Annotated in this window: 59 protein-coding genes and 1 pseudogene (2 of these 60 only partly in view); 15 read left to right on the plus strand and 45 right to left on the minus strand. The window is 30.8% G+C overall.

Translation table 11 applies throughout. From position 1 onward, the window contains the following. The 4 genes from A7L45_RS21760 to murI form a co-directional block, all read right to left on the minus strand. Positions 1–60: the 5' portion of a DUF3783 domain-containing protein gene (locus A7L45_RS21760; RefSeq protein ID WP_084647545.1), read on the minus strand. The gene continues 318 nt to the left of window position 1, outside the view; the window shows 60 of its 378 coding nt (coding positions 1–60); its start codon is at positions 58–60; its stop codon lies beyond the left edge, outside the window. Between the two features lie 33 nt (positions 61–93). Beyond that, complete coding sequence (locus tag A7L45_RS21765; RefSeq protein ID WP_071614706.1) at positions 94–612, minus strand: peptidylprolyl isomerase; 519 nt, start codon at positions 610–612, stop codon at positions 94–96. Positions 613–745: 133 nt separating this feature from the next. Continuing rightward, a complete protein-coding gene (locus A7L45_RS21770; RefSeq protein ID WP_071614707.1) occupies positions 746–1,186 on the minus strand; it encodes a hypothetical protein in 441 nt (146 codons plus the stop codon). 316 nt (positions 1,187–1,502) lie between these two features. Continuing rightward, positions 1,503–2,276, minus strand: a complete 774-nt coding sequence (gene murI, locus A7L45_RS21775; RefSeq protein ID WP_071614708.1) for a glutamate racemase — start codon at positions 2,274–2,276, stop codon at positions 1,503–1,505. Between the two features lie 175 nt (positions 2,277–2,451). Here murI and A7L45_RS21780 point away from each other — a divergent pair, with 175 nt between their 5' ends. Further along, on the plus strand, positions 2,452–2,748 hold the full coding sequence (locus tag A7L45_RS21780; protein WP_071614709.1) for a hypothetical protein: 297 nt from the start codon (positions 2,452–2,454) through the stop codon (positions 2,746–2,748). Between the two features lie 161 nt (positions 2,749–2,909). On the opposite strand, the gene A7L45_RS21785 is transcribed toward A7L45_RS21780, so the two are convergent. From A7L45_RS21785 to A7L45_RS21830, 10 genes are all read right to left on the minus strand, one after another. After that, positions 2,910–4,373, minus strand: coding sequence for a HAMP domain-containing sensor histidine kinase (locus tag A7L45_RS21785; protein ID WP_071614710.1), 1,464 nt, complete (start codon positions 4,371–4,373; stop codon positions 2,910–2,912). After that, positions 4,366–5,058, minus strand: a complete 693-nt coding sequence (locus A7L45_RS21790) for a response regulator transcription factor (RefSeq protein WP_071614711.1) — start codon at positions 5,056–5,058, stop codon at positions 4,366–4,368. The genes A7L45_RS21785 and A7L45_RS21790 overlap by 8 nt, the downstream gene beginning before the upstream one ends. A gap of 78 nt (positions 5,059–5,136) precedes the next feature. After that, a complete protein-coding gene (locus A7L45_RS21795) occupies positions 5,137–6,804 on the minus strand; it encodes an ABC transporter ATP-binding protein (protein WP_071614712.1) in 1,668 nt (555 codons plus the stop codon). After that, the gene (locus A7L45_RS21800; protein ID WP_071614713.1) at positions 6,797–8,527 is read right to left on the minus strand and encodes an ABC transporter ATP-binding protein; all 1,731 of its coding nucleotides are present in this window, start codon (positions 8,525–8,527) and stop codon (positions 6,797–6,799) included. The genes A7L45_RS21795 and A7L45_RS21800 overlap by 8 nt, the downstream gene beginning before the upstream one ends. A 358-nt stretch (positions 8,528–8,885) precedes the next feature. Next, entirely contained in the window at positions 8,886–9,365 is a 480-nt protein-coding gene (rlmH, locus tag A7L45_RS21805; protein WP_071614714.1) for a 23S rRNA (pseudouridine(1915)-N(3))-methyltransferase RlmH, read from the minus strand. Positions 9,366–9,623: 258 nt separating this feature from the next. Continuing rightward, on the minus strand, positions 9,624–10,121 hold the full coding sequence (locus A7L45_RS21810) for an SEC-C metal-binding domain-containing protein (protein ID WP_071614715.1): 498 nt from the start codon (positions 10,119–10,121) through the stop codon (positions 9,624–9,626). 94 nt (positions 10,122–10,215) lie between these two features. Then, positions 10,216–10,779, minus strand: a complete 564-nt coding sequence (locus A7L45_RS21815; RefSeq protein WP_071614716.1) for a GerMN domain-containing protein — start codon at positions 10,777–10,779, stop codon at positions 10,216–10,218. A 66-nt stretch (positions 10,780–10,845) separates the two neighbouring features. Continuing rightward, positions 10,846–11,631, minus strand: coding sequence for an MBL fold metallo-hydrolase (locus A7L45_RS21820; protein WP_071614717.1), 786 nt, complete (start codon positions 11,629–11,631; stop codon positions 10,846–10,848). 25 nt (positions 11,632–11,656) lie between these two features. Then, the gene (locus A7L45_RS21825) at positions 11,657–12,913 is read right to left on the minus strand and encodes a UDP-N-acetylglucosamine 1-carboxyvinyltransferase (RefSeq protein ID WP_071614718.1); all 1,257 of its coding nucleotides are present in this window, start codon (positions 12,911–12,913) and stop codon (positions 11,657–11,659) included. A gap of 210 nt (positions 12,914–13,123) precedes the next feature. Further along, positions 13,124–13,285 carry a DUF1540 domain-containing protein gene (locus A7L45_RS21830; protein WP_071614719.1) on the minus strand — a complete coding sequence of 54 codons (162 nt, stop codon included), beginning with the start codon at positions 13,283–13,285 and terminating at the stop codon, positions 13,124–13,126. Positions 13,286–13,520: 235 nt separating this feature from the next. On the opposite strand from A7L45_RS21830, the gene A7L45_RS21835 reads away from it, so the two are divergent. The 6 genes from A7L45_RS21835 to A7L45_RS21860 all read left to right on the plus strand — a co-directional run bounded on the left by A7L45_RS21835 (position 13,521) and on the right by A7L45_RS21860 (position 17,643). Then, entirely contained in the window at positions 13,521–14,066 is a 546-nt protein-coding gene (locus A7L45_RS21835; protein WP_071614720.1) for a hypothetical protein, read from the plus strand. A 39-nt stretch (positions 14,067–14,105) separates the two neighbouring features. Then, positions 14,106–14,657, plus strand: coding sequence for a 2'-5' RNA ligase family protein (locus A7L45_RS21840; protein ID WP_071614721.1), 552 nt, complete (start codon positions 14,106–14,108; stop codon positions 14,655–14,657). Continuing rightward, a complete protein-coding gene (locus A7L45_RS21845) occupies positions 14,644–15,129 on the plus strand; it encodes a dUTP diphosphatase (RefSeq protein ID WP_071614722.1) in 486 nt (161 codons plus the stop codon). The genes A7L45_RS21840 and A7L45_RS21845 overlap by 14 nt, the downstream gene beginning before the upstream one ends. 94 nt (positions 15,130–15,223) lie before the next feature. After that, complete coding sequence (locus A7L45_RS21850; protein WP_084647613.1) at positions 15,224–15,616, plus strand: DMT family transporter; 393 nt, start codon at positions 15,224–15,226, stop codon at positions 15,614–15,616. Positions 15,617–15,747: 131 nt separating this feature from the next. Beyond that, entirely contained in the window at positions 15,748–16,941 is a 1,194-nt protein-coding gene (locus A7L45_RS21855) for a S8 family serine peptidase (RefSeq protein ID WP_071614724.1), read from the plus strand. A 192-nt stretch (positions 16,942–17,133) separates the two neighbouring features. Continuing rightward, complete coding sequence (locus A7L45_RS21860; RefSeq protein WP_071614725.1) at positions 17,134–17,643, plus strand: ferritin; 510 nt, start codon at positions 17,134–17,136, stop codon at positions 17,641–17,643. Positions 17,644–17,771: 128 nt separating this feature from the next. On the opposite strand, the gene A7L45_RS21865 is transcribed toward A7L45_RS21860, so the two are convergent. The 4 genes from A7L45_RS21865 to A7L45_RS21880 all read right to left on the minus strand — a co-directional run bounded on the left by A7L45_RS21865 (position 17,772) and on the right by A7L45_RS21880 (position 28,771). Then, positions 17,772–19,004 (minus strand): competence/damage-inducible protein A, encoded by a 1,233-nt coding sequence (locus A7L45_RS21865; RefSeq protein ID WP_071614726.1) that lies wholly within the window; start codon positions 19,002–19,004, stop codon positions 17,772–17,774. 60 nt (positions 19,005–19,064) lie between these two features. Further along, complete coding sequence (locus tag A7L45_RS21870) at positions 19,065–20,012, minus strand: phosphoglycerate dehydrogenase (RefSeq protein WP_071614727.1); 948 nt, start codon at positions 20,010–20,012, stop codon at positions 19,065–19,067. 80 nt (positions 20,013–20,092) lie between these two features. Continuing rightward, positions 20,093–23,023 (minus strand): insulinase family protein, encoded by a 2,931-nt coding sequence (locus A7L45_RS21875; protein ID WP_071614728.1) that lies wholly within the window; start codon positions 23,021–23,023, stop codon positions 20,093–20,095. Positions 23,024–23,329: 306 nt separating this feature from the next. Then, a complete protein-coding gene (locus A7L45_RS21880) occupies positions 23,330–28,771 on the minus strand; it encodes a diguanylate cyclase (RefSeq protein ID WP_071614729.1) in 5,442 nt (1,813 codons plus the stop codon). 329 nt (positions 28,772–29,100) lie between these two features. On the opposite strand from A7L45_RS21880, the gene A7L45_RS21885 reads away from it, so the two are divergent. Beyond that, the gene (locus A7L45_RS21885; RefSeq protein ID WP_071614730.1) at positions 29,101–29,445 is read left to right on the plus strand and encodes a protease inhibitor I42 family protein; all 345 of its coding nucleotides are present in this window, start codon (positions 29,101–29,103) and stop codon (positions 29,443–29,445) included. A gap of 99 nt (positions 29,446–29,544) precedes the next feature. Here the strand turns inward: A7L45_RS21885 and A7L45_RS21890 are convergent, their stop codons facing one another. Continuing rightward, entirely contained in the window at positions 29,545–30,408 is an 864-nt protein-coding gene (locus A7L45_RS21890; RefSeq protein WP_071614731.1) for a methionyl aminopeptidase, read from the minus strand. A 371-nt stretch (positions 30,409–30,779) separates the two neighbouring features. On the opposite strand from A7L45_RS21890, the gene A7L45_RS21895 reads away from it, so the two are divergent. Further along, a complete protein-coding gene (locus A7L45_RS21895; protein ID WP_071614732.1) occupies positions 30,780–31,898 on the plus strand; it encodes an HD-GYP domain-containing protein in 1,119 nt (372 codons plus the stop codon). A gap of 41 nt (positions 31,899–31,939) precedes the next feature. Here the strand turns inward: A7L45_RS21895 and A7L45_RS21900 are convergent, their stop codons facing one another. The 7 genes from A7L45_RS21900 to proC form a co-directional block, all read right to left on the minus strand. After that, a complete protein-coding gene (locus A7L45_RS21900) occupies positions 31,940–32,212 on the minus strand; it encodes a hypothetical protein (protein ID WP_071614733.1) in 273 nt (90 codons plus the stop codon). A 284-nt stretch (positions 32,213–32,496) separates the two neighbouring features. After that, positions 32,497–33,192, minus strand: coding sequence for a response regulator transcription factor (locus tag A7L45_RS21905; protein WP_071614734.1), 696 nt, complete (start codon positions 33,190–33,192; stop codon positions 32,497–32,499). After that, positions 33,189–34,640 (minus strand): sensor histidine kinase, encoded by a 1,452-nt coding sequence (locus A7L45_RS21910; protein ID WP_071614735.1) that lies wholly within the window; start codon positions 34,638–34,640, stop codon positions 33,189–33,191. The genes A7L45_RS21905 and A7L45_RS21910 overlap by 4 nt, the downstream gene beginning before the upstream one ends. Before the next feature lie 19 nt (positions 34,641–34,659). Beyond that, positions 34,660–35,412: an ABC transporter permease gene (locus A7L45_RS21915; RefSeq protein WP_071614736.1), complete on the minus strand. Its 753-nt coding sequence runs from the start codon at positions 35,410–35,412 to the stop codon at positions 34,660–34,662. After that, the gene (locus A7L45_RS21920; protein ID WP_071614737.1) at positions 35,399–36,124 is read right to left on the minus strand and encodes an ABC transporter ATP-binding protein; all 726 of its coding nucleotides are present in this window, start codon (positions 36,122–36,124) and stop codon (positions 35,399–35,401) included. The genes A7L45_RS21915 and A7L45_RS21920 overlap by 14 nt, the downstream gene beginning before the upstream one ends. A 129-nt stretch (positions 36,125–36,253) precedes the next feature. Beyond that, complete coding sequence (locus tag A7L45_RS21925) at positions 36,254–37,510, minus strand: hypothetical protein (protein ID WP_071614738.1); 1,257 nt, start codon at positions 37,508–37,510, stop codon at positions 36,254–36,256. A gap of 125 nt (positions 37,511–37,635) precedes the next feature. Beyond that, positions 37,636–38,445: a pyrroline-5-carboxylate reductase gene (gene proC / locus A7L45_RS21930; RefSeq protein ID WP_071614739.1), complete on the minus strand. Its 810-nt coding sequence runs from the start codon at positions 38,443–38,445 to the stop codon at positions 37,636–37,638. 172 nt (positions 38,446–38,617) lie between these two features. On the opposite strand from proC, the gene A7L45_RS21935 reads away from it, so the two are divergent. Then, positions 38,618–38,764: a small, acid-soluble spore protein, alpha/beta type gene (locus A7L45_RS21935; protein ID WP_071614740.1), complete on the plus strand. Its 147-nt coding sequence runs from the start codon at positions 38,618–38,620 to the stop codon at positions 38,762–38,764. 131 nt (positions 38,765–38,895) lie between these two features. Here the strand turns inward: A7L45_RS21935 and A7L45_RS21940 are convergent, their stop codons facing one another. The 14 genes from A7L45_RS21940 to A7L45_RS22005 form a co-directional block, all read right to left on the minus strand. Further along, positions 38,896–39,777 carry a DegV family protein gene (locus A7L45_RS21940; RefSeq protein WP_071614741.1) on the minus strand — a complete coding sequence of 294 codons (882 nt, stop codon included), beginning with the start codon at positions 39,775–39,777 and terminating at the stop codon, positions 38,896–38,898. 124 nt (positions 39,778–39,901) lie between these two features. Then, complete coding sequence (locus A7L45_RS21945) at positions 39,902–40,852, minus strand: acetyl-CoA carboxylase carboxyltransferase subunit alpha (RefSeq protein ID WP_071614742.1); 951 nt, start codon at positions 40,850–40,852, stop codon at positions 39,902–39,904. A gap of 43 nt (positions 40,853–40,895) precedes the next feature. Beyond that, positions 40,896–41,756, minus strand: coding sequence for an acetyl-CoA carboxylase, carboxyltransferase subunit beta (gene accD, locus A7L45_RS21950; protein ID WP_071612846.1), 861 nt, complete (start codon positions 41,754–41,756; stop codon positions 40,896–40,898). 113 nt (positions 41,757–41,869) lie between these two features. Further along, positions 41,870–43,216, minus strand: a complete 1,347-nt coding sequence (locus tag A7L45_RS21955) for an acetyl-CoA carboxylase biotin carboxylase subunit (RefSeq protein ID WP_071614743.1) — start codon at positions 43,214–43,216, stop codon at positions 41,870–41,872. A 51-nt stretch (positions 43,217–43,267) separates the two neighbouring features. Then, a complete protein-coding gene (gene fabZ, locus A7L45_RS21960; protein WP_071614744.1) occupies positions 43,268–43,723 on the minus strand; it encodes a 3-hydroxyacyl-ACP dehydratase FabZ in 456 nt (151 codons plus the stop codon). Positions 43,724–43,791: 68 nt separating this feature from the next. Next, positions 43,792–44,301 carry an acetyl-CoA carboxylase biotin carboxyl carrier protein gene (accB, locus tag A7L45_RS21965; RefSeq protein WP_071614745.1) on the minus strand — a complete coding sequence of 170 codons (510 nt, stop codon included), beginning with the start codon at positions 44,299–44,301 and terminating at the stop codon, positions 43,792–43,794. A 2-nt stretch (positions 44,302–44,303) separates the two neighbouring features. Further along, complete coding sequence (gene fabF, locus A7L45_RS21970) at positions 44,304–45,545, minus strand: beta-ketoacyl-ACP synthase II (protein WP_071614746.1); 1,242 nt, start codon at positions 45,543–45,545, stop codon at positions 44,304–44,306. 52 nt (positions 45,546–45,597) lie between these two features. Beyond that, complete coding sequence (gene fabG / locus A7L45_RS21975) at positions 45,598–46,338, minus strand: 3-oxoacyl-[acyl-carrier-protein] reductase (RefSeq protein ID WP_071614747.1); 741 nt, start codon at positions 46,336–46,338, stop codon at positions 45,598–45,600. Positions 46,339–46,389: 51 nt separating this feature from the next. Continuing rightward, the gene (gene fabD / locus A7L45_RS21980; RefSeq protein ID WP_071614748.1) at positions 46,390–47,325 is read right to left on the minus strand and encodes an ACP S-malonyltransferase; all 936 of its coding nucleotides are present in this window, start codon (positions 47,323–47,325) and stop codon (positions 46,390–46,392) included. Positions 47,326–47,413: 88 nt separating this feature from the next. Then, the gene (gene fabK / locus A7L45_RS21985) at positions 47,414–48,346 is read right to left on the minus strand and encodes an enoyl-[acyl-carrier-protein] reductase FabK (RefSeq protein ID WP_071614749.1); all 933 of its coding nucleotides are present in this window, start codon (positions 48,344–48,346) and stop codon (positions 47,414–47,416) included. A gap of 173 nt (positions 48,347–48,519) precedes the next feature. Next, positions 48,520–48,750, minus strand: a complete 231-nt coding sequence (gene acpP / locus A7L45_RS21990; RefSeq protein ID WP_071614750.1) for an acyl carrier protein — start codon at positions 48,748–48,750, stop codon at positions 48,520–48,522. A 20-nt stretch (positions 48,751–48,770) separates the two neighbouring features. After that, positions 48,771–49,754, minus strand: a complete 984-nt coding sequence (locus tag A7L45_RS21995; RefSeq protein WP_071614751.1) for a beta-ketoacyl-ACP synthase III — start codon at positions 49,752–49,754, stop codon at positions 48,771–48,773. Between the two features lie 18 nt (positions 49,755–49,772). After that, positions 49,773–50,225 (minus strand): MarR family winged helix-turn-helix transcriptional regulator, encoded by a 453-nt coding sequence (locus tag A7L45_RS22000; protein ID WP_071614752.1) that lies wholly within the window; start codon positions 50,223–50,225, stop codon positions 49,773–49,775. 147 nt (positions 50,226–50,372) lie between these two features. Continuing rightward, complete coding sequence (locus tag A7L45_RS22005) at positions 50,373–51,446, minus strand: NAD(P)H-dependent flavin oxidoreductase (RefSeq protein ID WP_071614753.1); 1,074 nt, start codon at positions 51,444–51,446, stop codon at positions 50,373–50,375. A gap of 273 nt (positions 51,447–51,719) precedes the next feature. Between A7L45_RS22005 and A7L45_RS23990 the strand changes: the two are divergent. Together A7L45_RS23990 and A7L45_RS22015 are read left to right on the plus strand one after the other, a co-directional pair. Further along, a pseudogene (locus A7L45_RS23990) lies at positions 51,720–51,872 on the plus strand (tryptophan-rich sensory protein); the annotation flags it as partial. Positions 51,873–51,904: 32 nt separating this feature from the next. Further along, positions 51,905–52,552: a tRNA-uridine aminocarboxypropyltransferase gene (locus A7L45_RS22015; protein ID WP_071614754.1), complete on the plus strand. Its 648-nt coding sequence runs from the start codon at positions 51,905–51,907 to the stop codon at positions 52,550–52,552. Between the two features lie 85 nt (positions 52,553–52,637). Here A7L45_RS22015 and A7L45_RS22020 read toward each other — a convergent pair whose 3' ends face one another. Continuing rightward, positions 52,638–52,952: a demethoxyubiquinone hydroxylase family protein gene (locus A7L45_RS22020; protein WP_071614755.1), complete on the minus strand. Its 315-nt coding sequence runs from the start codon at positions 52,950–52,952 to the stop codon at positions 52,638–52,640. 250 nt (positions 52,953–53,202) lie between these two features. Here A7L45_RS22020 and A7L45_RS22025 point away from each other — a divergent pair, with 250 nt between their 5' ends. Beyond that, a complete protein-coding gene (locus A7L45_RS22025) occupies positions 53,203–53,847 on the plus strand; it encodes an undecaprenyl diphosphate synthase family protein (RefSeq protein ID WP_071614756.1) in 645 nt (214 codons plus the stop codon). Between the two features lie 24 nt (positions 53,848–53,871). After that, the gene (locus tag A7L45_RS22030; protein ID WP_071614757.1) at positions 53,872–54,048 is read left to right on the plus strand and encodes a uracil-DNA glycosylase; all 177 of its coding nucleotides are present in this window, start codon (positions 53,872–53,874) and stop codon (positions 54,046–54,048) included. Positions 54,049–54,152: 104 nt separating this feature from the next. Here A7L45_RS22030 and A7L45_RS22035 read toward each other — a convergent pair whose 3' ends face one another. The 4 genes from A7L45_RS22035 to A7L45_RS24150 all read right to left on the minus strand — a co-directional run bounded on the left by A7L45_RS22035 (position 54,153) and on the right by A7L45_RS24150 (position 56,319). After that, positions 54,153–54,368, minus strand: a complete 216-nt coding sequence (locus A7L45_RS22035) for a hypothetical protein (RefSeq protein ID WP_071614758.1) — start codon at positions 54,366–54,368, stop codon at positions 54,153–54,155. Between the two features lie 190 nt (positions 54,369–54,558). Continuing rightward, the gene (locus A7L45_RS22040; protein ID WP_071614759.1) at positions 54,559–55,218 is read right to left on the minus strand and encodes a nitrite/sulfite reductase domain-containing protein; all 660 of its coding nucleotides are present in this window, start codon (positions 55,216–55,218) and stop codon (positions 54,559–54,561) included. A 54-nt stretch (positions 55,219–55,272) separates the two neighbouring features. Beyond that, positions 55,273–55,935: a hypothetical protein gene (locus A7L45_RS22045; protein ID WP_071614760.1), complete on the minus strand. Its 663-nt coding sequence runs from the start codon at positions 55,933–55,935 to the stop codon at positions 55,273–55,275. A 258-nt stretch (positions 55,936–56,193) separates the two neighbouring features. After that, positions 56,194–56,319: a hypothetical protein gene (locus A7L45_RS24150; protein ID WP_257786559.1), complete on the minus strand. Its 126-nt coding sequence runs from the start codon at positions 56,317–56,319 to the stop codon at positions 56,194–56,196. 410 nt (positions 56,320–56,729) lie between these two features. On the opposite strand from A7L45_RS24150, the gene A7L45_RS22050 reads away from it, so the two are divergent. Further along, positions 56,730–57,671: the 5' portion of a DnaD domain protein gene (locus tag A7L45_RS22050; RefSeq protein ID WP_071614761.1), read on the plus strand. 45 nt of this gene lie beyond the right edge of the window; the window shows 942 of its 987 coding nt (coding positions 1–942); it begins with the start codon at positions 56,730–56,732; its stop codon lies beyond the right edge, outside the window.

The raw sequence follows: 57,671 nt of genomic DNA on the forward strand, positions 1-57,671 counted from the left end.
TTCTTCATCTGCACCAGTTAGTCCATATGCAAGGATAACTTTTTCATTAATAAGATCCACACTATATTCCCCCTACAATTTATTATTTTATATTTACTTTATTTTTTTTGGTTCATTGTACTTAATTCCTAAAGTATCAACACTCATATCTTTTATCTTTTGCTCTTTGTTTGGTTTATCTCTAAAATCTCTTTCGACCTTAGCTATTTCTAAAGCATTTTCCATCCCCTCAGTTACTTTACCAAAAGCTGCATAACTTCCATCTAAATGATAAGAATCAGCCACCATAATAAAGAACTGGCTCCCTGCTGAATCTGAGTCATTGGATCTAGCCATTGATAAAACACCCGTTGAATGTTTTAAATCGTTTTTAAATTTATTAGAAGAAAACTCACCCTTTATAGAATAGTCTGGTCCACCAACGCCTGTTCCTTCAGGACAGCCCCCTTGAATCATAAATCCTGGAATTACTCTATGAAAAACAAGTCCATTATAAAAGCCCTTATTTATAAGGCTAATAAAATTATTTACCGTGTTTGGTGCAACCTCTGGATATAACTCAGCCTTTATCACTTTTCCATCTTGCATATTAATTGTTACTATTGGATTCATATATTTACCTCTCCTCTTGTTATGTATTTATTATAAATTATATCACATTTTATATCATTTACTATTTTATATATATAAAGACACCCTCAAAAATAATTAGTAAGCCCTATCTATTCTTAAGAATGTCATCCTATTAAATATTTTCCTTACCAACGCTTATTCGTAAACTCATTTTTTCTTGTGGTTCTTCTAATTTTATTTGGATATTTCCTCCAGGAAGTATTATTAAAGAATATTTTTCTAGCATGTCTATCTCTCGATTTATGTCAATATTAACTATATCTATTTCTAAGTTATCTAATGGTTCTCCTTTATCATACTTATAGCCAATGGCGAGCCCCCCGAATGTAACTGTATCTTTCAATTGTTTATCATCATCCGTAATAATTAAATGCGCAGTGTTTTTATTCTCTTCAGATTTACATACTAAATGATTTAAAACACATAAGCAATTATTTTGCACAGGATTATCTATAGTTATGCAATTAATTTTATTTACCCTTTCAATCTTCATATTAAATATATCCTGATCTACGTAATATTCATTATCTTTTTTCAATTGAAATACTCTCATTTTATCACCTTATTTCTGTTGTTTCTTTGTATGGTTTATACTATTCACCTAGTCATACTATTGCTATAATTAATTTAGATATATATTACATACACTATTAAATCATCTCCTGCGGAGCTGCAATATTAACGACTTCAGAAGGAAATTTATTCTCCCACTGAAGTTTTCTATAGAGTATGCAACTCCACTTATAGAAGTGGGCGACTTTCCTTCTGAAATGTCGTTAAAAACAAAAACAGCCTAAAACTAATTTAATTAGTCTTAAACTGCTTTTATATGTACATACAATAATTTCTCTTAAATTCTTTTAATAAGATTATAGTTTTAATAATTTATAACTTAAATCTATTGTATTATCATTCGTAGAGGAACTATATATAGTTACAATACCTTTTTTAGTCTTTTCATTTAAAAGATTATTACTAGTAAGTTGTCTTTTTAGTTGATTTACAGTGCCTATACTTCCATCAATTATAATAGTTTTTTCTCCAACAATCTTAATTAATTCTTTTTTTATAAATGGATAATGAGTACACCCAAGTACTATAGCTGCTACATCTAAATGACTAAACTCTTTTAACTTTCCTTTTAAGTACTCATTTATTTCATCGCCATCTATAATTCCATTTTCAATAAGCTCAACTAGGCCCGCACAAGGCAAAGGTATTATATCGACTTCTTTGTTGTACAACTTCATTAAATTATCGAACTTTTTTTCAGTTAAAGTCATAGGAGTTGCCATAATAATTACGCTTTTACCTCTACTAACTTCTACAGCAGGCTTTAGTGCTGGCTCTATACCGATTATAGGTATATCTTTATATCGCCTTCGAAGTGCATCAATAGCTGCACTAGTAGCAGTATTACAAGCAATCACTACTACTTTTACGCCTTTTTCCAAAAGAAAATCTACCGCTTTAAATGTTAATTTTCTAACTTCATTTACATTTTTAATTCCATAGGGTGCATTTAACGAGTCTCCAAAATAAACAAAATCTTCATTGGGAAGCACTTTTAAAGATTCCTTTAACACACTTATTCCGCCTACTCCTGAATCAAAAAATCCTATCGGTCTTTCTCTATTATTCACATTATCACCACCATATTAAGATTAACAATTCTAAAAACAATCTATAATTTATAACAAATTAAATATATTTATTGGTGTACAATCATTTATTAGTCACATATACGCATTCTCATAAATAGTATGTTATTGAGTCTACCCATTTAATTTAAATTATACCATAAAAGGAGGAAGTGTTATGCCTTCAGGTCCTAATTTATACAAAATCAAAGATTCAATAAGCAACGGAATTGAGGTTTTATCAAACAAATCTGAAGATTTTATTGAAATATCCAAGCTTAAATATAAACTCCATTTTGAAGAAAATAATATGGATAACCTCTATCGCGATCTTGGAAAAGAATTATATTCAATTTTCAAAAGCAATAGTCGTATTGATTCTTCTTTATTAGATTACTGTAATGCTTTAAAAAAAATAGAAAATCGTATAAAGAATCTTGATAAAGAAATTAGCAAAGTAAATAGAAGTAAATAAATGCTATAAAAGCATATTAAATCATCTCCTGCAGAGCTGCAATATTAACGACTTCAGAAGGTAACTCCCCCTTAAGACGCGGGAGTTACCTTCTGAAATGTCGTTAAACTGCACCCTACCTACAAAGCAAGGTAAAGCTATCTTATATTTAAACTCCTAATCTATATATTATATATGCTCTTATTTAATTTTATCATAAATTTGCAACCCTTATTTATATCCTGCACCAAAGTTATACTTCCTCCATGTTTTTCAATTATTGCTTTTGATATTGCAAGACCAAGCCCCGTACCACCATTCCTAGAATTTCTCGTAGTATCTACGCGGACGAAAGGTTCAAAAATGTTGCCTTGAAATTCCTTAGGTATTCCTACTCCATTGTCCTCAATAATAATTGAAGCAACATTATTATCTAATAAAAGCTTGATACTAATAGTAATACCTGGGCTATTATATTTAATACTATTTAATAAAATATTACTTAAGGCTCTATCTAAGTTCTTTCTATCAAATGGAATTTCCACTTCATCTTCCGTAATACTAAATTCATATAAAACGCCTTTTTGCTCCATAATTGGAACATATCCAGCAATGAGTTCTCGTAAAAACTCACCTATATCATGATTGCTTACATCTAGTTTATATTCTGTACTTTCAACACGTGAAAACTCAAAGAGATCTTGAATTAGGTCGTTTGCTCGCCTGCTATTGTTGTTAATAACTTTTAACAACTTATTTCTCTCCTCTATTTCAATATCATCATTCTCTAATAAGAATTCTGAATATCCGAGTATACTTGTTAATGGATTTTTTAAATCATGCGATATATCAAGGATCATCCTTTTCCTATTATGCTCTGCCTTCTCCTTTAATAACTTCTCCTCTTGTATCTTTTCTGCCATTAAATTAAATGCGTCCTTTAATTGCCCAATTTCATTTAAAGAGTTAATTTCAACCCTTGTAGAATATTCTCCATTTTTTACAGTGTTAACACCCTTTAAAAGTTTTTTTAATGGTTTTACAAACATCATTGATGTAAGTTTAGAATAAAGTACCATTGTAGATAATAAAAATATAAATATTATAAATGGGAATATTGTTAAAAAAGTAAATCCATCATTCTTACGTTTACTAACCTCTTCCAATTGCTGCTTATGTTCGAATCCCCATGTATAAGCATCAAATATACTGTTTGGCATAGCTGTAATTAATATAAACTCTTTCTTTGTACCATATTTACTAGAATAAAAATAACCATCCTTTAAATTGTTAGTAATCATATCCTGATAATACTTTTGTGGGTATTTAAATCCCACTTTATGCTTACTACCATTTTCCATAACAATAACTAAATTTTTATCAAGCACTTCAACATAACCCTTATGTTTTATAAAATTTGTTACATTTATATCTTTATAATTTTGCTTTATAATATACTCAGCTGTTGCTTTATTTGTTGGTAGATCCACATAATCAGCAGAAAAGTAAACCAATAAAGTTACCATTGTTAGCATGAATATTGCAATTATAATAATTAGAAATATAATATAATTTTTAAATAATTGAGTAGCCATTTTCTTGCTCTTAAAGTAAAGTCCTATTTTTTTTAACTTTTTTCTATTCATTATGCTGTAACTCCATTTTATATCCTATACATCTTATTGTTTTTAAATATTTCGGATTTTTAGGGTCTTCTTCAATTTTTTCCCTAATATGGCTTATGTGTACCATGATAGTATTTGAGTCTCCATAATATGGATTACACCATACTATTTCATATAGCTGTTTTTTAGTGTATACCTTTCCTGGATTCTCTAAAATAAACTCTAATAACCTATATTCCTTTGGATTTAAAGCTAAAGGAATATTATTTTTATAAATACAACAACTATCCTTGTCTAGCATTAACTCTCCAACAACTATTGCAGTTTTATGAGTTTTATTAGAATATTTATAATACCTTCTAAGCTGAGCCTTAACCCGTGCAATTATTTCAATAGGACTAAATGGTTTTATTACATAATCATCTGCCCCTAGTCCAAGCCCAAGTATTTTATCTGACTCTTCTTCCCTTGCAGTTATAAAAATTACCGGTATCTCACTAGTTTCTCTAATCTTTTCAAGAACTTTAAATCCATCAATTTTCGGAATCATAACATCAAGTAGTGCAATGTCTATATCTTTACTTTCAAATATATCTAAAGCTTGAAGACCATCTTCTGCCGTAAAAATCTTATATCCTTCTTTTGATAAATGAATTTCTAGCAATTCTCTTATATCTTGTTCATCCTCTACAATTAAAATATTCATTATGTATCCCTCCCATCCTTTATATATTGTAACCCCAAAGTTATCATCAACTCAAATAAAATATTTAATCGTATAATACTACCCGGCAACAATACTCTGTTGCTCTTCTTCACCCATTCTAAAAACTCTGTCCGCGTTTTCAATAGTTGAGAGCCTGTGCGCAATGATTATAGTTGTTCTGGTCTTTCCATATTCATCTATAGTGCTTTTAATAAGTCTTTCCGACTCCGAATCAAGGGCTGATGTGGCTTCATCTAATAAAAGTATAGGCGCATTTTTAATGATAGCCCTTGCAATAGCTATTCTCTGACATTGTCCACCGGACAGTCTTATGCCTCTTTCACCAACAAGTGTCTCATATCCTTGTGGCTGCTGCCTTATAAAAGTGTCTGCATTTGCTGCTCGTGCTGCTGCAAATATTTCTTCATCCGTGGCATCTTCTCTTCCATATCGAATATTTTCCATAATCGTGGTGTTAAAAAGTATCGCTTCCTGTGGCACATAAGCAATCATATCGCGGATTTCACTCAAAATCATATCAGAGAGGTTCTTTCCACCGATAGATATCCCCCCTGAATTGATTTTATAAAATCCAAGTAAAAGCTTTGCAACAGAACTCTTCCCACTTCCACTTTCCCCGATAATTGCTAGTGTTTCGCCTTCTTTTACGGAAAGGTTAAAGTCTTTTAGCACCAATTTATCTTGTGTATATCCAAAGTTAACCTTATAAAATTGAATATATTCTGCTTGATTAATGTGCTCGGCTTCCCATTTTAAAGGTTCTTCTTCTATGTCAAGAAAATCGTATATTCTCTCTGTTCCTGCAAGACTATTGTAAAACATGGGATAATACTGACCAAACTCTCTAAAATTTGCATCGAGAGCTGTTTGTAAAGTCATTATTGCAAGGATATTACCATATGTAGTAAGTCCATGTTTTACCATTATTGTTCCAAGCAAAAGAAAGACCAATATATTCAACATAGATATAAAGAAATTATAAGAAGTAAGCAAAGCTGTTATTTTACTATTTTTCAGACTAAGCCTAGAAACTTCACTGTTATCTTTCTTAAACTTCTCTCTCATACTGCCGGCAAGTTGATACATTTTTATTATTGACATGCCGCCTACAATATTTCCTATGGTAACTGTCATATTACTCATTTGTTTCTGAATTTCCTTCGTTGTTGCTTTGAGCCTTTTAGCTATGTAGGTATTCGCAGTAAGTGTAATTAGGTTCAATGTTAATATTATAAGTGTAATTCTGTAATCAAATACGAACATAGGAATCAAATAAATCACTATGGTAGCAAGAGAAGCTACGGTACGTCTAAAGTGTCTCATAAAAATTACGGCTACCACCCATGTATCGTTTTCAAAGACAGACAATACCTCACCGCTATGTCTCTTTTCATAATAATTCACATCTATTTTATTAAACTTCTCGTACACAGCCTTATTCAAGTTACAATGACCATATTTTGCCCTGCCATTAAACATAAATGTAAACACTGGAAGCAACAACACCATTAAGATCATATAAATGACAAGGATAGCAATCATTTTAAAAATGAACCACATACTCTCTGGTGCACCAATATCAAGTAGCATCTTTAAGAGATACGATTCTAACAATGCACTGCTTGATTGTAACAGTATCATTCCTATTATACCCGTAAAATACACAAAGAAATGGCCTTTTAGAAACACGAAAGTATTCTTCAAATCTTTATACAATTCATGCATCTTGCTCACCTGTATTACCTAAGACTTGATTGCTATAAAGCATATTATATACCCCTTTCTTTTCTAATAGACCTTCATGTGTTCCATTTTCAGCTATAATGCCATGGCTTAATACATATATTTCATCTGCATTAATGATCGTTGATAAGCGGTGGGCTATGAGAATGACTGTTTTTCTTTCACTATAATTTTCGATGGCCTTTTGGATTAGCTTTTCTGATTCTACATCAAGAGCTGATGTCATTTCATCTAGCAAAAATATAGGTGCATCCTTTAAAAAAGCACGTGCAATGGCGATGCGCTGTTTCTGCCCTCCTGAAATATTAGTTCCTCTTTCAGATAAAACCGTCTGATAGCCTTCTGACATACTCATTATAAAATCATGGGCATAAGCTTTTTCAGCCGCTTGTATTATTTCATTAAATGAAGCATCAGGCTTGCCATAGGCAATATTTTGAGCAACTGTCCCTTCAAAAAGATATGTATCTTGCGCTACATAGGAAATATTCTTTCTTGCCTTCTCAATGTCCCATTCCATTATATTCTTACCAAATAAACGTACTTCGCCTTGGGTAGTTGTATGAAATCCTAATAACAACTTAAATAAAGTACTCTTACCGCTTCCACTCGAGCCAACAAGTGCAACTGTTTTTCCTTTTGGTATAAACAAACTTATATCATTGAGTACATTGTCTGACGTTTTATTATCTTTACCATAGGAAAAAGAGACGTTATGAAGTTCAAACGCTATCTCCCTTTCAAAAGCTTCTCCTGTTCCAAAGGCTTCTTCGCTAAGTTCCACAATTTCCATCACTCTGTCCACAGAAACCATGGCTTCTTTAAACTCAGTTACATATCTTGTAAGTTCTGAAAGGGGTTTTGATACATTTTGTAACAACAAGATAAAAGCTACCATTTCACCATTTGTAATATTGCCCTTATAAGCATTATAAAACCCTAACATTATGGAAACAAACATAGGTGCTGACCTAATGACATATTTATAAGGTCCTGCTTTGACCACTAACTTCTCATAAGCTACAAAATATGAAGTTGCCTGTTCCATATTTTCATCAAAATATTTTTTACGTCTTTCTCTAAGATTATATGCTTTCTCAATTTTAATACCATTTACAGTGTCTTGTGCGATCCCCATAACCTCATCCATCTTCTTGCTGAACTTTTCCATTGTATCATAAGTAGGTGCTGCCACTTTCTTAGCAACTGCCACTGCAACAGGTATACATAGAGCACTTACAAGTGTCATTGTAATATTAAGTGTCAAAAGATATATAAAACAGCAGATAAGAACAATCATGTTGCTTAAAAATTCTGGCAATCCTCCAGACATATAATCGCCTACGCTACTCATATCATGAAGTATTCTATTATTGATACTGCCTGAAGATTCATTTTCAAAATACTCATATTTGCTGTTTATTAGCTTATCATTGGTTATATTTCTAAGCTTCTCTATCAGTCCAATTGAAAACTTAGACCTGATAATCACCCCACTATAGCTTAGCCCAACTCCCAAAAACGTTATAATTACAAATTGAACAAATATTCCAAGCATCTTTCCCTCGTCAATGCCATGGTCTACTGCATTTTTCGCAAAATTACTTACTATAATTGTTATACCTGCCATCCCCATATTCATTAGGAGCTGCAGGATAAACAACTCTTTCTTATCTGACAGCTTCCATATCTTTAATATATTCATGCCCTAATACCCCCCCTGGTCAGTAAAACATAATTTGTTTGTTTATTATTTACTCTTTGTAAAGCTTTACATTAAAAGCGTATTTACTTATGTACTGCTCACCCTATGATTAGCCGGTGAGGTTTTTACACTATTAAAAACACCCAATATGATTTTACTTCATATTAGGATTTTTTAAACTATATGCTCTTTTAGGCGTTCTATACTTATTCTATCATTTTTTACATGTATATACAATATTTGCAATCTTTCAAACCTAATTAATTCTTAGAATAGTTCTGTAAAATAAAAAAATACACCAATTTATTTCTAACACCGCAAACCCTTATACATTATACTTTATATTAAAAACCCTCATTTACTTATGGTACGGTTCCCCACTTATTATTCTAAATCCTCTATAAATCTGTTCAAGTAGCATAACTCTAAATAGCTGATGTGGGAAAGTCATCTTAGAAAAACATAATTTATAATTGGACCTTTCTAAAACACCTTTAGACAAACCTAATGATCCACCAATTACAAAAACTATATTGCTCTCTCCCCTTACCCCTAAATCCATTATATAATTTGAAAATTCCTCTGAGGACACCATATTCCCCTTTAGTTCTAGAGCAATAACAAACATATTATCCTTTATATTCTTAAGTATAGCCTCTCCTTCTTTTACTTTTATTAATGTCTCCTCTTTTCCAGAAGCATTATCTGGCGTTTTCTCATCACTTAACTCAATTATATTAAGTTTACAATATCTAGATAATCTTTTTGCGTATTCATCTATAGCGCTTCTTAGGTATTTTTCTTTTACTTTCCCTACACATATTATACTTATGCTCATTTTAAATCTCCCTTAGTTTACTTATATAACAATTGTCATACATATAACATACTACTATTATATGCTCAAATCTCTCCCTTTATAAAATACATATGTGATTTTTAGCAATGCTAAAAGGTTTTAAGTTTTTGATACTTCAGCTCTGATAAGTTCTGCCTAATAATCATAGACAAATAAAAAAGTAATAAACCTTGTCCCAAAGGCAAAGTTTATTACTTTAATTCGTTTGTTTTTTATTTTCTTATATAATTACTGAAATTATTTTCCACAACATTTCTTATATTTTTTTCCGCTTCCACAAGGACATGCATCATTTCTTCCAACTTTATCATTATTAACTACCATTTTAGAATCTCTATATGACCTTTGAATTTCTTTTCTCTTTTCCTTTGAAAAAATCCCTTCCCATTGTGGAAGTTCATATAAATAATCTGCTTTAGCATCTAACATATTAAAATAAAGTTTTTCAAAATCTACTTTGAAATTAACTTTTGTGTCACTTTGAGTTTCTTCTAATTGTACAGGCTCTAGAAGACTATCATTTATTCCATCAGTAAACCCCATAAAATATATGTTAGATACTTCAAATTGTTTAGCAAGTTCTTCCATTGTACCTTCAACCTTATCTGTATGGTTTGCTAATAATTTAGTATAAATACGTCTTTCAATCTCACCATAGTCATGCCAAAACGCAGCTTCTCCTCTACTTTTAACATAATCAACCACCATATCTGTCCATTCTTTATATAAACTCATCCTCTATTCTCCTTCAAATCATAATATATTTATTATATCTCTTTATTATAATAAATACTTCACAAATTAATATATTTGTGCGTTTTTTTGCTATTTATTTCTTTAATAGCGTTAATCCTTCTTTACTAAAAGGCTTAGATACATCAAAATTTCCACCTATAGTATCGATATCATTATTCTCAAGTGTCAGTTTAATTTTTTTTATAGACGACAATTGAGTTAACGATGCCGCTATACTTTGAAGGCAACTTTTTTCTTTAGCCTCTGACATATTTATTTTAGCTTCTTTGCTTAAATTTACATAAGCAATATTATCTTTAATTGAAAAACTAAGTAGTCTAGTTTCTTTTGGAAGTACTGGTTTAAGCTCACTTTTTACAGTAGGCCCTTTTATAAGTTCCTGAATTATAGTCTCACCAATGAGCTCTTCCTTATTAACAATTCTCTCATCTTTAACTACTTTCACTGTAGATCCATCTTTAGTACCATCAAAATAAATACCCAATTGAATAAAGCCATCTTTTTCTAGAGGTAGTTTTAGATTTTCAAGTTTTTCTTTATTAGTGACGCTTTTCTCATCTTTTTCTTCACACCCTGAAAATGCCATTGTTGACGCAACTAGAATAGAACATACTAATATTTTGATTGCTTTTTTCATATTTGACCTCTCCTTTAATAATTTACTAAAGTATTGAATCTACTGAGGTAGTAATATCTATTTTTCTTAAAATTCAATTAGATTACTTGGCATATCTCTTTTAGCTAAATTCAAAGAAATTTCCTTACCTATTTCAATATTGTTTTCTTTAAGAATATTAACTACTGTTTGATAAGCTAAATCGGGAAAATTATTTGTTTTACTTAAGTGACCTAAAATGATATGTTTGTACTTATTACCCATTATATCCACTATGGCTTGTCCACATGCATCATTAGATAAATGACCTACATCACTTAATATTCTTCTTTTTAATGAATATGGATATGGTCCAAATTTGACCATTTCTACATCATGGTTACTCTCGAGTAAAACCACATCAGCATCTTTTATTATATTCTTTACTTCCTCAGAAAAATAACCTAAATCAGTAGCTATACAGGCTTTCTTTTTTCCGGTATATAAAGCATATCCTATAGGTGCTGCTGCATCATGTGATAGTTTATAATTTGTTATATGCATATCCATTATATCCACAGAATTATTATTTATAATTCTTATATTATCTTCTTTTATATTCCCTATCTTACTCTCCATAGCTTTCCAAGTATCTTCGTTTGCGTAAATCGGTATATTATATCTTCTTGAAACAATACCAGCACCCTTTATGTGGTCAGAGTGTTCATGAGTAATAAAAATACCATCGAGATCATTAGGGTCTTGATTTATATATTTAAGCGCGCCTTCAATACTTTTTCCCGGCATACCCGCATCCACTAAAATTTTTGTGTTTTGTGACGCTACAAATATACTATTTCCACTACTTCCACTATATAATGGACAAAAAATCATAATTGTCTCCTTTAATTTAAAATTGTTATATAGTAACTCTCTTTATGTCTGCACCTATATTTCTAAATTTTTCTTCTATATTAGGGTATCCCCTATCAATATGTTCTATACCCAGAATTTCTGTGGTACCTTCAGCTATAAGCCCTGCAATAACTAAAGCTGCTCCGGCTCTTAAATCTGATGCCACAACTACTGTTCCTTTTAGTTTGCTTACACCATCAACTGTAGCAACAGTTCCTTCAACATTGATATTAGCACCCATTTTTTTTAATTCATCCACTTGTTTAAATCTAGATTCATAGATACTTTCATTTATTATACTTCTCCCCTCTGAAATACAAAGCAATGCATTCATTGGTTGTTGCACATCTGTTGGAAATCCTGGATAAGGTAGTGTCTTAATGTTTACAGCCTTAAGTCTTCCTTCGGACTTGACCGTAACACTATCTCCACCTTCAATTACCTCTGCGCCCATTTCAATGAGTTTTGCAGAAATTGATTCAAGATGTTTTGGTATAACATTATTTATAGTTACCTCTCCACCACAAGCAGCTGCTGCTATCATAAAGGTACCTGCTTCAATCTGATCTGGGATTACACTATAGTTACATCCTGTTAATTCCTCAACCCCTATAATCCTTATAACATCTGTACCTGCACCTTTAATATTAGCTCCCATAGAATTTAAAAAGTTAGCTACATCAACAACATGTGGTTCTTTTGCAGAATTTTCTAAAATAGTTGTACCTTCTGCAAGCGTTGCGGCTGTCATTACATTTATCGTTGCCCCTACAGTAACAACATCAAAATAAATACTAGTTCCGATTAACTTATCAGCCTGAACATTTACAGCACCATTCTCAATAGTCACCGTTGCCCCGAGTGCCTCAAAACCTTTTATATGTTGGTCTATTGGTCTAGCCCCTATTGGACACCCTCCTGGGAGTTCTACTCTAGCCTTTTTAAACCTAGCTAAAAGCGCACCAATCAAATAATATGATGCTCTCATTTTTCTTACATCTTCTGTATTAGCATTTATACTAATTATACTTGTGCTATCTATTGTAACCGAATCTTTTTCTCTTTTAATTTCGCAGCCTAAATTTTCCAATATTCTTTCAATACAATTTACGTCTTCTATATCTGGAATATTTTCAATGATACATTTACCCTTACTTGCTATTATAGCTATTGGTAAAATTGCTACTGCTGCATTTTTTGCACCACTTATTTCCACTTGACCAAGGATACGTCGACCCCCGTTAATTACCAATTTATCCATATTTGTATCATCCTCACTATACCTTATATATTAAGTATTTTTATTTTTATTATTATTTTTATACATACAACTCGATTATACCATATCTACATTATATTCTAGCACTTATTTTAAAAATGTTAAATAATATTGTTATGTTTAACACAATATTTATAATTTCTACTTATATAATATAAAAATCACCCGTAAAAAATACGGGTGATTTTTATATTATTTCATTGTCTTAAAACTACCGCAATCTGTACATTCTGGTGTTTTAGCAACACTTTCATGTTTTACTACATCAATTTTGTTTAAAGTACAAAAATTGTCATCTTTACAATGATATTCACATTCACTTACTACACAACCTATACTATCATTATGCTCCATAAAAAACGCCTCCCTTTATTTAGTACAAATCTATTATTAGTATTATTAATATAATTTATTCAACTAATAAAAACTTTTTATATATACTTATGTATCTTAATAAAATTAAAATAATGTTGATTACAGAAATTTACACTAAAAATACAAAGAACAAAAATTATGTTATAATAAACTTATAATTTAATCAAAATAATATTAACCAATGTTGGTTATTAATTTCACTTGGAGGACAAAAATGAAATATTTTTTAGTTGCACTATTTGATGATTTATCAAATTCTATAGTTCAGAATATTCAAAGGGATATTTGTAGAAAATATAAACTATACAAGAGCTCCCCTAGCCTTTATATAACTGTTAGCACTATTACAAATCCTGATATAGACAAATTAGATGTAGTTATTTCCAAAATTTTAGCTCCTTATAAACACTTTAAGGTGGGCATAAACAACAGTATTGAATTAACTGATAATTCAAGTCAAGTTAATCTTAAAATCGAAGATAAAGGCTACATTTTTCGTATAGCAAGAAATATTACAGACACTTTAGCTTTACATGGTTTTAACGTTAAAACTGATGATGACATTATTGATTTGCGTATTTTAATAGCTAATGCCAATCATATTATTAAAAAATCATACAATGCAGGAATTTGTATTGATGCAACCTTATCTAAAGATGACTTTTTGAAATTTGTAAAGGTTTCTAGGCTAGAATTGTGGAAACAAGTAAGTAATAAAAAAGAAATGTTAGTTAAAACTTATGAACTAAGAAAATACTAAAAACCATAAAGATACGTTTTAGGTTTAAGGAGGATAAAAATGATTTATTACTTAGTTGCCTTATTTGATGAAATTTCCTATGAATATATGGAATCTATGCAAAAATCACTTTGCAACAAATATAATCTGTACAGCGCTGATACAAATTTGCCCAAACTTCATATAACTTTAGAAATAATAACTAATCCTAGTCTTTGTGATTTAGATGTTTCTTTAAGAAATATCCTTAAAGATTATACTAAATTTGAAGTTAAATTAAATGGTGTAATATGTTTTGATCCTCCCTTTAAATCTGTAAACTTAAATATTGATAACAAAGGTACTATATATGAATTATCTAAAAATATAAATTCTATATTAAGTACACAAGGCTTTGCTGTTAGAGAACATATTGAAAATTGGAATTTACATATTTCACTTGCTAGTACAACTTTCGCCGATAGAGAATGGTCTAATAACGAATACGTAGCAGCTTGTAACTTAGCTAAAGATGAAAATTTCCAAAGAACTATAACAATTAATGCTATAGAACTTTGGAAACCTATAAATAATAATGATGAAATGGTGGTTAAAAAATATGAACTTACATAAGTTATTTCAGATGCAAAATACTTTAGACCATAGAATTGAAACACAGCATCATCTTGAAGGCATACCTTTATTTAACAAAAAAATACTTTCCCTTCAAGTAGAACTCGGTGAACTCGCAAATGAAACTCGTTGTTTTAAATTCTGGAGTACAAAAAAATCATCAAGTAAAGATATAGTTCTTGAAGAGTACATTGATTGTCTCCACTTTATTTTAAGCTTAGGACTTGAGAAAAATTTTCAGGATATTAACTTAAACATGAAAAATATAACTTGCGAATTATCAACGCAGTTTTTAAATTTATACATAACAATATCGAATTTTACAACTACTTCTTCCTTAGATAACTATTTGAGTATCTTCAATGACTTTTTAAGTTTAGGTCAAAGTCTAGGCTTTTCTGAAGAAGATATTGAAAATGGATATTTTTATAAAAACAAGATTAACCATGAAAGACAAGATAATGGATACTAAAATATTTTAATATTACAAAACATTCTGGGAAAGCTATTTTAAAGGAGTGTGATTGTAATTGGGCATAATATTTTCTGTAATCGCAGGTATCTGTATGAGCCTTCAAGGTGTTTTTAATACAAGAGTAAGTGAAAAAATCGGATTATGGGAAACTAATGCCTTTGTCCAATTTACTGGTTTAATTTTGACTTTAATAATACTTCTTCTAGCAGGAAATGGTAATCTCAAAGCAATAAAAGATGTAAATAAATTTTATTTGCTTGGAGGAGTCTTAGGCGCCATAATTATATTTTCTGTAATGCTCGGCATAACAAAGATGGGACCAACTTGTTCTATTTCTATTATATTAGTCGCTCAACTACTCGCTGCTGGTATAATTGATAGATTTGGATTATTTGGAGCTACCCAGCTTAGATTTGGCATTTCTAAATTTTTAGGCGTTGGCATAATGATTTTAGGTATAATAATATTTAAGTGGAAAGGGTAATACACCCTTTTTATTTTTTTATAATTTTATTGACTTTTTACATCCTTGTTGACAATACTTTTCTTTTTTAATAACATATCTTAAAAACTTGCATATACTATAATAGTGCAACAATACATTAGGAGGCATGCATGTTTTCCTTCAAAAACAAGTTGGATCCATCTCTCAAACACGCTTTGTTAAATAACCTATATGACAATTATAGGGTAATAATACATTGTAAATCTCTTGAAAATAAAACAATTAATAAAATAAAATCACTAAAATGCGATATTCTACGTAATATTTCCTCTATAAATTGCATTTGTGCTATTTTGACCTCAAGTGTTATAGATAGAATGCTTGAATATCCACAGGTAACATATATAACCTTTGATTGCTATGCGCATTTATGTGGTAGTAGTGTCCTAGCATCTAATGGTGTTTCCTTCCAAAGCAATTACCACTTAACCGGGAACGGTATAGGCGTTGGAATAATTGATAGCGGTGTATATCCGCATTATGACCTACTAAATCCTAATAATAAGATTAAAAAATTTATAGATGTAGTTAATAATTTAACCTATCCTTATGATGATAATGGTCACGGCACATTTATGAGTGGACTTATTTGCGCTAGTGGTTATGCTTCAAAAGGCATGTACAAAGGCGTCGCAAAAAATAGTCATCTTTATGTTATAAAAGCATTCAATAAGCTAGGTAAGGGGTTTATATCAGATATTTTATTTTCACTTGAAACTCTAATTAATGAAAGTGGCGACTTCAATATTAAAATCATTTGTCTCCCTTTTGAAACTCTAGAAACTAATGAATTTGTGCTTTCTTTGTTCGCGAAACTTTTCGATTTAGCAGTATCAAAAGGTCTTGTGGTAATAGTTCCTAGTGGAAGCAATAAAAATGTTAAGAGTTCAATCCGAGGTATAGCTACGCTTAATAACTGTATAACTGTGGGTGGTTATGATAGCATTAAAACCCCTATCATATATGAGTATTCGTCATGTGGCCCTTTTCATAAACTCGATAAACCAAATTTAATTGCTGCCTGCGTTGACATTTGTTCTTTGATTTCCGACACACAATTCATCTCTGAAAAAAATGGTATAAAACTTTACCCGCATGGCATTGATAATCTATATACAACCTACACAGGAACCTCTTGCTCTGCTGCCTTTGTAAGTGGTATATGCGCTCTCCTCTATGAAAACAATAAAGATTTATGTTTCAAAGATACACTAGCATTACTAAAGATATCCTCAAACTTAATAAACTTCCCAAAATATATGCAAGGTGCAGGCATTATAGATTTGGAGAAATTATTACCTTAAATTATTACTATATAATATATAATTGTTGTCTACAATAAAATATATGGTGTATAATATAGATATTGTTTAATATTTATAATTAATTAAAAATGATTATTACCATTTAAACAATAATATTTACTATTACTAATTAACATTTCTAAGGGTATGATCATTATTTTATACTACCCTCGAAATACTAGGAGGATTATTATGATAAGCGAAAGATTGTTCACTGAACTAAACAAACAAATGAATTTTGAATTTTACTCTGCACACATTTATTTAGCTATGGCGGCTTATTGTGCTGCTGAGGATTTTGACGGTTTTTCTAATTTCTTTAAAGTACAAGCCGAGGAAGAGAAATTCCATGCTATGAAATTTTATAACTATATAAATGAAATGAATGGACGTGTAACTCTAGACGGGATGCCTAATCCTAAAAACGATTATGAATCTCTCATTGATGCTTTTAAAATTGCATATTCACATGAGAAAGTTGTAACAAGCAAAATTTATAATCTCACAGACATTGCAACAGATGAAAGAGAACATGCAACTATAAGCTTACTTAAGTGGTTTATTGATGAGCAAGTGGAAGAAGAAGCTACTTTCAACGGTCTTATAAAAAAACTTGGTAGAATTAACGATGACCCAACAAGTATTTATATGCTTGATAACGAACTCGCAACAAAAGTTTTCATTCCGCCTGTTACTAAATAAACTATGTATATTAACAAAAATAACACATATGTTAGCAATTGTAATATAGGAGTAAAAAAACAGGTGTAAATACCTGTTTTTTTTACGTCTATACCTTTTTTATTATCCATAATATAAAAACAATTATATTATAATAACTCTCTCCGAACCCAGTCTAGTAACTGCTTAGTCGCCCTAGCGCGAACTTTTTGCCTATCACCTGATAATTTAAGCATCTTCGTTTTAACTTGATTATTAATATATAATCCTACATATACAAGACCTACAGGCTTTTCATCACTTCCACCACCAGGCCCCGCAATTCCAGTAGTTGATATTCCAATACTAGTACCCGCAGTTTTTGCTATCCCTAATGCCATTTCAGCTGCAACTTCACTACTTACTGCACCATACTTATCTAAGGTTTCTTTTTTAACTCCTAATCTATTAATTTTAGCATCATTAGTATAAGTTACTGCCCCCTCCATAAACACAGATGATATTCCAGGGTAACTTATAAGTGCTGCTGCAACCATTCCACCTGTGCAAGACTCAGCTGTTGATATAGTTAGCTTTTTATTAACTAACATTTCGCAAAGTACACTTTCTAAAGTTACATTTCCTTCACCATAAATATTATCATTCCCAAGTCTACTACGTATTTCAGCTTCCATAGGTTCCATAAGTTTTATGCCTTCATCATAAGTATTAGCTTTTGATGTAATTCTAAAGGTTACTTCTCCTTCTTTAGCATAAGGGGCAACAGTGGGATTAGTTTGCGTGTCCAATATATCTCCTATCATTTCTGCAGCGCTACTCTCACCAACTCCAATAACTCTTAGCACCTTTGAAACTAATACACCTTGCTCAAATTTTTTAAGGTAAGGAACTACACTCTCCTCAAACATAGGCTTCATTTCAAAGGGTGGTCCAGGTAAAAGTACAACAATCTTTTTATTTTCTTCTATTATACATCCTGGTGCTGTACCATTATTATTAGGAAGTATTACTGCATCCACTGGAAAATATGCCTGTTTCTTATTACTTTCTACCATTACTCTATTTGACTTTTTGAAATAGTCCTCAATGATTTTTAAAGAAGCTTCATGTACCACACTTTTTTTTCCAAAATACTCAAAAGCTACCTCCTTAGTTAAATCATCCTTTGTAGGTCCAAGGCCGCCAGTAGTTATAACTAAATCAGCTCTACTAAAAGCTAATCTGTATGCCTCTAAAAGTCTCTCCGGATTATCTCCAACTACCGACTGATGGTATACTGTTATTCCGAGATCCGCTAATCTCTTAGCAATATATTGAGCATTTGTGTTTACTATATCTCCTAGTAATATTTCTGTACCTACTGCTAATATTTCCGCTTTCATAATTGTTTCCTCCTATTGGTGCCACCCACATGATAAGTGGCATCTGAATATTTATATAATTTAATATCCCCTTTTTAAATCTACAACATTTACTAGCTTATCGTTAATTATATATCTTTTCATATTTTCATATATAGTCTCAAACCTTCGCTCATTTCTCATCTGCGAAATCCATGAATTATGAGAAGTTAATATAATATTATCTAATTCCCAAAGCTCACTATTCTCTTTTAAAGGTTCCTCTTCATATACATCTATTGCAGCACCAGCTAGTTTACCATTCTTTAGGCTTTTAATTAGAAAATGTTCGTCTACAATATTTCCTCTAGCTACATTTATAAAAAAAGTTCCATCTTTCATCGAGCTAAACATATCCTCATTAATTAAATGATGTGTGGATTTAGTATATGGAACGGTTACTACAACAACATCACATAATTTAAGCATTTCACAGAGTTCATCCATAGCATAACATCTATCAAAATATTCAGCATCATGTCCACTTGTATTTACGCCAAATACAGTTACCCCAAATCCTTGAAATCGCTTAGCCGCTTCATTAGCAATTGTACCTGTCCCTATAAATCCTATAGTTTTGCCATATAGCTCAAGGAGACTTGTATCCATTTTCCATTTTCTATCGACTTGATTTTTATATAATTTTTTACTGTTTTTTAGCATCTCAAGGGTTTTTAAAACAATCCACTCTCCCATAGGAATACTGTATCCACCTTTATTATTTGTAATTATAATAGACCTCTTTCTAACATATTCTACCGGCAATTGGTCAATTCCAATGCTCGATAATTGAATCCATTTTAGTTTCTTCATTTTTCTTATATCAAGAGTCTTAAAAGGATCATAACAAACTAAAACTTCTATATCAGCAAGCTCTTCATTATAAATTAGATTTTCCTCTGAAATCACCTTTATATCATACCCAAAAGCTTCTATATCTTTCCTTTTTTCTCCACCGTAGTTATATGTGAAAAGCGTCTTAATCGCCATGTATATCCTCCTTTTAAGAAAAGATGCCACTTGCCACGTGTGTGGCACCTTTCTTTGAAAAAAAGGTGCCAGAAGGCACCTTATTTAAATACATTTACTAAATTAGTAAATATCTCTTTACTATCTTTAATTTTTGTTTCATTTCCTAGTACACAGAAACAATCTTCCTTTATAATATCAGAGAGCAATGCTTTAAAAGACTTAATATCATCGGCATTTGTACTTAATACCTCTTCTCGCTCCTTTTGTCTTTGCTCCTGCGTGATACCCCTTATATAATATGCAGTAGCACGCTCACCCTTCATAGAAGGTGTTAATGGTGAATCAAGATCACTAATTGTACCTATAATATATTTGGTCATTTCCCTATCTGATGCTTCAAAGTTTTCTATATACTCACATATTCCGTCGTATGCTTTTAAAGTTTCTTTTACATTTGGGTCTCTATAAGACACAAATACTATGTTACCACTTCTAGCAATATTAGCAAATCCACCATATGCTCCACCTTGCACACGAACTCTGTTCCATAAATAATCAAGACTTGCTATTGTCTTAAGTACTAACATCTTACCTGAATAAGAATAACCTTTCTTAATGAAATTATAGCCTTTAGCTACATACTGAACATCTGATGAAGTCAGTAATCCTTCATTATCTTTACTCAAAACAAAATCATACTTAGCATCTGGTAATTTTTCATCTCCTAAGATACTTATAACCTTAGGCAATTCCTTTGCAAATGTGGTATATATATCTTTTTCTCCTGTAACACTTATTATGAGATTATTTTTATTAAATATAATCTTTGAAACCTCATTTAAATTTTCTATAATTTCATCTGCTTTATTGTCAAAATCCATTTCAATTTCATTTAAAAATTTATAAAATGATATTCCTGTAGTTTTTTCTATATAAGCTGAGGCTGGAGAAAAGTAGGAAGTAATCCTTCCAGCTGCTACCATATGTCCTCTATCAAGAATCTTCATTTCATACCTTGATTTTAATTGTTGAATTAACTCCTTCAAACGTTTCTTTTCATCAAATTTAGTAAGACTAATTATTTCTGCAATAATATCAAATAATCTAGGAATACTCGAGATTAACGCTTTACTTTTTACTACTAACTTAGGATTGTATTTTTCAAAATTTTCATTTTCACCATATACATCTGTAGTAAAATGAATACCACCAGTATGAATATTAACTTCATTAGATAAATCAGAGTAATTGGTATTTTGTGTACTTACTCTTCCTAAAATAGTTGATAATAATGTTACATAAGGTATTAACTCTACATCTACTTTTTTAGCATCAAATAATATATTTATATAAGCAATTTTATTAGTAAAAATATTATGAGATAAGACTTTCACTCCATGCTCATCATTTTCCTTTAAAGGTAAATGTTCTACTTTTTTTTCAATATCTGAAAGTTCAAGTAAAGGAATAGTTTCAAGAACTTCCACGGGGTCTGGTGTCATTTGTCTTTCTTTAAGATCTTTTGTACTCTTCACAATCTCTTCTACTTGTTTTTCTGAAAGACTTGCTTTGTACTTTTCTAGTTTTTCTTCTGTTACCTTAGACTTCTTCTCTGCAAGGCCTTTTTTACCATTCAAAATAACCATAGAACTATGGTTATTTTTAATAAGATACTTTTCTATAAGTTTTTCAAAGTAATTTGTAGTTAGTGCAGCTTTTATTTTACTTAAATAACTTTCATATTCTAAATGCATAGTTGGGTCCTTGTCATAAAGCCAACTATCCATACTAGTTATATAATAAAATAAGCCTTTTGGAAAACCACCTAAATCAGCTTCGCGTAACTTAAATTCAGTAATATTTATACATGCCTCTATTAGTTTTTTGTCTATTCCATCTCTAACTAAATTCTTTAGGGTTGTAAATACAACTTCCTTGAATTTTTCTTTTTCACTTTCATTAGAGTTTTTTACTACTATACTGAACACAGGTTGCAATATACTATTATCAAAACTTCCAAATACATCTTTACCAATCTCTGCATCCACAAGTGCTTTCTTCAAAGGCGCTGCAGCACTTTCTAATAATAAGTATTCTAGAATTTCAAGAGCTAAATGCATTTCTGGCTGACTAATATTATCTCCTGACACAAAATTTAAACTTAAGAATGTTTTTCCTTCCTCTTCATCATCACAAGAAATAGGATAATCCATCTTAACTTCTTCCATTTTACTAAATGGTTTTTGTAGCTTAATAGCTGAATCAATCTGAATTCTATCGAAATTATTTAAATATTTCTCACTTATGAATTGTAATTGTTCTTCAATATTTCCATCGCCATATAAGAATATATAACTATTTGATGGATGATAATATTTTTTATGGAACTCTGTAAATTCCTCCTGTGTTAAATCTGGTATAAATTCTGGATCTCCTCCAGATTCCACACCATAAGAAGTGTCTGGAAATAAGGATTCTTGAATTTTACGCATAAGTGACCCTTCCGGAGATGAGAATGCGCCTTTCATCTCATTATAAACTACACCTTTGTATGTTAGTTTATCTTCCTTGTTTTCTAATTCATAATGCCAACCCTCTTGCATTAATATTTCCGGCTTAGAGTATAAGTTTGGGTAAAAAACAGCATCCAAATATACATCCATAAGATTAACAAAATCTTTTTCATTTTTACTAGCTAAAGGATATATTGTTTTATCTGAAAAAGTCATAGCATTTAAAAATGTATTTAAAGACCCTTTTATTAATTCGACAAAAGGCTCCTTTGTAGGAAACTTTCTAGAGCCACAAAGAACTGAATGTTCTAATATATGTGGAAGACCATTATTATTTTTAGGTGGTGTTCTAAATCCTATAGAAAAAACTTTATTATCATCATCATTTTCTATATGAAGTAATCTTGCTCCACTTTTCACATGCTCAAATATTCTTGTTACTGAATTTAACTCTTCTATGTTTTTTTCCTCAATTAACTTAAAACCATGGTATATATCCCCAATTTTAAACTTCATTTTTCTCCTCCTAATACTTTCTTTGAAAACTTAAACAGCTCGTTAAGTGTTTCATCTTCCGTGAATTTTCAAATCTAAGCACATTACATATCATATGAATGAAAACCATTGAATGAACATGATATGTATGGCATTAGTATGACAAATATGCCGTACTAATGCTATCTAATATTAAAATTACTTTTATTATACTAATTATACACCATTTTATTCCACACTGCTAACAACATAAATTATTTTATATATATCTATCTTTCCTAATTTTTATTTAGTCTATACTATATATCAGCTAAAAAATAATTTAAGCTATAGTATTGGGACTATTATCTTACCAAGCATACTTACAAAGTTAAAATCGTCAAAGCTAAACTCTTTAACTTGCGTCGATTCAGATAAGTATAATACTCCTTTTACATAATCCCCCTTGGTAAGTGGAATTACAATAACCGATTGCCAGTTAGGTGCACCTGTAACAACATCATATTCGATTATCGTATCCCAATCTATCTTCCAAACTCCCTGCTTACTATCGAGTATAGATTTTATTATACCTTTATTATAAGTATCGCTATCTACCCATTCGTTTATAAATATCTCTCTTGAATATTTTTTGGTAATGTGTCCATCCTCTACAAGAAATAAAATACCTTTTTGTGCTTCTGTAATTTCAATAATCCTGCCAAGTAGTCTATATATCTTATCTTCTCTTGTTAAATTTATATTTATTAGTTCAATTAATTCTATCATTGCAAGTACATTGCGGTGATCTTGCAATTCATTACCAGATATTATACCCGCAAGTCTATCTGTTTTTTTCGCCTTTTTAGAGAAATCGCTATTCCAAGTAACATATCGATTTCTCCCCTGCTGCTTCGCCACATATAATGCTTGATCTACCCTCTCAACCAATTCACCTTGCCACTCCCCCTGCATAGGGCACGTTATAACTCCCAAACTTACAGTAACATCCCGTCTATTGTCTAATATTTTTTCTTGTTCTATTTTACTTCTAAGTTTTTCAGCCACAAGCTGTGCTTCATAAATATCTGTATCTGGAAGAATAACAATAAACTCTTCTCCCCCATATCTACCAACAATATCTGTATCTCTTAAATTCCTTAACACAACGTCACAAACCCTCTTTAAAGCATAATCTCCTGTCCTATGTCCAAATTTATCATTTATAATTTTAAAACAATCTAAATCATACATAATAAGAGAAAATTTACTTTCATCAAGACTTGATTTTTCAATTTGTTCATCTAAGGCCTCTTCTAGATATTTTCTAGTAAGTGTTCCCGTTAATTTATCAACTGATGAACTTAGTCTAAGCTTATATTTCTCAATTATTATACCTATTACTTTACTAAGCTCCGTACATTTTTTCATACTAGCATTGTTTAAATTGTTTAGTACTCTTTGAGACTCAATATATATATGCCCAATTATATACTTGCTCCCTTGTATGCTTTTTCTTCTTTCATTCTTCACAATACTTTTTTCAGTAATGTCTTCCATGATAATTGGGATGCAAATAGACGCCTTTATAGTATTATAAATATTGTTTTTATCGCCAGCTGCACCTTGATTTTGATAACAATCCATTACTAACTCTGCCTTATCTTGGCTTAATATTTCAGATAATTTTTCTGGGGACTGTGGTAACTCATATTTTCTATCACTAGATGCAATAACTTTATATTCTTTATTGTCATCATCCTTAATAATTATTATTCCTCTAGTCGCCAATGTTATATAAGACAAATAATCAATTATGAGTTCTAAGTTTCTTAAGTTATCAGCTTGCAAGTTTTCTAATACATCACCTATATCATGGATACCTTCATGAAGAGAAACTGAATATATTTTTTTAATAGATTTTATAAAGTTTTCATTTTTCAAAATATCCTTATGGTTTACCTGCTCTAATGCATCAATTAATCCTTCTTCATCGCTAATACTTGCCTGTTCAAATTTGAGCATGGAGGTATCCTTATTATTTTTATAATAATTGTTAATTCCTAAAAATCTATTGAAAGGTCTTATTGCATTGTTTAATCTTATATAAGATAACCTATGCTTAATTGGCAATCTAAGATTTATGTTCTTTAATATACCACAAGCTTCAAAGTAATATATTACTGCATACAAATAATCCTCTTTGTTAAAATAGTAATCACCAATCGCAGTATATATTTTCCAACATATATCTATTTCTTTATATTTTTTTGAATATTCTAAAGCCTCGTTAAAAAACTCAATACTATTCTTATTTTCTATTAATCCGTCAACATATAACTTTTTAACATATACTCTGTGCTCTTTTATATCAATATCGATATTAATCTTGTTAATCTCATTAAAAATAATTGATGCATACTCTTGTATTTCATTATCATATAAAAGTATTACAACTCCATAAAATATATTAAGTCTACTGCCTACATATAATACTTTATTAGCTATTGTTACAATATTTGTAATATCCTTTATTAAGTCATCATCATTTTTTCTCAAATATATTTTTATGCATTTATTTAAAATCTGAGCCCATAATGCAAGTATAGATTGATTGTTCCCATATAGTACTAATACTTTATTAATATAAGACTCAGCCTTTTGCATGTCCCCTAATTTATAGTTAATCTCAGCTGCTAAAAGATAGAATATTTCAATGTTTTCCCTTTGGTCAGGATGATTAGTAATCTCCTTATTGCAAAGTTCATAATACTTATAAGCATTATCGTAATCATCTAATCTTAAATAGATACTAGCAATCGATGTATAACAATAAAATAATTTTAGCTCAAATTCATATTTCCTACATTTCCCTAACTGTTCGATAAAATATTGTAGTGATATTTCATACTCTTCTACTAGAAAATGCGTCACCGCAATATTAATTGATGCATCTACCTCTCTATTACTCATATTATTCTTTTCACATATTTTTTTTGTTTTTAAAAAATATTTTGTAGCCATATTATTATCTTGGTAATAATATTCATAAATAACTCCTATATAATTTAGTGCTTTTATTAATTCATCAATATTGTCATATTTATTACATATAGTTATTGCCTTTTTAAAAAATATTAATGCTTCCTGCGCTCTACCTATTCTCATAAGAACTATACCCTTATGATTATAAAATATCGATTTCAGTTCTTCATATTCACTCTTGCACATTTCTATACCACTGTTACATATTGCTTCAACATTTTCATACTCTTGCATTATCTCATATACACTAGCTTGGATTCCTTGACACTTAAGCCATCCAGAGCAATAATCTGTTTTTTCTAGCATGGTATTAATTTTTTTAATATAATAAATAACACTCTTAATATCATTTTTATTTAAATATACCATTGCAACTTTAATCAAGCTATCTATTGTGTAATTATGCAACTGAGTATTATCATTGTACATTTGAAGTGATAAATAGTATTCTATAGCGATAGAATTATGTCCTTCTTGTTCATGCAAATCGGCTAGATCCATAATGAGCTTGATGTTTTCAACTGGATTATTTAAACAATTAATTATCGATACTGCTTTAGTTAAATTTTTTATTGCATCGCTTCTATTTTTTAAAAGTTTCATTTTCCGTGCATTTTCAATGCAGTATTCAATAATCTTCTGCCGTTGATCTGACTTTTCTAAGTGATAAATTAGTTCCTCAATATATTCTGTACCACCCTGTGCATAAAAACCTTCAAGTAATACCGATGCTAATCTATGCATATTTTTTTTATCTTCATCACTAATTCTTTCATACATAAGACTTTTAAGAAACTTATTATAAAAATCAAATACAAAACCTCTATCCTCAATTTTTTTACATAATATTCCCGAGGAAATAAGCCCCTTAATAACTATCCCGAGTTCTTCACTATTCTTATTAATAAAACCCTTTATTACTTCTAAAGAAACCGCACTTTTAAATATAGATATTATTTTTAGAATATTAAAATTTAATTTTCCCATTTCTTTAACTTGATTAAGAAGTATTGGATGCATATCCTCTGGCACATTAAATTTAGAATAATCGTAATCTATAGTCCAACACCCTTTTTCCTTTTCTATATAAATACTTTTTTTATTGAAAAAGCTCTTTATAATTTCTTGCACAAATAATGGATTGCCTTTTGTCTTTTCAAATATACTCTCTGCAAATTTATATGGTATATTAGGCATACTTAAAATATTTTCAATCATTTTCCCTACTTCTATTTCACTTAACTCTTTCAAAAATATATTTGTTACTACAACACTCCTAGATATAGTCTGCTTGAATTTTATAAATTTTTTATTTAGTACACATTCCCCATCGCAGTATGACATTATAATCATAATTTTTTTGTTTTGTAACTTCTTTCTCGTAATATATTCTATTAATTCAATTGTAAACTCATCTGCTAAATGAAAATTATCAATAATTATAACTATAGGTTTATTACCTATACACTCTTCTATAAAACCCGCAGCAAAGTGTATAAGCCTATATTTTTCTTTATCTCCACTCAATGGTTTTGAATGTATTATATTCTTTTTACTACCTAATTCAGGTATGAATTTTACCAATTCAGATTCATATCTTTCTAATATTTCTGGTTCGCATTCAGAAATAAGCTGTTTTAATATATCTACAAAAGCCACATTACTGTTTTTAGTAGAAGCCCCTAATGTAAAACTATTATAAACATTTACTTTTCTCAAAGAAAAAAGATATTTTAATGACTTAAGAAACCGCGTTTTACCGATACCCGATTCGCCATGTATAAAAACCGTAAGATTATTTTCACCTTCATTTTTTATACATTCATAGCTATTGATAATTTTATATACTTCATCCCCTCTGCCTATCATTTTCAAGTTAGTATTTAATTTATTTATTTCCTTTTTTCTATATGAGATGTATCGCTTTTCAAATAAATTATTTATGTCTATTACTACTTCTGAAATATTTTGATATCGCCTTGTAATATCACTACAAATCATCTTTTCAATAATCATTTGGAAATTTATGTTAAGATTTCTATTATCATTAAATATCTCTTTTATTTTAATATCATTAATTTCATCATTTGTAACAAAATTACAATTTTTACTCTTCATATATATGATAAACAATAAAATTCCTAGAGAATATATATCACTAAATATACTACATTTCTTACCTTTTAATATCTCTGGAGCCTTAAAATAATCCTCATTATTCTCATCTTTCCAAAAAGTTTGTTTTTCAAGTTCCACTGTTGCAAAATCTTTGAATTTAACGCAATTTTTTTTGTATTTTGTATTCGTAACTATTATATTACTTAAATTTATATCCCTATAAACAAATCCTTTTAAATGGAGATAATTTATACTTTGGCATATTTCTATAAATAAATCTAATAATTCATCACTTTGCATATTACTTACTACATCTAAAATACTAAAATCATTTTTAACATACTCATTTGTGAAAAAATAAACTTTATCATCTAATTTTTTATTATCTAATAAATTTAATAAATCAAAGTCATATACTAATGTTACATTTTCGCATTTTAAGTTAGTTAAATTTATAAATTCTTTTGTATAAAATTCTATTAACTCTTTCTTTAAATAATCTGAATTAAGAATATTTAATTGTACCGTATCATAATTTTTTCTTATATCATTTACAATATAACTGGAAACTAACCTATTTTGTTTTATAGATTTAACTATTCGATATCTATTGTTAATAATTTCCACTTTAATCACTTCCTCAAATATCAATTAAATTAACATTTTAGATAATGCTAGAAATTCATTTTCAAATATAGTACACTCTAGATTCTTTATCCCATTAATATATAATAAACCATTTCAATGTTTATGTTAAAATTTGTATATCTATACATTATACCAATAAAATATGTTATTTTACTGTTTTTATATAAAATGTTAAATTTGGCTACTAAAATGACATTTAGGATACTGTTGTTGCATGAATAAATATATAAAAAAAAGAAATAATAATACTACATTCATACTATTTTATTAATAAATCTGCATAAGTGATAATTAAGGAGGATACTTACTTGACTTACGAATATGATAATTTCAAGTCAAATGCTATAGTTTTAGGCCATAAGATTATAAACCTTATACCTATAAATGAGAATATGATTATTGAACTTACTGAATCCCCAGCAACTGGATATTGCTGGTACTACACCACTTCTGATCCTTCTATTGTACTATTGGAAGAGAAAAAAGTATTTAATTTTAATAAACCTAATATCTTAGGTGGAAGTAATCAAATCATCTGGAAATTTAAATCTTTGAATCTTGGTGAATGTAAAATAACCTTTTCTTATTATAAGAGCTGGAAAAGAGAGTCTTGCTCCTTAGATGAATTCACATACATAATAAAAGTTGAGTAGTCCAATTCATTAAAGTGTCTTAAGTCAAAAATAACTTTTAAAAAAAAGGAAAGTCCATCATATGTAATGTGGACTTTCCTTCTAAAATTTCTTTAAAACTTAGGTTAATATCTCATAACCTGTTTGAGTAACAAGTATGGTATGTTCCCATTGAGATGACAACGAGCCATCTGTTGTAACCGCCGTCCAATCATCATCAAGTACTCTTGTATCTGGACTCCCGATATTAATCATAGGCTCAATAGTAAACGTCATATTAGGTAATAATATTGTACCCTCACCTTTTTTACCTATATGAGCTACAAATGGTTCTTCATGGAATTCTAGTCCAACACCATGACCACCATAATCATAAACTACAGAATAGCCAAGACTTTCTGCATGTTGCTGAATAGCATTTCCAATGTCCCCAAGCGTATTAAATGGTTTCACTTGTTCTATGCCAAGATCTAGACATTCCTTTGATACACGAACCAAATCTACTGATGCTTTTGAACCCTCTCCTATTATATACATTCTACTAGCATCACCGTAATATCCGTCTAATATGCAAGATACATCTACGTTAACTATATCGCCATCTTTTAGAACAGTTTCACATGGTATACCATGACATATTACATCATTTATTGATGTACATACACTCTTGGGGAATCCACCGTAGCCTAATGGTGCTGGGTATGCATTATGCTCTACCGTATATTCATGTACCCAAGTATTAATTTCCTCTGTAGTTACTCCCACTTTTATTCTCTCACTAACAATATCTAGTACATCATGAGTTAGTTTACAACTTTTTCTTATACCTTCTATTTGTTCCTGCGTTTTCATGATATCTCTAGGTATTGTATACCCAACTTTCTCCTCTATGTTGCTTATAAATACGTCTTGATCCATATGACATTTTTTATATTTTTTGCCACTTCCACACCAACACACATCATTTCGTGATAGTTTATTCATTTCATTTCCTCCCAGCTAAAATTATTCTAACCATCAATATTAACTACAAATTAGTTATAAGGCATCTTAGACTTGTTATTTTTTATTATGCTAAGTATATGCTTATCTTTAAGCAACCTTAAATTATCAAGGCTATATGCTTTATTGATGATTTAATCTTTTATTACAGTTACTATTATACCTCTTCTTTACAATTCTTGTGCACTAATTAATAAATATTAGTGTAGTATTAGCTCACAATAGTGTAAAATGTATTATTATACATATACATTTTGTAACAATTTATTTGTGCTAGAATAAATTTTATATTAATATTCATTAAAAATCCATTAAAGTGACTTAATTTTTTATATTTAGGATGTGATATAATTATGAGACTTTTACCAATTGAATTTGCAAAACCAGGAGATTTTTTGGCTAAAACTATATTTGATAATGATGGAAGAATTCTATTAAGAGAAGGCGTTGCACTAACAGATTTTTACTTGACAAGTATAAGGCGTTTACAAATTTTCTCTATATACATTAGTGATGAATACAACGAAGCTGAAATTGAAGATGTAATAAAACCTGAGTTACGTCAACATGCTATTAAAGCTATAAAAGAGGCTTTTTATAGCTTTGAGAAATATAGTTTATATTCTACTAATACTAACATTGATGAAAAAAAAGTTTCAAAAGAAAAACGAACCTATTTCGACTCTATAGGAAATATTGCCAAAGAAATAATTGACGAGATAATAAGTAAAAAAAATGTAATGATTAACCTAGTAGATATTAAAAGTATGGATAATTACACTTATCAGCATAGTGTAAACGTAGCCGTGCTTTCTCTAGTATTAGGAGTTCAATTACAATTAAATCAAAATGAACTTTATACCTTATGTATAGGCGCATTACTACATGACATAGGCAAAACTCTTATTCCAAAACAAATAATTTTAAAACCCGGTCCCTTAACTGATGAAGAATATAAAACTATAAAAGAACATACCACAAAAGGTTACGATTTTCTAAAAGGATGTTTGGAAATATCTGCTCCTGCTAGAATTGTTGCTCTTCAACACCATGAAAAAATAAACGGGTGCGGATATCCAGATAACATAAAAAATAAATCAATAAATAAATTTGCTAGAATTGTTGCTATTGCAGATGTGTATGATGCACTTACGTCCGATAGGCCCTATAGCAAAGCCATGTGCCCTAATGATGCTGTGGAATATATTTTTTCTCATGGTGATACTCAGTTTGATTACGAAATGGTTAAAGTATTTTCTAAGGCAGTTGTTCCTTATCCCCCTGGAACCCTGGTCAAATTAAGCACTGGTGACATCGGTGTAGTTATGGCTGTATTTCCTAACTTTGCTTTAAGACCACAAGTTAAAATTATAAAGAAAGGAAAAAATTCTAATTCTAATGAAGTCGGCACAACTGTTTCTCTCATTTCACAATTAGATATTGTAATTAAAAATATTGAGTTTGCCGTTTAACATTTGCGGTAACCCAATATATTTTTTTAACTACCTATTTTCTATATGTTATTTATTATATAATCCTTTTTAAGATACTGGTATTTATTAGAACTTGCATTAACTACTAAATTATTATTAGCTATTTCTGCAGCTTCTTCTATATTCTTAGCCTTAAACATTATAGTTCCACCATTTCTATTATACATTCCCCCACATATTAAATATTTAGAAGAACGATTAATCTTATCGGTACTTGAAGCATAAGTTATTGCTAAACTGTCATTACCCTCTCTTGAATAATTTATTTTAACCAATAAATCCTTTGTTTCCATTTGTTTTACCCCCAGTCCAATAATCTACTTCTGAAATGTCGTTAAAACTATTATAAGATGAAATAATTATATATTTATAAATACTTTAAAAGTATTTTGTCTTATTATGTTATGTATATATTGTAACGAACATTTGTTCGTTAGTCAATAGGTTTTATATGTTTTATTTTCATAATAAATATATATGTTTTGCTTGTAATTTTTATTACAAGCAAACTTAATACATAAAATTTTAAACACTTAAAATATTAAGGATAATAAAAAAATAAAAGCCTAGGATATATCTATACCCTAAGCCTGTACCCAGTTCCCCAAACAGTTTCAATATATTGAGGCTGAGATGTAAATTTTTCTATTTTTTCCCTTACTCTTCCGATATGTACTGTTACAGTGGCAGTATCTGATAAAGCATCATATCCCCATATTTTCTCAAATAATTCAACTTTACTAAATACCCTATTAGGGTTTTCTGCTAAATAAAGTAATAAATCAAACTCCTTTTGAGCTAAACTTATTTCAATACCATTTACGAATACCTGCCTACAATCCTTTCTTATTTCTAGTCCCCTTATTATAATAGTGCTACTTTTCACGACAGAGTTAAATTTATTCTTTATTCGCTCGTAATTTCGAATATGTGATTTAACTCTAGCAACTAATTCACTTGGGTTAAATGGCTTTGTAATATAGTCATCAGCACCAAGACTGAGCCCTTTTATTTTGTCAATATCATCTTTTTTCGCAGATACCATTAAAACTGGGATTTCCTTCTCCTCTTGAATACTGCGCAAAATAGTAAATCCATCAATTTTAGGAAGCATAACATCAAGAATTAACAAATCAAATTCCTCTGTTTTCAGAGCATTTAATCCAGCTACCCCATCATTACATATTTTAACTTCAAACCCTTCAATCTCTAAATAGTCTTTTTGAAGCCTAGCAATACTTATATCATCTTCTACAATTAAAATTTTTTTCATAATACTCCTTTATTTGATACTTTCCCAAATGACATCAAAATACTTGTACCTTCATTTTCATGACTCACAGCCCATATTGTGCCACCGTGTCCCTCTACAATTTGTTTTGCAATTGCAAGTCCAAGTCCACTTCCATTTGCTTCACTTCTCGCTGCATCTGCTCTGTAAAATCTATCAAAAATTTTATTTACATCATTTTCATCAATACCAGAACCATTATCCCTTATTTCAATTATAATGCTAGAATTAGTTTCTCTAAGAATAATTGTAATTTTACCTTGCTCTTTATCCATATATTTACGAGAATTATCAATAATATTTAGTATCACTCTCATTAATCTTTCTCTATCAATCTTAACGTATTTTAAACCATCTAAATTGTTTTCCAAACAAATTTCTATGTTCGACTTTTCAAGCTCCGGTGCACTTTCATGAATACAGTATTTAAAGTAATCCATAATATCTGTGTTTTCAAAATTAAAAGGTAATTGACTGAGATCTAACTTGGAATATAAAAGCAAATCATTAATCATAATATCCATCTGCGTAGCCTTTGAATAAATGGTCTTTAAATATCGATCTGCCTTTTCAGGAGTATTAGCAACCCCATCCAAAATACCATTAACATAACCTTTTATTGATGTTATAGGTGTTTTAAGATCATGTGATATACTAGAAACGAGCATTGTCCTATTCTCGTCATACTTCATTTTGAGGCGGATAGAATCTTTAAGTTGTATTCTCATCTTTTCAAAATCAGCGCATAACTTCTTAATTTCTTGATCTCCAACTTCAATAATTTCTAGATTTAAATCACCCTTACTAATTTCTCCTACAGCTATACTTAAAAGTGATAAGGGCTTTATTATCCTTTTAGACAGTAGAAAGGACATATATATGTTGAGTGCTATAAATGATATAAGGAATATTGCAACTATAAATATAATAAATTCTTCTAGAATGCTTGAATACCTAAATACTGGAGCAAGTAATATGACATTACCTCTGTTACCATCACTAAAACTAATTGGAGCTACTTCTACCATGTAAGATGTAGCATCAATTTCTACTAATTTTTTTTTAAATTTAGTATTAGCTTCTACTAAACATTTCTCTATGTCAATTTTATTTACGTCCTTTGAAGTGAAAATAATAGTATTGTTTTTAAGTATTATGATTTCTCCATTTATGGTTGATAACTTTTGATGTAAATATTGTTGATATTTTATATCCTCTATATTATAAGAACTTTGATTACGTACAATATTGCTAGTATCAGCTAATTGGGTCTTTATGAATATGAACTTTTTAAAATTACCATAACCTACGTCCTTTTTAAAAATGGTTGAAGAGATAAAAATAAATAAGACCGCAGCTACTATTGTAATTACAAAAGGAACTATCACAGTTACAGTGTTAGAAAAAATCAATCGTTTTTTTATATTCATTTTTCACCTCAAAATGTCTTTAAAATTCCTTTTTGTCAAAAATATAATATCCTGCTGTAAAAAATATTATACCATAACTAATCATCATCATAAATTGAAGAAAGATTTTTAAAATAGGTACGGTATCCATAGTAAATAGCGTATACCAGTTCATCATTGATGTAATGAATATACCCGAATATCTGTAAAATACTACTCCTAATCCTTTAAACATAACAAAAACAAAAATAGACAGAAAAAACACGCCTATACCACTTTTAATTATATTTGCAAAAAATGCAATTATTATTGATAATATCACCATAGGAATCAGGGTTACAATATATGAAACTAGAATTTTAATAACGCTACTAAATGTAGCTGAATTTGAATTAAAAAGACAACCAGCAATTATTGAAAAAATCATTATAAATAAAAGATTCGCTATGATAAATAACATAATTGCAATTAACTTTGATGCATAAAATTTGAACCGTGAGATGGGTCTTGTTAGTACAATTTTCATAGTGTTCTGTGAAAACTCCCCTGAGAAACTCTCAATTGTAACAAGAGCAGTAAATAAAGGTAATATTGTATTTACAACTACTGAGAGAACCAGTATAGGAAATTCCATGCTGGAAACTCCGCGTAGTCCAAACCCAGATCTCAAAACCACCATAGATAACTGTCCAAGAATAATTACAATAATTGATATGATTACTGCGACAATAATTTTTTTTCTTTTATATAATTTCTCAATCTCATTTATTAAAGCAGCTTTAAATTCTACCATTTCGCTCTACCTCACTAACAAAATAATTTTCAAGTGTTGAATAATTTTTTAATATATTCTTCATAGTATCAACATTAAGCATTTTCCCATTGTATAACACACCAATATGAGTACAAGTAAGTTCAACATCGTGAATAAGATGACTTGATATAAAAAATGTTGTATTTTCCTTTTCTGCAAGGTCCTTCACTATATTTCTCATAGCAATCATACCCTCAACATCAAGTCCATTTAAAGGTTCATCTAATATAATTACCTCTGGCCTTGCTAAAATGGCTGCTGCAATTCCTAGTCTTTGTTTCATTCCAAGCGAGAATTTTCTAGGTTTCTCATTTCTGTATTTGAGAATACCTGTTAGCTCTAAAACCTCATCAATTCTCTGATCATCAACATCCTTATAATATCTTGAGACTTGCCTTAGGTTCTCATAAGCTGTTAGGTATGAATAGGTTTCTGCTGTTTCTATAATGCACCCGACTTTTTTCATTACTTGTTCATAATCCTCTAGTATACTATGTCCTAAGATTTTCACATCCCCACTGTCTGGTCTTATAAGTCCAGTCATAATTTTCATAGCAGTAGTTTTCCCAGCACCATTAGGTCCTAGAAATCCAAAAATCTCCCCTTTATGTATATCAAGATTTATATCTGTTATCCCTCTTCCATTTTTATATACCTTGGAAAGGTTTTTAATCTCAATTACTTTCTCCATTTATTTCCCCCCAAATACACCTTCATATACTGAAATTAGTTCTCCAGTCAATTCATAAAAGGAGACTCCACTAATATATACATTTTGTCCTAGAGTCTCCTATTATAATAAGCATAAATTTATATATTATTAGTTGAATGTTTTACTGAACATATCATCCGTAATTTTTTCTCCATTTATAGCTCCATTTATGCTAAATCCTATTTCTGCTGATTGTTGGTTAATATATATCCTTCCTTCGGTCTTTTTATTTGAAGAATCAGTACTACTAAAAGTACCATTATATTTATTATTTTTATCACTAAATTTAGCACTAAACTTAAAGTCTTTTTTGTCAGTTACATATTCTTCATATCCCTTTACATACTGTTCATAATATCTTCCACTAATACTATTATCGTCTACTGCATTAATATCTATAAACTGTTCACCTATTTTTTCAAATTTTGCTCCCTTATCTAATAAAATATCCGTTTTATATTTCCCTATATATTTGCCGGGATTGGTTAATTTAGTACTATCTATGTCTACATTCTTCACTACTTTCTTACCCGTTAAATCAGGTCTACTAACTTTAGTTGCGTTAACATCCGTCATTTTTGCTAGTAACTCAAAGGTTAACTTATGTTCTACGCCTTTTGCATCTTTACCAGAAATTAACCCAGTGCCAAGAACAGTTTGAATAAGTCCATCCTTAGTTGTTACCATATTTCCTTTAACTTCTTTTACAAATACATCACTTGTTATTTTAGCTACACTACTCTCATTATTAGAGTTATTAAATCTATTACCAAATACATTCTTAGATTCAAGAGATACAACTGCATTAATAATGGATGGTATTTGCGCCTCACTTAAAGAACCGGATAAAGTCTTACTACCATCTGCATTTTGCTTAACCACAACTGCATCTTTTAGGTTACCAACGACAGCATCTGCAATTTTTTCCATATCATCCGCTCCCTCGTCTTTAAACGGATTGCTTGAAGATATCGCATCACTAGGTTTTGTGGCATCAGTTATATAATAAATTTTTTGTTCATCACTTTTATTTATATAACCATTTTTATCGGAGTAATTATAACCCTCAGTTTTTTTCAAGCCATCAAGTCTTGTTGTTACAGTTTCTTTAGCTCCCTTTGATACATCAACTTTACTAAGAGAATCGTCAGAATAAACTACCTTACCATTGTCCTTTATAATAATTGACATATCTCCCGTATAGCTTGTTAATTTAGTTGTAGCACTTTCTGCTGTATATTTAAGCGAATCCTTAAGCTCATCATATCCACTTTTAGTTAATACTTGGGCCATAGCAGTAGTTGCAAACATTACACTACCTAGAGCAAAACTTACAATTACAGCTGTTTTCTTATTTAACTTCATTTTATTTAATCTCCTCTTTGTTATAAATTTGCTTTTTAACATGAAAGCCTTTCATAATTCTATTTTAATGTACATGTCTCTACTTTCTATAAACAAATTATAAACAAATTATAAACTCTATTCATTTAATTTTTACCCATTTTTATTGCCTTCTCCGTGCAACTCTCCATAGCTGAAATTACAGTACCTCTAAAATTATTCTTTTCTAATGTGTAAACTGCCTCTATAGTAGTTCCACCTGGTGAACATACATCATCTTTAAGTTTACCTGGATGTTCACCAGTCTCAAGTACCATTTTAGCAGCGCCTAGTACTGCCTGTGCTGCCATTTTATAAGCTTTGCCTCTTGGCATTCCTTGAAGTACTGCACCATCTCCTAGGGCTTCAATAAACATATACACATAAGCCGGAGATGAACCACTAACCGACGGAACCACGTCAATAAGTTTTTCCTCTAATATTTCTACCTTTCCAAAGCTTTCAAATATTTTTAATACATCTTGTAATTCATCATGAGTTATATTTATATTTGAACAAAGAGCACTCATCCCCTCAGAAACAAGCGCTGGAGTATTAGGCATAGTTCTTATAATTTTTGCTTTCTCCCCTAATAAATTACTCATACGATCTAAAGTTATTCCTGCTGCAATAGTTACTATAACCACAGCCTTCTTTAAATATGGTTTTATTTCCTCAATTACATCAATGTATTTATAAGGCTTTACAGCAAGTATTACTATATTAGAAAACTTTGCAACTTCTATGTTATCATTTGTTACTATAATATTATGTTCTTCTTTTACCTTACTTAAATTTTTATCCGATGGATTACTTGCTATTATATTTTCGCTAGGGACTAAATTTGATTTAACTATTCCACTTATCATAGCTCTTGCCATATTCCCACAGCCTATAAATCCTATTGTTTTATCCATACCAATAACTCCTCCAATGTAAATTTATTTAATAATAGTATTATATCATTGGAAGTAACATTATATATTATAATAATATATAATTTGGTTATACTAATATTGAAATGTTTAATATTAAGAGTAATGGATTAATAATTATTGTGTGCTCTTAAAATATAAGGAGGCTCTTTATATGTCACATAAAGACAACAAAAACAGTAAAGACAATAAAAAAGCTAGTCAAAAAACGAAAAAAGAATTAGATAAAATGAGAATGGAAACTGCTAATGAAATAGGTGTTTCTAAAGAATCTAAAAAATTAGGAAAAGAAACAAAATAATTTTTAAATATCCCTAAAGCAAAAGGAAGATGCCCTATTACATCTTCCTTTTACTATATTATAATGATCTTATATTAATATATGATGTGTTATTATAATTGCGATTTATTACTATTAAAATATCATATCTTTTATCTTTCATTCGCTATAAAAAATATTCCTAACATCTCTGGTCCTACATGTGACCCTACTGCCGTACCAACATAATTTAAAATAACATCCTTAACATTTCCATTTTCTCTAAGTAATAATTCTAAAGCTAATGCATCTTGAAGGCAATCTCCATGACTTATTGCAATAACTTGCTTAATGCTTGGATCTGACTTTTCCTTAAACTTTTGTACTAAAGTACTTATTGCTTTTTTTCTTCCCCTACACTTAGAGAATGGTATAAGCCTACCTTCGTTGTCAACAAATAAAACAGGTTTTATATTTAGTAATGTACCAACAGCTGCTGCAGAACTAGATATCCTTCCACCTCTTTTTAAATGATTTAAATCATTAACCGTAAACCAATGATTTATTCTCAGTTTATTCTCCTCAAGCCATCTAACTATCTCTCCTGTAGATTTTCCACTCTTCAACATTTCATATGCATAATATGTTAAAAGTCCCTGTCCCAGGCTTGCACATTTACTATCTACTATTCTTATATCAGCATCCGGAAAATCTTCAAGTATAGTTTCTCTTGCTATATTTGCGCTATTAATAGTTCCAGTTAACGCAGAAGACAATGCAATATATATTATAGACTTTTTTAGTAAAACATACTTTTTAAATACATCTAAATATATTTGGCTATTAATTTGTGATGTACTAGGCGTTTCCCCCTGCCTTAAAGCATCATAAAAATCTTTGCGGATAAATTTCTCTCCAAAATCATCTTCTATTGCTTCACCTTTAAAGTTACAAATCAACCCTAATGGTATTATATTATCCTGTTTGATATATTCTAATGGTAAATCGCATCCTGAATCTATTACTAGAATTATTTCACTATGTGTTTTACTCATAAATTAAATCCCCTTTGCCATACTTTAAATATTATTTTTACTTTTTATTCTATATATACACCTCTATACAAAAAAAGAAAAGCAAATATACTTTTCCTAGATTAATTGAAGTGAAAATTACTAATTATTCTACTACCTTACCAATCTTTCTAAACTTATAATATCTCTTGGTAAGAAGGGATTCTATTGATTCACATTTTAATCTACCAATTGCTTCCTCTAAATTGCGTTTAATACTAATTGACATCTCATCTATATTAGTATGTGCTCCGCCTAGAGGTTCTTTTATAATTCTATCTATTATTTCGTAATTTATCAAATCCTGAGCTGTTATTTTCATGGCACTCGCTGCTTCACCCGCAAGACTTGCATCTTTATATAATATACTAGCAAAACCTTCTGGTGATAAAATAGAGTAAATTGCATGTTCGAGCATCCAAACTTCATCCGCTACAGCCATTGCTAAAGCTCCACCACTTCCACCTTCACCAATGACTATTGAAATTATTGGTGTTTTTAAAGTTGACATATACATAAGATTTCTAGCTATTGCTTCACCTTGACCTCTTTCTTCTGCACCTAATCCACAATATGCCCCCGGAGTATCAACAAAACAAATAACAGGTCTTTTAAATTTTTCTGCCTGTTTCATAAGTCTTAAAGCTTTTCTATATCCTTCAGGATTTGGCATACCAAAATTTCTCTTTATATTTTCCTTTGTGTTATTTCCCTTTTGCTGCGCTATAACAGTTACAGGTATACCATTAAACTCTGCGATTCCACCCACAATTGAAGCATCGTCTCCATAATACCTATCGCCATGTAACTCAATAAATGAATCAAAAATTTTATTTATATAATCAAGAGCAGTCGGACGTTCCACTAGCCTTGCAATACTTACTTTATCCCAAGCAGTTAAATTTTTATAGGCTTCCTTTTGCATATTATAGAGCTTTATTTCCATCTGTCTTATCTCTTTATCTAAATCCATATTTTGATCTTTTGCTAAATTTTTTAGCTCATCTATTTTACTTTTAAGTTCATACATGTTCTTTTCAAAAGGTAAAGTTACCATAAAATTTCACTCCTTATGTATTACTTTTGTCTTTCTGTCGGTGCTATAAATGAAGTTTCAATATCTGCGCTAAAGTTTCCTTCATAACTTTTCTATCCACTATTTTGTCTATAAAACCCTTCTCAAGCAAAAATTCGGCCCTTTGAAACCCCTCAGGCAATTGCTGCTTTAATGTCTGCTCTATAACTCTTTTTCCTGCGAAACCTATTAGTGCATTAGGCTCTGCAAGGATTATATCTCCAAGAGTTGCGAAACTTGCTGTAACTCCACCTGTGGTTGGGTCTGTAAGAACAGTTATATAAAGGTTACCGCTTTCATTATGTCTTGCAATAGCAGCACTTGTTTTAGCCATTTGCATTAGAGAAAATATACCCTCCTGCATCCTAGCTCCCCCTGAGGCTGTAAATATAATAATTGGTTTTTTGCTCTCTGTTGCTTTTTCAATAACCCTCGTAATTTTCTCTCCAACTACAGAGCCCATACTTCCCATCATAAAATTACTATCCATCACCGCAATTAGCGTATCTTGCCCGTTTATCTTTCCTTCTCCGGTTATTACTGCTTCGTTTAATAAAGTTTTATCACGTATAGTTTGAAGTTTCTCCGTATATCCCTTAAAATCTATAGGGTTACCTGATATCATAAATTCATCATATTCTTTAAAAGTACCTTTATCTATGGTATAATCTATTCTTTCGCGACACCCTATTCTGAAATGGGTTCTACAATTATCACAGGTCATTATGCTACTCTCCAAATCCTTTTTATAAAGAATTTTACCACAGGTTTCGCATTTAACCCACATTCCTGAAGGGATATTAGGTTTTTTATCGCCATCTTCATTTTCTAAATTTTTAACCTCAATATATTTACTCTTTTTAAATATACGTTTAAACTCAAACATATAACTACCCCTTTCTAAAAATATACCCACTTCAATTTATAGCATATATAATAAATACTACTATCATAGTATAAAACTTTTAAGTAATAAATTCCAGTATACATTCAGCTACTTTAAATATTTTTAAATTCTTTACTAATAAAACCAGTATCAAATTTACCTTTTATAAAACCTTTATTATTTACTATCTTAAATTGGAAGTCTATATTAGTATCGACTCCTTCTATTATAAATTCACCAAGCGCTCTTCTCATTTTACAGATTGCTTCATCTCTATCTTTTCCATGAACAATAAGCTTTCCTATCATAGAGTCATAAGTCGGTGGAATTTTATATCCCTGATACGCTGCGCTATCTACCCTTACTCCATATCCGCCAGGAATATGAAGTGATTTAATGACCCCTGGACAAGGCATAAAGTTTTTATTGGGATTTTCTGCATTTATTCTACATTCAATAGCATGACCAATGATTTTTATATCATCTTGTTTGTATGGAAGCACTTGACCTGCTGCAATTATTATTTGTGCTTTAACCAAATCTATCCCAGTAATCATTTCTGTTATTGGGTGCTCCACTTGTATACGCGTATTCATTTCCATGAAATAGTATTTACCATATTTATCAAGCAAAAATTCTATAGTTCCCGCGTTTTTATAATTAATAGATTTAGCTGCTTTAATTGCAACCTCGCCCATCTGTTTTCTAAGTTCCTGCGTCATTCCGGCTCCGGGGGCCTCTTCTATTACCTTTTGATTACGTCTTTGAATAGAACAATCTCGCTCATTAAGATGAATCACATTTCCATGCTCATCTGCGAGTATTTGAAACTCTATATGTCTTGGTTCTTCTATAAATTTTTCCATATACATTGTTCCATCGCCAAAATTAGTTTCCGCCTCGGTTTTCGCAGTATTAAATGCGGATGCGAGATCTTCTACTTTGCTAACAACTCTTATACCTCGTCCTCCACCTCCTGCTGAAGCCTTTATCATTACAGGGTATCCTATTTTCTCAGCTGATTCTAAAGCATCTGTTTCAGAGGCAATCTCTCCATCTGATCCAGGAACAACAGGCACTCCGGCTTTTATCATAATTTCTCTTGCCTTTAATTTGTTGCCCATGTTATCAATATTTTGTGAATTAGGGCCTATATATTTTATATTACATTCCTCACACATTTGTGCAAACTTACTATTTTCAGATAAAAATCCATAACCAGGATGGATCGCCTCAGCACCTGTAAGAACTGTAGCACTTAATATATTTTGCATATTTAGATAACTATCCTTAGATTTAGCAGGTCCAATACATATAGCCTCATCTGCCATTTGGGTATGAAGAGCTTCCTTATCAACCTCGGAATATACTGCAACAGTTTGGATACCCATTTCATTACATGCCCTAATTATTCTTACCGCTATCTCGCCTCTATTAGCAATTAATATCTTCTTAAACATATTGTTTACCTTCCCCATACTTAAAATTATTTACTAAAGTGTTTAAATTTTTTAAATACCTACCGCAAACGTAATTTCAGCTTGTGCCGCCTTTACTCCATTTACTGTCGCTATTCCAAGACCTATTCCAACAGGTCCCTTCATTTTAATTATCTCTACCTCAAGCTTAAGTACATCTCCTGGAACAACTTTTCTCTTGAATTTTGCTTTGTTAATACCACCAAAATAAGCGATTTTACCTTTATACTCTTCCATACTTAAAAGAGCGACTGCCCCAACTTGTGCAAGAGCCTCAATAATAATTACTCCGGGAAGTATAGGCTCCTCCGGGAAATGACCTTGGAAAAAGTACTCATTCATAGTAATATTCTTATACCCAACTGCTCTTTTTCCTGGTTCTAATTCCTCTATTTTATCTACAAATAAAAATGGGTATCTATGAGGAATAATTTTTTGAATTTGTTTTACATCTAAAGTAATACCTTTTATAGCTTCTATATTTTCCATGTTAATCCTCCACCTCCTGCATTATTAGATCAATAGATAAATGTCGATTTTAAGTTATCCTTTATGCACTAGTTCTTTATTATTTTAAATAATGGTTGACCGTACTCTACCATATCTTCATTAGAAACTAGTACTTCTAAAACTTCTCCGTCTACTTCACTTTCAATTTCATTCATAAGCTTCATAGCTTCTAATATACAAAGTGTATCTCCCACTTTAACAATAGATCCAACTTTCACAAAATTCTTTGATTCAGCGCTTGGAGAAGTATACATAGTTCCAACAATAGGTGATTTAACTATAAATATGTTTTCATCGGGTATTGTATTCACTATATTTTTAGAAACCTCATCTTCTGTTTTTTCTGCATGCACTTCTTGCATTTCTATATTTTTCCCAGTCAATGGTTCATGAACAGCTGCCTCTATATGTGTAACATTTTCAGGAATTCTTTCTACTACTACCTGTGCTTCTTTTTTCTCCATCTTTATCCTAATACCCTCTGTCTCAATTTCAAAACAAGTGATTTGTGAATCACTAACAGTTTTTATTAAATCTTGAATATTTTTATAATCCATAGTTATCTACCATCCCATTTTTTTAATAATATAGTAGCATCATGACCACCAAATCCAAAAGAATTAGACATTGCATATTTAAGCTGCTGTTTTCGGCCTATGTTTGGAACAATATCTAAATCACAATCTTCATCCGGTACTTTATACCCTATAGTTGCTGGAACAAACCCTTCTTCTAATGCTTTTACACATACTATAGCCTCTATTGCTCCTGATGCTCCAAGAAGGTGTCCTGTCATAGACTTTGTTGAACTCATAGGTATCTTATAAGCATATTCGCCAAAAACAGATTTAACGGCTATTGTTTCAAATTTATCATTATATGGAGTACTTGTTCCATGTGCATTAATGTAAGATACTTCTTGTGGCTTAATATTACCATCTTTAAGTGCCATTACCATTGATCTTGCAGCTCCTTCTCCATCAGGTGCTGGTGAAGTTATGTGGTATGCATCACAAGTTGATCCATAACCATTAACCTCTGCATATATTTTAGCATTTCTCTTTTGAGCATGCTCTAAAGATTCAAGTATAACTATACCTGCACCATCTCCCATAATAAAACCATTTCTCTCTTTATCAAAAGGAATCGATGCTCTTAAAGGATCCTCACTTTTGCTTAAAGCTGTTAACTGTATAAAACCCGCTAAAGCAAGTGGACTTATAGACGCTTCTGATCCTCCAGCTATTATTATATCTGCTCTACCATCTTGAATTAAATGAAAAGCATCTCCGATTGCATTGGTTCCTGTAGCACAAGCAGTAACTACACTATAACACATACCTTTAGCGCCATACTTTATTGCTATATTTCCAGCTGCCATGTTGCCGATTATCATAGGTATTAGGTAAGGTGTAACTTTACCCGGTCCCTTTTCCATAAGCTTTGCATGTTCTCTCTCAATTGTACTGATTCCACCAATACCGGAACCAACTATTACCCCTATTTTTTCACTGTCCTCGTTTTCTAAATCTAGTCCAGAGTTTTCAACTGCTTCTTTCGCTGCAACCATTGCATATTGACAATACATATCCATTTTTCTAGCTTCTCTAATGCCAAGCGCTACAGTTACATCAAAATCTTTAACCTCTGCAGCCAGTTTACATTTAAAATCCGTAACATCAAAAGACTTAATTACATCTACGCCGCAAGTTCCTTTTTTTATATTATCCCAAAAACTATTTACATCATTTCCTATAGGAGTAACTGCTCCCATACCTGTTATAACGACTCTATTTTTCATAAAGTAAATCCTCCTTTATCATCACCTTAAGGTGATGAATCATCTTTAGATGCTACATTGCCATTCCACCATCCACATTTATAACTTGACCTGTTATATACGCAGCTTCGTCTGTTGCTAAAAATGCTACTAAATTTGCAACATCTTCTGGCCTTCCAAGTCTCTTTAATGGAATAGTGCCCATTATAGTATCTTTTACTTTAGCTGACAAATCTTCAGTCATGTCTGTTTGAATATATCCTGGCGCTACTGCATTGCAAGTAACTCCCCTACCTCCAAATTCTCTAGCTACAGACTTTGTCATTCCTATTATACCCGCCTTTGCAGCTGAATAATTTACCTGCCCTGCATTTCCTGTAATCCCAGAAACTGAAGATATGTTTATTATTCTTCCACTTCTTTGCTTAAGCATTATAGCCGCTACATGCCTTGTGCAATTAAAAGCACCTTTTAGATTAATATCTATAACGCTATCAAAATCCGCTTCTTTCATTCTCATCAAAAGACCATCTTTTGTTATACCTGCATTATTAACTAGAATATCTATGCTACCGAATTCTTCAACAGATTTTTTTATCATGTTTTCTACATCATCATAACTACTTATATCAGCTTGAATTGCGAGTACCTTGACCCCTAAATCCTCTATTTCTTTAACTACCTCCTGCACTGCGTCAACGCTATTTCTATAATTAACAACTACATTTGCTCCATGTTTTGCAAGTTTTAATGCTATAGCTCTTCCAATACCACGACTAGCTCCAGTAACCACTGCTGTTTTCCCTTTTAACATCAATTCGTGCTCCTTTACATCTTTCATAATAACTCTAGATTTTAATAAATCCTATATTTTAAGCAATTCTACTGCTTTATTTAATGAATCCATATCTTCAATATTAACAATTGTAAGTTTTCTATCTATTTTCTTAACAAAACCACTTAACACTTTGCCAGGTCCTATCTCTACGAAAGTATCAACACCATCTTTTATCATTCTTTTTATAATTGTCTCCCATAAAACAGAACTCATAACCTGAAGTTTTAAATTATCTTTGATATCATCTTTATTTTTTACATAATCACCATTTACATTCGTCATTAACGGAATAATTATATCATTAAAACTTATATTTTTTAGTTCGATTTCTAACTTCTCCGCTGCCGGCTTTAGCATAGACGAGTGAAATGGTGCACTTACAGATAAAACTATAGCTCGTTTAGCACCTTTTTCCTTAGCTTTTTCACATGCAAGTTCTACCGCCGCTATTTCCCCGGCAATTACTATTTGTCCCGGGCAATTCAAATTTGCAATTTCAACTATCCCAGAAGCTTTTGCCTCGTTACATGATTCTTCAACTAAAGAAGTCTCAAGTCCAATAACAGCAGCCATAGTACCTATTCCTACAGGTACCGCCTCTTGCATAAATCTACCTCGCTTTTTAACAAGCTTTACAGCATCTTTAAAATCCATAGCTCCACTGCAAACAAGTGCTGAGTACTCTCCAAGACTAAGTCCTGCAGTCACATCGCACTTTATACCATGTTTTTGTAATGCCATAAGTGCTGCTATGCTAACAGTTAAAATAGCGGGTTGAGTATTTTCTGTAATATTTAACTCGTCAATTTCACCTTCAAAACAAAGTTTACTTAATTCAAAATTAAGTTCTTTATCCGCTATATTAAATATATTTTTGCATTCCTCTATATTTTCAAATAATTCCTTGCCCATACCAATATATTGGGCTCCCTGTCCCGGAAAAATAAAAGCAATTTTGCTCATAATTTATCTCCTTAATCATCACTTTCAGAGTTAGTCATTGCTACGTCTCCGAATATTATGGCTTTAATCTATATAAAATATTATTATTTTATCTGAATTTTATAATGGCTTCCTCTGCTTGCGTAAACATTTCTTCGATAATTTCCTTGCAACTTTGTTCTCTTTTTACAAGACCCGCAATTTGTCCTGCAAGAATAGACCCCATCTCTATGTCGCCTTCTTGTACTGCCCTTTGTAAACATCCTCGTCCAAGTTCCTCTAAATCCTCTATTGAAGCATTTTCTTTCTCAAGTTTCTGGAATTTTCTCGATAATTTATTTTTTAAAACCCTAACAGGGTGTCCTGTAGGTCTTCCTGTAACTACTGAATCTATATCCTTCGCACCTAGTATCTTCTTTTTATAATTTTCATGTATTGTACATTCATTTGCTACTAGGAACCTTGTTCCTACTTGAACTCCTTGTACTCCAAGCATAAATACTGCTGCAACTCCTCGTCCATCGCCTATGCCACCTGCTGCAATTACTGGAATACTAACTGCATCAACAACTTGAGGAACTAGTGCCATAGTTGTAAGTTCACCAATATGCCCGCCAGATTCACAACCTTCTGCAATAACTGCATCTGCTCCTGCTCTCTCCATACGCTTTGCTAATGCAACAGAAGCCACTACTGGTATTACTTTAATCCCATGTGACTTCCAAAGTTCCATATATTTACCTGGATTTCCCGCTCCCGTAGTAACTACCTTAACACCTTCTTCACATACAAGATGTGCAATTTCTTCTGCATTATCACTTAAAAGCATTATATTAACTCCAAAAGATTTATCTGTTAACTTCTTAGCTTTTCTAATTTCATCCCTTATATAATCTGTTGGTGCATTGGCCGCTGCTATAATACCGAGACCTCCTGCATTAGATACTGCAGACGCTAAACTACTATCCGCAACCCAAGCCATACCACCTTGTATTATTGGATACTTTACACCTAACTCTTTAAAAAATACGGAATTAAACATTTTACCCCTCCTTGATTCCTTAAAACATATAATTAAAGTCAGATAATTATAGAAAAAAAGTACATATTACTACAACTACATTTCACGTAATATATACTTTTTAATATACTGAATAAAACTAAATTTTTATACTTAGTAGTTCAGCTCTTCAATCATCTAACTCTTAATTTATATTATTTAAGTTTTTGTTCAATATATTTAACAATTCCCTGTACATCTTTAATATTTTCTATATCCTCATTTGGTATTTCAATTTCAAATGCTTCTTCGAGTGACATAACAATTTCAAAAATTTCAAGAGAATCTACACCTAAATCATCTGCAAATTTGGCCTCCATTTTAACCTCTGCTTCGTCTATTCCCAATTGTTCAACTATTACACTTTTAACTTTTTCAAATACCATTATTAATTCCTCCTAAGATTTTATTTATTCATTGTCCATTCTATTAATGAAGCTCCGTAGGTTAATCCACCACCAAAGCCTACAAGTATAATTTTATCTCCAGCTGTAAGTAAATTTTCTTTATTCATTTCGTCCATTGCTATGGCTATACTTGCTGCTGAAGTATTTCCATACTTATCTAAATTGACGAAAAATTTATCTTTATCAGCCTTCAATTTTCTAACAACAAATTCTATTATTCTAAAATTTGCTTGATGACAAACTACATACTTAATATCATCAAGTGTGTAATTATTTTCATTTAAGATTCTACTTATGCTACTCGCAATAGTTTTTACTGCAAATTTAAAAATTTCCTTGCCATCCATACTTATTGTTGCTTTAAAATTTTCATTTCCTTTTGTATATGTATTTTTCACATCTACAGTTGGACATGTCAAAAATTTTCCCTTTTGACCTTCTGAAGCTGAATTTACAGAAATTATTCCTCTAACACTTCCTGCTTCAAGTACTGCTGCCCCTGCTCCATCTCCAAATAAAATACAAGTGTTTCTGTCTGTCCAATCAACTATTTTTGATAATACATCAGCCCCTATTATTAGTGCTCTTTTTCGCTGACCTGTTTTAAGAAATTGCATTGCTATATTAAGGGCAAATATAAACCCTGTACATGCTGCTGATATATCAAAAGCCATGGCATTAACTGCTCCAATATTTCCTTGAACTATACATGCAGTTGCTGGTACAAATTGATCTGGCGAAGTACTTGCAACAATAATCAAGTCTATATCTTCAGCTTTAATATTTGCATCCACTAATGCTTCATTGGCTGCTTTTGTAGCTAAATCTGAAGTGTTTTCTCCCGTAGATATATGTCTCTGCTTAATACCTGTCATAGAAACTATCCACTCATCAGAAGTATCTACAATTTTTGATAACTCATGATTAGTCATTATGTTTAGAGGCGCATAACTTCCCGTCCCGATTATTTGTACTTCATTCATTGCTTAACTCCCACTTCCTTAATATTCTAATCTATATTTATTTTTGAAGAAGTCATTTAATTTTTCAAGAGATTTTATTAATACCTCTTCCTCTTCTTCGTTTAGACCATCGATAGTTGCATGTACCATATTAGAATGAAACCTATCATGTATTCTGTAGGCAAGTTTTCCTTTTCTGGTAAGTGCGATCATTACTGATCTTCTATCTTCTTCTCCCCTTTTTCTATCAACATACCCTTTTTTAAGAAGTTTATTAATAGCGGTTGTAAGTGTCCCTACCGTTATTCTAAGATCCTGAGCGACCTCGGACATAGTTCTGTGTTCATACATTCCGATTGCATCAATAGTATGTACTTCTGTTACAGATATGTCCTTAAGAACCCCTTCTTTAAGTGCCCTCTGTTCTATCTGGGATATGTCACTAAAGGTCTCTACTAAAAGTTCATTTACAACCCCAACAGATCTGCTCATATTTACCACCATTTCCCATACATTGATTTCCATATACTTATATTTTCATGTACTTTGATACTCAAAGTATATCTATGGAGTTGTAATTTGTCAATATTTTTACAATTAATGTTAAAATTTTTACATTTTGTTTTTATTTATAATAAACTAAAAACAACGTTCTGCTTCTTCCACAAGTTCAGTCATAAGTTCCTTAACGGTCACAATTTTATTTACACGGTAAGCATTACTTCCAACGAAAATAAGACCATTATCTAAGTTCCCTCTTACCGCTTGTATAAGCGCTTCTGTAATACAATAAGGTGTAGTTTTAGGGTCACATTTCTTAATGCACAAATAACACTTGCTTACTTTGCAACCCTTTTCCTCTACAACTTTCATGAAATTATTGTTAATGGCACGCCCAGGCATACCTACCGGACTTTTTACTATCTTTATGTCTCCTTCTTTTGAATTAATATATGCCATTTTAAAAGCTAAACTAGCATCACATTCATCAGTAGCCACAAATCTAGTAGCCATTTGTACCCCAGCTGCACCTATTTTCATTAATTCTGAAATATCAGTACCAGTATAGACTCCACCAGCAGCTACTACAGGAATTTTTTTATTATATTTCTCTTCGAAAGGTTTAATTGCCTCTATAACTTCTTTAACTATTTGCTTTAAATCTTGGGCCTTCTTCTCAAGTAGCGATTCCAAAGAGAAACCAAGATGACCACCAGCCTCTGGGCCTTCAACAACAATTAAATCTGCGGCACAATTATTTTTTCTATCCCACATTTTTGATATAACTATAGCTGCCTTAGCTGATGATACTATAGGCGCAAGTTTTGTTTTAAATCCTTTGGCTATTTTCGGTAAATCAAGTGCAAGTCCTGCACCAGATATTATTAAATCTATACCTTCTTCTAAAGCTACCGTTGTTAGTTCTTCATAATTATTCATAGCTACCATAATGTTTATCCCAATTATACCTTTAGGACTTAATTCTCTAGCTCGCCTAATTTCATTTCTTAATGCTCTTTTGTTTGCTTCCTTTGCATTAGTTGCAAAGTCTTCCTCATTAAATCCAATTTGGGCAGTAGATATTATCCCAATTCCACCCTCATTTGCAACAGCTGATGCGAGCTTTGATAAAGATACTCCCACTCCCATACCACCCTGAATTATAGGAATACGTGCTATTAATTCTCCAATTTTTAAAGGAGGTAACTTCATAATTATCCTCTCCCTTTGCTTAGATTTTCAACTAGTTTGATAGTCAAAGTATATATATTTTTATATTCCATGTCAAGATAAAAGTATCTTACAACTAATTCAAATGTTTTTTAATAACAAAGTTTTTCATTTCCATTCTTTTTAGTTTTTATAGTAGTTTACGGTATCAATTTACTTTTCCTAATATCACTAGCAATTATACAAAACTCTTATAGGATTTGGATGACCAGTAAATCTGGGGTTGATGTAAAAGTTTAGGCTATACGCTATTGCTTTTTAGAATTACTTCTATTATTAGTATTTATTCTTTTAACTACCTTTGAATTTTATAAGATTGATAAAACCGCAGCTTATCTTATGATTCCATATATTGCTTGGGTATCATTTGCTGGAGTTTTAAATTATAATATATGGATGCTTAATTAAAAATCTTTATGATTAAATACTTAGGAGGAAATATGAACTCAGATTATAAAATAAAACAAATAACCAGATTGTATGACAGTTGTAATCAATGTGGGTTGCCTATTATAAATTGCCTCTGTTCTACAGCACCTAAGGTAAAAACGTCCTCAAAATTTTGGATCTTATCTACAGAAAAAGAATTTTATAGACCTTCTAATACTGCGAGACTATTGAAACTCATAAACCCACATTCTACAGAGCTTTTTCTTTGGGAAAGAACAAAAATGCCAGATAAATTAATAACAAACTTAAATAATGATATATATGAACCATTTTTGCTTTTCCCCATAGAAGATAATCAAACAAAGTGCCCGAAACTTGAATACAAAAGTGAAAGGAAAATTCCTGCCTTTATTATTATAGACGGTACATGGAAGGAAGCACGAAAAATACTTAGGAAAAGTTCCTATTTAGAAAATCTTCCAATTATTTCATTAGAACCAAACTTTAAGTCTATATATGATTTAAGAAGAGGTGCAAAAGATGGCAATTTATGTACAATAGAAACCGCAATAGAGGTACTAGCTATAAGTGGTGATGATAAGCATTCACAGGTAATAAATGATTTTTATAATTTATTTTTAAAAAGCTATAAGGCAGGCTTAAGTGGTCACAAACTTATAACTTCTAATAAAAATTGAAGATGCCATCCAAAATGATGTCATCTTCAATTTTTTTTAATATCTAAAATATCCATATTAAAAACAAATAATCTAATAATCAAAATCACTGAATCGGTTGCTGAAAATTTTGAGATTGCTGGTCTTTAATTTTCTGTTTACCTTCCTCCATAAATTGTGAATCCTTTGGAGATAACATATACAAAATTTCTTGAAGCTCCCCAACGTGCCTTCTTTCTTCATCTGCAATATGATTTAAAATTTTTTTAACTCTTTCATCAGATGTAGACATCGAATGAGCTTCATAACCTATAATAGCCTCAAGTTCACCTGAAATATCAACACGAATTGCTTGAGCAAGCTCATCATTTGACATTTGTCTTGGTACATTTGCAACGAATGGATTTCCGAGTAAAGCCATAGTTTATTCCTCCCTTTTAATTTAAACATATTTTTAGCATCATCGTTATATTTTATTCATTTATAAGTTTGCTCCAATTTAAGATGAAAATGCGTATTCTTGTATATTTTGTAGTGTAAAACCCATGTCGTCCTCTGATCTTTATGGAATGAAATTATTAGTTGTTCTATAAATATTATGGATTAATGTAGTAATGTTGGATATAATATGATTTATAAGTTATAAAAATTCGTAATTAAAGGGTGGTAATATGAGAATACCGAATCATATCGGAATAATTCCCGATGGAAATAGAAGATGGTCCATAAATAATGGTTTACCTAAGGACAAAGGATATACTTATGGATTAGACCCTGGTCTATCTTTGTATAAACTTTGCAAAAATGCAGGTGTAAAAGAAATAACTTATTTCGGTTTTACTACCGATAATACAAAAAGGCCAGCAATACAAAGAGAGGCCTTTGCTAAAGCTTGTGTCGATGCTGTAAAGCTTTTAAGTACACAAGATGCTGATTTATTAGTAGTAGGAAATAGCGACTCACCTATGTTTCCAAAAGAGCTACTTCCTTTCACCTCACGTAAAACCTTTGGCAAGGGCGGTATAAGGATAAATTTCCTAGTAAACTATGGCTGGGAATGGGATCTGAGTAACCTTGATCAAAACAAAAGTAGTAAAAGAAGCAATATATTGAATTGTATCAAAACTAAAGATATTTCTAGAGTAGATTTAATCATTCGTTGGGGTGGTAGAATGCGTCTAAGCGGTTTCTTACCAATACAGTCCATATATTCTGACTTTTATGCTATAGATGACTTTTGGCCTGATTTTAAACCTGAACATTTAACTAACGCCTTAAATTGGTATGATAAGCAAGATGTAACCCTTGGTGGTTAATTTTATTTCCTCAAAGGAGATCTTATGGTAATCGAAAAGATAAATTGTTCTAAATGCATATATTACTATATTACTTGGGATCCAGCTTTCCCCAAAGGCTGCAAACTTTATGGTTTTAAATCTCCAAATTTACCTTCCATACTAGTAAAACAATCATCTGGGATAGCTTGTGGTAAATTTACACCAAAAGAAAGAAAGTAATTGTTTATGGTAACTTCTAATAAATTTAAATTATAAACTAAGGCACATAACTAAATATATATAAATTATATTTTTAGTTATATGCTCTGTGCCCTAATCAAATATTAATCTATAACCGTATTATTTTGATCAACTACCTCATATGCGTAGGACTTAGTTTCTTCTTGCCTTATTGTCCCGTCATCGTTAATTCCCGTAACTATTGTTGGAACGTTTACTAACTTACTTTCTATACCTTCGATTCTTACATATCTATCTAACCCAGCTTTAAGTTTTTCGCATTTATCCTCGCCTAATTCTCTTCCCTTCATGCCTCTCAAAATTCCTCACTCCTCTCGAATATTAGACTTTCCATTTATAGCTCATATTTGTAATTTTTTAAAGAATTTTTAGATGAGATGATAATATAGTATTTATAAAAAATATAATATTTATTCTCAAAAAAAAACAAAAACGCCTATTAAGCGTTTTTAATATGATTTTTAATGCTATGATTACTCAATTTAATTATTACAAAACAGCTAGTGTATCTTCTTTAAATTTTTCTAGTCCTATTCTTGTTATAAAATCACCTAGTTTTTCTCCCATGTTTCCTTTATCCTTATAATAAGTTATCAAGGTATCAACCAGAATCAACACTTGATCCTCGGTTAATTTTTCTGCGATGATATCCGCAATTCTAGGCGTAAATCCACCACTACCTCCGGCTACTATCATGTATCCCTCTTTATCACCAATTACACCTAAATCCCTAGAATAAACACTAGTGCAAGCATTTTTGCAACCAGCTACCCCAATTTTTGTTCTACAAGGCATCTCCATACCATGGTAACGCTTATCTAAAAGCATTCCAATTTTAAGGGAATTCTGTTTTGCTCTTTTACAAAAAGCCGCTGGACACATATGAACATTTTTTACAGAGTTTAGAGACTTAACAGCTGGACTCATACCTAATTCTTCCCATACCTTCGAAACATCTTCGCAATCAAGCCCTAGTATTGCAATTCTCTGACCCGAGGTCATCTTTAATACACCTTTGTACTTTTCCGCAACACTAGCTATTTTCGAAAGCTGCTTCGGAGTTATAAACCCTCCTGGAATATGAGGTGTTACACCATAAGTTCTTTTCCCATCTCTTACCTTTTGAAGTACAGCATGTTTAGGTTCCATTAAATTGCCTCCTATTCCATGGAGAGCTTAACAATTATTGTATCCTCTCCACATTTACTTTCTTGTAATTTGATTAACTCCAATTATACCATTATGCCCTATCGCTTTAATGAAATTATAAGTATATTCATCATTTGAATTTTCAACAAATGCTTTAGTCCATTCATGTCTAAGGTTATAAAATATATTTATGTCTCCATTTACCGTTTCCCAATAAATTTTATGAATACAACTTGTAGTTTCCCATTCAAATATATCCTCTTCTGATTTTATAGGCCTTGTTACTCTATCACAAGGCATACCTTCTAATAGGTAATTATTAAGTGCATTAAATACTTCTTCTGGGCTTCCCGGCATTTCCTTTGCTCTTGACATCTCCCCAACCGTTTTACCTTGCTTTATAAAACATTCATGTGCAATAACCTCTGCTTCTTTTTCATTCTTCTTAATCATTTCTGTTATTATAAATGCTATTCTCGTTTCAACTTTTTCAATTTTATCCGAAAGCCACCCATGTATATTAGATACATCAATTATATCCTCTATACTTTTGCTTGTGTCTATTGGGCTACCGTAAGCTAGTGATCTTTCAATAACATCCTTTGCATTATCACCGTATTTATCTATATATACTTTTTTTAATTTTAATTCTAAGTCCTCAGCTAATAAAATCTTACCAAATACCCATGTGTGAATAGGTGCTAAAAAAGCGCTCATTATTATTCCTCCAATATTTAATTATTTTTTTAATCTACAAATTTATATCTTAATAATACTGTATATAGGCTAAATTTACTGTAACCTATGTTACCATTTTAGATAATACATAATTTAATTGTTATGGGACAATTACTATACTTTATCTGAAAAAATAAAGAGAGCATTTAATGCTCTCCCTACCACTAATTTTTTAAAAGCTGTTAATTATACTTTTATTACGCTTTAATACACTTTAGAATTTTGGAAGAAATTTAATTATTTATCAACTCTTATTGCTGATTTACGTTTCGCCTTTTTCATATCAGACGCCTCAATAGTTTCTGGCTTCTTGGGTTTATTATCCTTTTCTTTAGCCGGTGTACTCATTTCTTTATATGGCATAAAATCACTCCTTTATAAAGTATTTTTTACTTTTAATGAAATTTTATTCATGCCTTTCTTTACTATATCACCTTTTTTTACTACAATAGCTCTAAAATGTGCATATGTGGTTTCTATAATATCACCATTGTTATAAGTAGCACACAGATAACGTCTTTTTTCGTCTTAAATCATTCAATATTATACCTCCTATGACACTTGCTTAATATGACCTTTTGTACCATAAATTAAATATTATTCAAATATTCTTTTATTTATATTTTTAACTATATGGTATACTATAGGTTGAATAATAAAATTTTTATAGATTAAAAAATACTATATAATTTATTATCTACATCATATAGATAAACTTAATTTTAGATGTTGAAATACTAATTCTAAAATATAAAAAGGAAGGTAGTGACTTTATGAGCACTTTCATGTTTAAAAATGAAAATTATAAATATACTCCTGTGAGTAATATTTTTATAGATAAGTTTATGCCTAGAGCTAGAGGTGAATTTGTTAAAGTTTATCTTCTCGGACTAAAGTATTGTACATCTGGAGAAATAGGTGCTACATCTTCTGTAATAGCAAATACTCTTGGACTTCTAGAAACGGATGTTGTTAATGCTTGGAACTTCTGGAATGATGAAACCATAATTAAAATGACTCCAATTGATAATATGGGTAATTTTAATATTGAATTTTTAGACCTTTTAGATGTTCCAAATGAGAATATACAAGGTATAAATCTACTCGAGGAATTAACCAACTCCTCAATAAAAGGCATGCTACAGGATATTGAAAAACTATTAGCCAAACCATTATCACCAAAAGAAATGACAATGTATCTAAGCTGGCAAAAAGATTATAATTTTCCCCCAGAATTAATACTTCTATTAATTCAATACTGCGTATCAAAAGGTAAAGTTGATTATAGGTATATTGAAACCATTGCCATTGCATGGCATGATGCAGATATTAAAAATATTGAAGATGCCCAATCTTATATAAAGAAACATGAAGATAAATGGATAAATATTAGAAAAATATTAAATTACCTAGGGATTAAAGCTCCCGAAATAATGAAACCTCAAGAACAAATACTAGATAAATGGATAAATGTTTATAAATTTTCTCTCGAAATTATATTTAAAGCTTGCGATATTTGTTTTGATAGACTTAACAGAGCTGATTTTAAATATATTGATGGGATTCTAAACAGTTGGTTTAAAGACGGCATAAACTCGCTTCAGGACATAGAAAAGAAAGATAAAAAACATGCACTTACTAACAAACGTAATACTGCTGGTGGTAAACCTGCTAAAGGCAGCTTTAATGATTATGAACAGAGAGCTTACGACTTT

The sequence above is a fragment of the Clostridium estertheticum subsp. estertheticum genome (assembly GCF_001877035.1).
Lineage (GTDB): Bacteria > Bacillota > Clostridia > Clostridiales > Clostridiaceae > Clostridium_AD > Clostridium_AD estertheticum.

Excerpts from the sequence above, each read along its gene's own strand:
- A7L45_RS21765 (WP_071614706.1), bottom strand. The coding sequence starts at position 612 with ATGAATCCAATAGTAACAATTAATATGCAAGATGGAAAAGTGATAAAG.
- A7L45_RS21770 (WP_071614707.1), bottom strand. The coding sequence starts at position 1,186 with ATGAGAGTATTTCAATTGAAAAAAGATAATGAATATTACGTAGATCAG.
- A7L45_RS21780 (WP_071614709.1), top strand. The coding sequence starts at position 2,452 with ATGCCTTCAGGTCCTAATTTATACAAAATCAAAGATTCAATAAGCAAC.
- A7L45_RS21785 (WP_071614710.1), bottom strand. The coding sequence starts at position 4,373 with ATGAATAGAAAAAAGTTAAAAAAAATAGGACTTTACTTTAAGAGCAAG.
- A7L45_RS21790 (WP_071614711.1), bottom strand. The coding sequence starts at position 5,058 with ATGAATATTTTAATTGTAGAGGATGAACAAGATATAAGAGAATTGCTA.
- A7L45_RS21795 (WP_071614712.1), bottom strand. The coding sequence starts at position 6,804 with ATGCATGAATTGTATAAAGATTTGAAGAATACTTTCGTGTTTCTAAAA.
- A7L45_RS21800 (WP_071614713.1), bottom strand. The coding sequence starts at position 8,527 with ATGAATATATTAAAGATATGGAAGCTGTCAGATAAGAAAGAGTTGTTT.
- rlmH (WP_071614714.1), bottom strand. The coding sequence starts at position 9,365 with ATGAGCATAAGTATAATATGTGTAGGGAAAGTAAAAGAAAAATACCTA.
- A7L45_RS21810 (WP_071614715.1), bottom strand. The coding sequence starts at position 10,121 with ATGAGTTTATATAAAGAATGGACAGATATGGTGGTTGATTATGTTAAA.
- A7L45_RS21815 (WP_071614716.1), bottom strand. The coding sequence starts at position 10,779 with ATGAAAAAAGCAATCAAAATATTAGTATGTTCTATTCTAGTTGCGTCA.
- A7L45_RS21820 (WP_071614717.1), bottom strand. The coding sequence starts at position 11,631 with ATGATTTTTTGTCCATTATATAGTGGAAGTAGTGGAAATAGTATATTT.
- A7L45_RS21825 (WP_071614718.1), bottom strand. The coding sequence starts at position 12,913 with ATGGATAAATTGGTAATTAACGGGGGTCGACGTATCCTTGGTCAAGTG.
- A7L45_RS21830 (WP_071614719.1), bottom strand. The coding sequence starts at position 13,285 with ATGGAGCATAATGATAGTATAGGTTGTGTAGTAAGTGAATGTGAATAT.
- A7L45_RS21835 (WP_071614720.1), top strand. The coding sequence starts at position 13,521 with ATGAAATATTTTTTAGTTGCACTATTTGATGATTTATCAAATTCTATA.
- A7L45_RS21840 (WP_071614721.1), top strand. The coding sequence starts at position 14,106 with ATGATTTATTACTTAGTTGCCTTATTTGATGAAATTTCCTATGAATAT.
- A7L45_RS21845 (WP_071614722.1), top strand. The coding sequence starts at position 14,644 with ATGAACTTACATAAGTTATTTCAGATGCAAAATACTTTAGACCATAGA.
- A7L45_RS21850 (WP_084647613.1), top strand. The coding sequence starts at position 15,224 with ATGAGCCTTCAAGGTGTTTTTAATACAAGAGTAAGTGAAAAAATCGGA.
- A7L45_RS21855 (WP_071614724.1), top strand. The coding sequence starts at position 15,748 with ATGTTTTCCTTCAAAAACAAGTTGGATCCATCTCTCAAACACGCTTTG.
- A7L45_RS21860 (WP_071614725.1), top strand. The coding sequence starts at position 17,134 with ATGATAAGCGAAAGATTGTTCACTGAACTAAACAAACAAATGAATTTT.
- A7L45_RS21865 (WP_071614726.1), bottom strand. The coding sequence starts at position 19,004 with ATGAAAGCGGAAATATTAGCAGTAGGTACAGAAATATTACTAGGAGAT.
- A7L45_RS21870 (WP_071614727.1), bottom strand. The coding sequence starts at position 20,012 with ATGGCGATTAAGACGCTTTTCACATATAACTACGGTGGAGAAAAAAGG.
- A7L45_RS21875 (WP_071614728.1), bottom strand. The coding sequence starts at position 23,023 with ATGAAGTTTAAAATTGGGGATATATACCATGGTTTTAAGTTAATTGAG.
- A7L45_RS21890 (WP_071614731.1), bottom strand. The coding sequence starts at position 30,408 with ATGAATAAACTATCACGAAATGATGTGTGTTGGTGTGGAAGTGGCAAA.
- A7L45_RS21895 (WP_071614732.1), top strand. The coding sequence starts at position 30,780 with ATGAGACTTTTACCAATTGAATTTGCAAAACCAGGAGATTTTTTGGCT.
- A7L45_RS21900 (WP_071614733.1), bottom strand. The coding sequence starts at position 32,212 with ATGGAAACAAAGGATTTATTGGTTAAAATAAATTATTCAAGAGAGGGT.
- A7L45_RS21905 (WP_071614734.1), bottom strand. The coding sequence starts at position 33,192 with ATGAAAAAAATTTTAATTGTAGAAGATGATATAAGTATTGCTAGGCTT.
- A7L45_RS21910 (WP_071614735.1), bottom strand. The coding sequence starts at position 34,640 with ATGAATATAAAAAAACGATTGATTTTTTCTAACACTGTAACTGTGATA.
- A7L45_RS21915 (WP_071614736.1), bottom strand. The coding sequence starts at position 35,412 with ATGGTAGAATTTAAAGCTGCTTTAATAAATGAGATTGAGAAATTATAT.
- A7L45_RS21920 (WP_071614737.1), bottom strand. The coding sequence starts at position 36,124 with ATGGAGAAAGTAATTGAGATTAAAAACCTTTCCAAGGTATATAAAAAT.
- A7L45_RS21925 (WP_071614738.1), bottom strand. The coding sequence starts at position 37,510 with ATGAAGTTAAATAAGAAAACAGCTGTAATTGTAAGTTTTGCTCTAGGT.
- proC (WP_071614739.1), bottom strand. The coding sequence starts at position 38,445 with ATGGATAAAACAATAGGATTTATAGGCTGTGGGAATATGGCAAGAGCT.
- A7L45_RS21935 (WP_071614740.1), top strand. The coding sequence starts at position 38,618 with ATGTCACATAAAGACAACAAAAACAGTAAAGACAATAAAAAAGCTAGT.
- A7L45_RS21940 (WP_071614741.1), bottom strand. The coding sequence starts at position 39,777 with ATGAGTAAAACACATAGTGAAATAATTCTAGTAATAGATTCAGGATGC.
- A7L45_RS21945 (WP_071614742.1), bottom strand. The coding sequence starts at position 40,852 with ATGGTAACTTTACCTTTTGAAAAGAACATGTATGAACTTAAAAGTAAA.
- accD (WP_071612846.1), bottom strand. The coding sequence starts at position 41,756 with ATGTTTGAGTTTAAACGTATATTTAAAAAGAGTAAATATATTGAGGTT.
- A7L45_RS21955 (WP_071614743.1), bottom strand. The coding sequence starts at position 43,216 with ATGTTTAAGAAGATATTAATTGCTAATAGAGGCGAGATAGCGGTAAGA.
- fabZ (WP_071614744.1), bottom strand. The coding sequence starts at position 43,723 with ATGGAAAATATAGAAGCTATAAAAGGTATTACTTTAGATGTAAAACAA.
- accB (WP_071614745.1), bottom strand. The coding sequence starts at position 44,301 with ATGGATTATAAAAATATTCAAGATTTAATAAAAACTGTTAGTGATTCA.
- fabF (WP_071614746.1), bottom strand. The coding sequence starts at position 45,545 with ATGAAAAATAGAGTCGTTATAACAGGTATGGGAGCAGTTACTCCTATA.
- fabG (WP_071614747.1), bottom strand. The coding sequence starts at position 46,338 with ATGTTAAAAGGGAAAACAGCAGTGGTTACTGGAGCTAGTCGTGGTATT.
- fabD (WP_071614748.1), bottom strand. The coding sequence starts at position 47,325 with ATGAGCAAAATTGCTTTTATTTTTCCGGGACAGGGAGCCCAATATATT.
- fabK (WP_071614749.1), bottom strand. The coding sequence starts at position 48,346 with ATGTTTAATTCCGTATTTTTTAAAGAGTTAGGTGTAAAGTATCCAATA.
- acpP (WP_071614750.1), bottom strand. The coding sequence starts at position 48,750 with ATGGTATTTGAAAAAGTTAAAAGTGTAATAGTTGAACAATTGGGAATA.
- A7L45_RS21995 (WP_071614751.1), bottom strand. The coding sequence starts at position 49,754 with ATGAATGAAGTACAAATAATCGGGACGGGAAGTTATGCGCCTCTAAAC.
- A7L45_RS22000 (WP_071614752.1), bottom strand. The coding sequence starts at position 50,225 with ATGAGCAGATCTGTTGGGGTTGTAAATGAACTTTTAGTAGAGACCTTT.
- A7L45_RS22005 (WP_071614753.1), bottom strand. The coding sequence starts at position 51,446 with ATGAAGTTACCTCCTTTAAAAATTGGAGAATTAATAGCACGTATTCCT.
- A7L45_RS22015 (WP_071614754.1), top strand. The coding sequence starts at position 51,905 with ATGAACTCAGATTATAAAATAAAACAAATAACCAGATTGTATGACAGT.
- A7L45_RS22020 (WP_071614755.1), bottom strand. The coding sequence starts at position 52,952 with ATGGCTTTACTCGGAAATCCATTCGTTGCAAATGTACCAAGACAAATG.
- A7L45_RS22025 (WP_071614756.1), top strand. The coding sequence starts at position 53,203 with ATGAGAATACCGAATCATATCGGAATAATTCCCGATGGAAATAGAAGA.
- A7L45_RS22030 (WP_071614757.1), top strand. The coding sequence starts at position 53,872 with ATGGTAATCGAAAAGATAAATTGTTCTAAATGCATATATTACTATATT.
- A7L45_RS22040 (WP_071614759.1), bottom strand. The coding sequence starts at position 55,218 with ATGGAACCTAAACATGCTGTACTTCAAAAGGTAAGAGATGGGAAAAGA.
- A7L45_RS22045 (WP_071614760.1), bottom strand. The coding sequence starts at position 55,935 with ATGAGCGCTTTTTTAGCACCTATTCACACATGGGTATTTGGTAAGATT.
- A7L45_RS24150 (WP_257786559.1), bottom strand. The coding sequence starts at position 56,319 with ATGCCATATAAAGAAATGAGTACACCGGCTAAAGAAAAGGATAATAAA.